59 protein-coding genes (1 of these 59 running past the window's edge) are annotated in these 56756 nt (G+C 47.1%); 38 read left to right on the top strand and 21 right to left on the bottom strand.

The window, feature by feature from the left end; translation table 11 throughout:
- The 8 genes from BM099_RS03220 to BM099_RS03185 form a co-directional block, all read left to right on the top strand.
- A protein-coding gene (locus tag BM099_RS03220) for an ExeA family protein (RefSeq protein WP_177201071.1) crosses the window boundary here: on the top strand, positions 1-1406 show its 3' portion. Its footprint begins 13 nt before the window's first position; 1406 of the gene's 1419 nt are visible here — the last part of the coding sequence; its start codon lies beyond the left edge, outside the window; it ends in the stop codon at positions 1404-1406.
- A gap of 85 nt (positions 1407-1491) precedes the next feature.
- The gene (locus BM099_RS03215) at positions 1492-2382 is read left to right on the top strand and encodes a D-alanyl-D-alanine carboxypeptidase family protein (RefSeq protein WP_143083717.1); all 891 of its coding nucleotides are present in this window, start codon (positions 1492-1494) and stop codon (positions 2380-2382) included.
- 215 nt (positions 2383-2597) lie between these two features.
- Positions 2598-3152, top strand: coding sequence for a DUF411 domain-containing protein (locus BM099_RS03210; RefSeq protein WP_090724378.1), 555 nt, complete (start codon positions 2598-2600; stop codon positions 3150-3152).
- Positions 3153-3411: 259 nt separating this feature from the next.
- On the top strand, positions 3412-3990 hold the full coding sequence (locus tag BM099_RS03205; protein ID WP_090724373.1) for an anthranilate synthase component II: 579 nt from the start codon (positions 3412-3414) through the stop codon (positions 3988-3990).
- Positions 3991-4041: 51 nt separating this feature from the next.
- Positions 4042-5064, top strand: a complete 1023-nt coding sequence (gene trpD, locus BM099_RS03200; protein ID WP_090724370.1) for an anthranilate phosphoribosyltransferase — start codon at positions 4042-4044, stop codon at positions 5062-5064.
- 5 nt (positions 5065-5069) lie between these two features.
- Positions 5070-5882, top strand: coding sequence for an indole-3-glycerol phosphate synthase TrpC (trpC, locus tag BM099_RS03195; RefSeq protein ID WP_090724368.1), 813 nt, complete (start codon positions 5070-5072; stop codon positions 5880-5882).
- 17 nt (positions 5883-5899) lie between these two features.
- Positions 5900-6313 carry an OsmC family protein gene (locus BM099_RS03190; protein ID WP_090724365.1) on the top strand — a complete coding sequence of 138 codons (414 nt, stop codon included), beginning with the start codon at positions 5900-5902 and terminating at the stop codon, positions 6311-6313.
- Complete coding sequence (locus BM099_RS03185; protein ID WP_090724362.1) at positions 6313-6933, top strand: glutathione S-transferase family protein; 621 nt, start codon at positions 6313-6315, stop codon at positions 6931-6933. Before BM099_RS03190 ends, BM099_RS03185 begins: the two co-directional genes overlap by 1 nt.
- 31 nt (positions 6934-6964) lie before the next feature.
- Here BM099_RS03185 and BM099_RS20375 read toward each other — a convergent pair whose 3' ends face one another.
- Positions 6965-7246, bottom strand: coding sequence for a DUF4124 domain-containing protein (locus tag BM099_RS20375; RefSeq protein WP_177201070.1), 282 nt, complete (start codon positions 7244-7246; stop codon positions 6965-6967).
- Positions 7247-7466: 220 nt separating this feature from the next.
- Between BM099_RS20375 and rpsF the strand changes: the two genes are divergently transcribed.
- The 4 genes from rpsF to dnaB all read left to right on the top strand — a co-directional run bounded on the left by rpsF (position 7467) and on the right by dnaB (position 10242).
- A complete protein-coding gene (gene rpsF, locus BM099_RS03175; RefSeq protein WP_090724356.1) occupies positions 7467-7919 on the top strand; it encodes a 30S ribosomal protein S6 in 453 nt (150 codons plus the stop codon).
- Positions 7920-7942: 23 nt separating this feature from the next.
- The gene (gene rpsR, locus BM099_RS03170; RefSeq protein WP_090724353.1) at positions 7943-8170 is read left to right on the top strand and encodes a 30S ribosomal protein S18; all 228 of its coding nucleotides are present in this window, start codon (positions 7943-7945) and stop codon (positions 8168-8170) included.
- A 153-nt stretch (positions 8171-8323) separates the two neighbouring features.
- Positions 8324-8773, top strand: coding sequence for a 50S ribosomal protein L9 (gene rplI / locus BM099_RS03165; protein ID WP_090724348.1), 450 nt, complete (start codon positions 8324-8326; stop codon positions 8771-8773).
- An 83-nt stretch (positions 8774-8856) separates the two neighbouring features.
- A complete protein-coding gene (dnaB, locus tag BM099_RS03160) occupies positions 8857-10242 on the top strand; it encodes a replicative DNA helicase (protein WP_090724346.1) in 1386 nt (461 codons plus the stop codon).
- 165 nt (positions 10243-10407) lie between these two features.
- Here dnaB and BM099_RS03155 read toward each other — a convergent pair whose 3' ends face one another.
- Complete coding sequence (locus BM099_RS03155) at positions 10408-10845, bottom strand: acyl-CoA thioesterase (protein ID WP_090724343.1); 438 nt, start codon at positions 10843-10845, stop codon at positions 10408-10410.
- Between the two features lie 56 nt (positions 10846-10901).
- Between BM099_RS03155 and BM099_RS03150 the strand changes: the two genes are divergently transcribed.
- Positions 10902-11531, top strand: a complete 630-nt coding sequence (locus BM099_RS03150; RefSeq protein ID WP_090724341.1) for a class I SAM-dependent methyltransferase — start codon at positions 10902-10904, stop codon at positions 11529-11531.
- Between the two features lie 29 nt (positions 11532-11560).
- Here BM099_RS03150 and bioA read toward each other — a convergent pair whose 3' ends face one another.
- From bioA to BM099_RS03120, 6 genes are all read right to left on the bottom strand, one after another.
- Complete coding sequence (gene bioA, locus BM099_RS03145; RefSeq protein WP_090724338.1) at positions 11561-12856, bottom strand: adenosylmethionine--8-amino-7-oxononanoate transaminase; 1296 nt, start codon at positions 12854-12856, stop codon at positions 11561-11563.
- A gap of 81 nt (positions 12857-12937) precedes the next feature.
- On the bottom strand, positions 12938-13921 hold the full coding sequence (locus BM099_RS03140; protein WP_090724336.1) for an SLAC1 anion channel family protein: 984 nt from the start codon (positions 13919-13921) through the stop codon (positions 12938-12940).
- Positions 13922-14032: 111 nt separating this feature from the next.
- Positions 14033-14725: a tRNA (N6-threonylcarbamoyladenosine(37)-N6)-methyltransferase TrmO gene (gene tsaA / locus BM099_RS03135; protein WP_090724334.1), complete on the bottom strand. Its 693-nt coding sequence runs from the start codon at positions 14723-14725 to the stop codon at positions 14033-14035.
- Positions 14726-14791: 66 nt separating this feature from the next.
- On the bottom strand, positions 14792-15535 hold the full coding sequence (locus BM099_RS03130) for a sulfite exporter TauE/SafE family protein (protein ID WP_090724331.1): 744 nt from the start codon (positions 15533-15535) through the stop codon (positions 14792-14794).
- A 67-nt stretch (positions 15536-15602) separates the two neighbouring features.
- Positions 15603-17249, bottom strand: coding sequence for a Na/Pi cotransporter family protein (locus BM099_RS03125; RefSeq protein WP_177201069.1), 1647 nt, complete (start codon positions 17247-17249; stop codon positions 15603-15605).
- A gap of 96 nt (positions 17250-17345) precedes the next feature.
- Positions 17346-18050 (bottom strand): ComFC family protein, encoded by a 705-nt coding sequence (locus BM099_RS03120; protein ID WP_143083716.1) that lies wholly within the window; start codon positions 18048-18050, stop codon positions 17346-17348.
- 88 nt (positions 18051-18138) lie between these two features.
- Between BM099_RS03120 and bioB the strand changes: the two genes are divergently transcribed.
- From bioB to BM099_RS03085, 7 genes are all read left to right on the top strand, one after another.
- A complete protein-coding gene (gene bioB / locus BM099_RS03115; protein WP_090724325.1) occupies positions 18139-19182 on the top strand; it encodes a biotin synthase BioB in 1044 nt (347 codons plus the stop codon).
- 119 nt (positions 19183-19301) lie between these two features.
- A complete protein-coding gene (bioF, locus tag BM099_RS03110; protein WP_090724322.1) occupies positions 19302-20456 on the top strand; it encodes an 8-amino-7-oxononanoate synthase in 1155 nt (384 codons plus the stop codon).
- Between the two features lie 39 nt (positions 20457-20495).
- On the top strand, positions 20496-21284 hold the full coding sequence (gene bioH, locus BM099_RS03105; protein WP_090724320.1) for a pimeloyl-ACP methyl ester esterase BioH: 789 nt from the start codon (positions 20496-20498) through the stop codon (positions 21282-21284).
- On the top strand, positions 21277-22089 hold the full coding sequence (gene bioC / locus BM099_RS03100) for a malonyl-ACP O-methyltransferase BioC (RefSeq protein ID WP_090724317.1): 813 nt from the start codon (positions 21277-21279) through the stop codon (positions 22087-22089). The genes bioH and bioC overlap by 8 nt, the downstream gene beginning before the upstream one ends.
- Complete coding sequence (gene bioD / locus BM099_RS03095; RefSeq protein ID WP_090724314.1) at positions 22089-22775, top strand: dethiobiotin synthase; 687 nt, start codon at positions 22089-22091, stop codon at positions 22773-22775. Before bioC ends, bioD begins: the two co-directional genes overlap by 1 nt.
- Before the next feature lie 151 nt (positions 22776-22926).
- Complete coding sequence (locus tag BM099_RS03090) at positions 22927-23172, top strand: hypothetical protein (RefSeq protein WP_090724312.1); 246 nt, start codon at positions 22927-22929, stop codon at positions 23170-23172.
- A 52-nt stretch (positions 23173-23224) separates the two neighbouring features.
- Positions 23225-24175 carry a putative metalloprotease CJM1_0395 family protein gene (locus tag BM099_RS03085; protein ID WP_090724310.1) on the top strand — a complete coding sequence of 317 codons (951 nt, stop codon included), beginning with the start codon at positions 23225-23227 and terminating at the stop codon, positions 24173-24175.
- Positions 24176-24224: 49 nt separating this feature from the next.
- On the opposite strand, the gene BM099_RS03080 is transcribed toward BM099_RS03085, so the two are convergent.
- The gene (locus BM099_RS03080) at positions 24225-24986 is read right to left on the bottom strand and encodes an alpha/beta fold hydrolase (RefSeq protein WP_090724307.1); all 762 of its coding nucleotides are present in this window, start codon (positions 24984-24986) and stop codon (positions 24225-24227) included.
- Here BM099_RS03080 and BM099_RS20370 point away from each other — a divergent pair.
- Positions 24975-25133 (top strand): hypothetical protein, encoded by a 159-nt coding sequence (locus BM099_RS20370; protein WP_177201068.1) that lies wholly within the window; start codon positions 24975-24977, stop codon positions 25131-25133. The genes BM099_RS03080 and BM099_RS20370 overlap by 12 nt on opposite strands.
- Positions 25134-25137: 4 nt before the next feature.
- Here the strand turns inward: BM099_RS20370 and bamJ are convergent, their stop codons facing one another.
- The 3 genes from bamJ to xseA are packed head-to-tail and all read right to left on the bottom strand — an operon-like array spanning position 25138 to position 28070.
- The gene (gene bamJ / locus BM099_RS03075; protein ID WP_090724304.1) at positions 25138-25764 is read right to left on the bottom strand and encodes a BamJ family beta-barrel-assembly machinery protein; all 627 of its coding nucleotides are present in this window, start codon (positions 25762-25764) and stop codon (positions 25138-25140) included.
- Positions 25765-25808: 44 nt separating this feature from the next.
- Positions 25809-26651, bottom strand: coding sequence for a M23 family metallopeptidase (locus tag BM099_RS03070; RefSeq protein ID WP_090724302.1), 843 nt, complete (start codon positions 26649-26651; stop codon positions 25809-25811).
- A 21-nt stretch (positions 26652-26672) separates the two neighbouring features.
- A complete protein-coding gene (xseA, locus tag BM099_RS03065; RefSeq protein ID WP_090724300.1) occupies positions 26673-28070 on the bottom strand; it encodes an exodeoxyribonuclease VII large subunit in 1398 nt (465 codons plus the stop codon).
- Positions 28071-28214: 144 nt separating this feature from the next.
- On the opposite strand from xseA, the gene guaB reads away from it, so the two are divergent.
- The 3 genes from guaB to tadA all read left to right on the top strand — a co-directional run bounded on the left by guaB (position 28215) and on the right by tadA (position 31920).
- Positions 28215-29684: an IMP dehydrogenase gene (gene guaB / locus BM099_RS03060; protein WP_090724297.1), complete on the top strand. Its 1470-nt coding sequence runs from the start codon at positions 28215-28217 to the stop codon at positions 29682-29684.
- A 93-nt stretch (positions 29685-29777) separates the two neighbouring features.
- Positions 29778-31358 (top strand): glutamine-hydrolyzing GMP synthase, encoded by a 1581-nt coding sequence (gene guaA / locus BM099_RS03055; protein ID WP_090724294.1) that lies wholly within the window; start codon positions 29778-29780, stop codon positions 31356-31358.
- 76 nt (positions 31359-31434) lie between these two features.
- Complete coding sequence (gene tadA, locus BM099_RS03050; RefSeq protein ID WP_280522126.1) at positions 31435-31920, top strand: tRNA adenosine(34) deaminase TadA; 486 nt, start codon at positions 31435-31437, stop codon at positions 31918-31920.
- On the opposite strand, the gene mltF is transcribed toward tadA, so the two are convergent.
- Complete coding sequence (mltF, locus tag BM099_RS03045) at positions 31915-33402, bottom strand: membrane-bound lytic murein transglycosylase MltF (protein ID WP_090724291.1); 1488 nt, start codon at positions 33400-33402, stop codon at positions 31915-31917. The genes tadA and mltF overlap by 6 nt on opposite strands.
- A 95-nt stretch (positions 33403-33497) precedes the next feature.
- Here mltF and purL point away from each other — a divergent pair, with 95 nt between their 5' ends.
- A complete protein-coding gene (purL, locus tag BM099_RS03040) occupies positions 33498-37400 on the top strand; it encodes a phosphoribosylformylglycinamidine synthase (protein WP_090724287.1) in 3903 nt (1300 codons plus the stop codon).
- A 44-nt stretch (positions 37401-37444) separates the two neighbouring features.
- Here purL and BM099_RS03035 read toward each other — a convergent pair whose 3' ends face one another.
- The 5 genes from BM099_RS03035 to BM099_RS03015 form a co-directional block, all read right to left on the bottom strand.
- Complete coding sequence (locus tag BM099_RS03035) at positions 37445-37789, bottom strand: rhodanese-like domain-containing protein (protein WP_090724285.1); 345 nt, start codon at positions 37787-37789, stop codon at positions 37445-37447.
- On the bottom strand, positions 37786-38220 hold the full coding sequence (locus tag BM099_RS03030; RefSeq protein WP_090724282.1) for a DsrE family protein: 435 nt from the start codon (positions 38218-38220) through the stop codon (positions 37786-37788). The genes BM099_RS03035 and BM099_RS03030 overlap by 4 nt, the downstream gene beginning before the upstream one ends.
- 86 nt (positions 38221-38306) lie before the next feature.
- Complete coding sequence (locus tag BM099_RS03025; protein WP_090724280.1) at positions 38307-38903, bottom strand: OmpA family protein; 597 nt, start codon at positions 38901-38903, stop codon at positions 38307-38309.
- A 189-nt stretch (positions 38904-39092) separates the two neighbouring features.
- On the bottom strand, positions 39093-39392 hold the full coding sequence (locus tag BM099_RS03020) for a YciI family protein (protein ID WP_090724276.1): 300 nt from the start codon (positions 39390-39392) through the stop codon (positions 39093-39095).
- 11 nt (positions 39393-39403) lie between these two features.
- Positions 39404-39940: a septation protein A gene (locus tag BM099_RS03015; RefSeq protein ID WP_090724274.1), complete on the bottom strand. Its 537-nt coding sequence runs from the start codon at positions 39938-39940 to the stop codon at positions 39404-39406.
- 69 nt (positions 39941-40009) lie between these two features.
- Here BM099_RS03015 and BM099_RS03010 point away from each other — a divergent pair, with 69 nt between their 5' ends.
- The 4 genes from BM099_RS03010 to rluB all read left to right on the top strand — a co-directional run bounded on the left by BM099_RS03010 (position 40010) and on the right by rluB (position 42925).
- The gene (locus BM099_RS03010) at positions 40010-40849 is read left to right on the top strand and encodes a PHP domain-containing protein (RefSeq protein ID WP_090724271.1); all 840 of its coding nucleotides are present in this window, start codon (positions 40010-40012) and stop codon (positions 40847-40849) included.
- A 22-nt stretch (positions 40850-40871) separates the two neighbouring features.
- Entirely contained in the window at positions 40872-41492 is a 621-nt protein-coding gene (locus BM099_RS03005; RefSeq protein WP_090724269.1) for an L-threonylcarbamoyladenylate synthase, read from the top strand.
- A gap of 108 nt (positions 41493-41600) precedes the next feature.
- Positions 41601-41993 (top strand): H-NS histone family protein, encoded by a 393-nt coding sequence (locus BM099_RS03000; RefSeq protein WP_090724267.1) that lies wholly within the window; start codon positions 41601-41603, stop codon positions 41991-41993.
- 86 nt (positions 41994-42079) lie between these two features.
- Positions 42080-42925 carry a 23S rRNA pseudouridine(2605) synthase RluB gene (gene rluB / locus BM099_RS02995; RefSeq protein ID WP_090724264.1) on the top strand — a complete coding sequence of 282 codons (846 nt, stop codon included), beginning with the start codon at positions 42080-42082 and terminating at the stop codon, positions 42923-42925.
- A 136-nt stretch (positions 42926-43061) separates the two neighbouring features.
- Here rluB and BM099_RS02990 read toward each other — a convergent pair whose 3' ends face one another.
- From BM099_RS02990 to ubiG, 3 genes are read right to left on the bottom strand one after another with little or no spacing between them, the layout of a single operon-like run.
- On the bottom strand, positions 43062-43802 hold the full coding sequence (locus tag BM099_RS02990) for a YciK family oxidoreductase (RefSeq protein ID WP_090724262.1): 741 nt from the start codon (positions 43800-43802) through the stop codon (positions 43062-43064).
- A 30-nt stretch (positions 43803-43832) separates the two neighbouring features.
- On the bottom strand, positions 43833-44525 hold the full coding sequence (locus tag BM099_RS02985) for an HAD family hydrolase (protein WP_232348851.1): 693 nt from the start codon (positions 44523-44525) through the stop codon (positions 43833-43835).
- Position 44526: 1 nt separating this feature from the next.
- A complete protein-coding gene (gene ubiG, locus BM099_RS02980) occupies positions 44527-45249 on the bottom strand; it encodes a bifunctional 2-polyprenyl-6-hydroxyphenol methylase/3-demethylubiquinol 3-O-methyltransferase UbiG (protein ID WP_090724260.1) in 723 nt (240 codons plus the stop codon).
- 210 nt (positions 45250-45459) lie between these two features.
- Here ubiG and gyrA point away from each other — a divergent pair, with 210 nt between their 5' ends.
- The 9 genes from gyrA to BM099_RS02935 all read left to right on the top strand — a co-directional run.
- Positions 45460-48168, top strand: coding sequence for a DNA gyrase subunit A (gene gyrA / locus BM099_RS02975; RefSeq protein ID WP_090724258.1), 2709 nt, complete (start codon positions 45460-45462; stop codon positions 48166-48168).
- 59 nt (positions 48169-48227) lie between these two features.
- Complete coding sequence (gene serC, locus BM099_RS02970; RefSeq protein WP_090724255.1) at positions 48228-49319, top strand: 3-phosphoserine/phosphohydroxythreonine transaminase; 1092 nt, start codon at positions 48228-48230, stop codon at positions 49317-49319.
- A gap of 28 nt (positions 49320-49347) precedes the next feature.
- Positions 49348-50445, top strand: a complete 1098-nt coding sequence (gene pheA / locus BM099_RS02965; protein WP_090724252.1) for a prephenate dehydratase — start codon at positions 49348-49350, stop codon at positions 50443-50445.
- A 72-nt stretch (positions 50446-50517) separates the two neighbouring features.
- Positions 50518-52722, top strand: coding sequence for a bifunctional prephenate dehydrogenase/3-phosphoshikimate 1-carboxyvinyltransferase (locus BM099_RS02960; protein WP_090725224.1), 2205 nt, complete (start codon positions 50518-50520; stop codon positions 52720-52722).
- On the top strand, positions 52722-53411 hold the full coding sequence (gene cmk / locus BM099_RS02955; protein WP_090724249.1) for a (d)CMP kinase: 690 nt from the start codon (positions 52722-52724) through the stop codon (positions 53409-53411). Before BM099_RS02960 ends, cmk begins: the two co-directional genes overlap by 1 nt.
- A gap of 116 nt (positions 53412-53527) precedes the next feature.
- Positions 53528-55012: a 30S ribosomal protein S1 gene (rpsA, locus tag BM099_RS02950; protein WP_090725221.1), complete on the top strand. Its 1485-nt coding sequence runs from the start codon at positions 53528-53530 to the stop codon at positions 55010-55012.
- Positions 55013-55093: 81 nt separating this feature from the next.
- Positions 55094-55390 (top strand): integration host factor subunit beta, encoded by a 297-nt coding sequence (locus BM099_RS02945; protein WP_090724247.1) that lies wholly within the window; start codon positions 55094-55096, stop codon positions 55388-55390.
- 81 nt (positions 55391-55471) lie between these two features.
- Complete coding sequence (locus tag BM099_RS02940; RefSeq protein ID WP_232348850.1) at positions 55472-55714, top strand: LapA family protein; 243 nt, start codon at positions 55472-55474, stop codon at positions 55712-55714.
- A 1-nt stretch (position 55715) separates the two neighbouring features.
- On the top strand, positions 55716-56756 hold a 1041-nt coding region (locus BM099_RS02935), incomplete at its 3' end, for a tetratricopeptide repeat protein (protein WP_090724241.1).

Genomic DNA, 56756 nt, shown 5'->3' with positions numbered 1-56756 from the left:
ACTACCACCTTTCAGAAGAGCCGTTTCGTTTAAGTTCAGATTTTCGATTTAGTTACGGACACAAGAGCTTCAGTCGCGCACGCGCGTATATGCAGTATGCCTTTGAGCGGGCCGAAGGCTTTGTGATGATTACCGGTCAGCCTGGCACAGGTAAGACGACGCTGGTTAATGATCTGGTACACAATCTGGAAGCAACAAGCAGCGTTAAAATAGCCATGTTGATAACCACACAGATGGATGCCAGTGATCTATTAAGGATGGTTGCCTACTCCTTCGGTATTAAAGAAGAAATATCAAATAAAGCCGTGTTGTTGCAGCGTATGTCTGAAATGCTCATTGCAAACCATCGTAACGGCGGCCGTGCCTTGTTGATCATTGATGAGGCACAGGGGTTAAGCTTGTCCGCATTAGAAGAGTTGCGCTTGTTGACTAATGTGCAGTTGAATAGTGTTCCGTTGATTCAGATTTTTTTACTCGGACAAGAGGGCTTGAAAGACTTAATTCATAGTCCTGAAATGGAGCAGGTTCATCAGCGTTTGGTTGCCACTTGTTTTCTTAAGCCTTTGTTGGAAAGCGAAACTAAAGCGTATATAAAGCATCGACTGGAGATAGCTGGATGGAAAAATAATCCGGCTATTAGCGAAGCCGTATATCCGATCATTTTCAAATATAGTCAGGGAATTCCCAGAAGAATTAATCTGATTTGTAGTCGCTTGTTTTTATATGGAAGCCTTGAAGAGCTGGATAAAATTGGTGTTAATGCTGCAGAGTTAGTGATTGCTGAGTTAAGAAGTGAACAGTTGTTACCTGTCGGGATTTCGCCGGGAAATGAGTTTGAAGCGCTGGATGTGTATGAGGCGCAGGATAAGGTTGCTGAATCAGCACCGCAGCCGCAGCCAGAACCAGAACCAGAACCAGAACCAGAACCAGAACCAGAACCAGAACCAGAAGTCGCACCAGAACCAGAACCAGAACCAGAAGTCGCACCAGAACCAGAAGTCGCACCAGAACCAAAATCAGAATCAGACCCTCGTCTTTCAGGGGGTTTGGGTTTTCAGCCAGTAGTTGAGTCTTCTTTCGATCCCCCTGTCTATGAGTCTCCGTCTTCTGAGAGCCCGGTGACGTCTGACGCTGAATACCCGCCCAGAAACGGATCCTTCGTTGGTGTTGCTGACTATGATGAAATAGGAAACGCCAGTGCCGTGCATGACTCTCGAGGGCGCCTCGGAATATATGTTCTTTCTGTTGGGGCTGCGGTACTTGCGATTGTTATTGCTTTGTATTTAGTTAACCCGGCGGCTTTTACCCAGCAAGTTATCAAAGCGAAAAGTTGGATCGGGCAATCATTAGGGCAAGAAAGTGCTGTCATGCGAGATGACGTTGCAGATCTTGTTTTAAGAGTGTGATTTTTCAAAAATCAGCCCGCTATAGAAAGTGCTTTTTAAAGTATGAATATTGCAGACTTGGATTAATTCGAGAGGATGAGTCGAATTGAAATTGATTAGGTGTACCGTCTTGATGGCCGTGATGTGTGTTTTTTTTAGCGCCAGGCTTCAGGCGGCGATGCCGTATATTGTAGTAGAAGCCCAATCAGGGGCTGTTATCGATCAGGTTGATGCGGATGTGCCTTGGTATCCGGCATCCTTAACCAAATTAATGACGTTATACCTGACATTCCAAAGCTTGAAAAAACAACAGATATCGTTAAATACGGTACTTGTGGTGTCTGCAAAAGCATCAAGACAACCACCTATGAAGCTAGGTGCCCGAAGGGGTGATAAAATAACTGTTCGCAAAGCCATTCAAGCCCTGGCAACCGTTTCTTCAAATGATATTGCCGTGGTTTTAGCTGAAGCGATTAGTGGTTCGGAGAAAAAATTCGCAGAGAGCATGAGTAAGCAAGCACGTGTGCTTGGTATGAAGGACTCTGTTTTTAAAAATGCCACAGGTTTACCGAATGCTGATCAGATTAGCAGTGCGCGAGATTTAGCCATTCTTGCTCGCAGGTTGCTGCTTGATTTTCCTGAATATTACCATTTTTTTTCGAATCGAACAGTGGAGTACAAAGAAACTACATTTGTATCACATAATGGATTTCTGAATTCTTATCCAGGCGCGGACGGTTTTAAGACGGGTTATACCTGTGGTTCCGGATATAATCTGGTTGCTTCGGCTTCCAATAAAGGTAATCGATTGATCGTTGTAGTATTGGGAGCGAAGAGTTCCAAGCAGCGAGGAAGGAGAGTTAAAGAGCTCATGAACAAAGGGTTTAAGGCTGATACAGATGCTCCGGGATTGAAGTTGTTAGGGCTTCGGGGCAGCGTCTCGGTTCGGTTAGAAGCCCCGGCGGTTATACATGGTTCACATTGTCAGTCGTTGTGACTCTCAGCGAATAACCCACCGCTGCTGACTCAGCGTGATATGTCACGTTTCTACCTCCGATATCCCATTGATCTGATATCCCTTTGTCCTGATGTGTCGTTCTGCTATCGGCGGCTGTTATTTCATTGGGGGGAATCACTCCAGAATATTTAATGGTTTGGTGGTCGCTAGCTTGTGACAAGGTTGCTATGCCACCATCTTATAGAGGAAATGTTATGTCATTATTTTTCAAGCCTGCTCATGCTCTGCTTATTCTTGCTGCCATTTCGCTTGCAGCTTGCTCTGATTCAACTAATACAACTGATACACGTGAAACTAAACAGAATCAGTTATCCGGCATAGTAGCGCCAGAAGATAAAGCGTCTAGCGCTAGTGTCGAGCTGGATGTTTATAAAAGTCCAACGTGTGGCTGTTGCGCGAGCTGGATTGAGCATATCGAAAAACATGCGTTTACTGCGAAAACTATCCATCCTGCTGACCTGTCGTTAGAGAAAAGCCAGCGAGGTATTGCGCCAATGTACCGTTCTTGTCATACCGCTGTGTCTGCAGATGGATATGTTTTTGAGGGGCATGTGCCAGCGAAATATATCACGCAGTTTTTGTCAGAAAAGCCGAAGAATGCCATTGGCCTGAGTGTGCCGGATATGCCCGCAGGAAGCCCCGGCATGGAAATGGGCGATAGGTTTACGCCTTACTCTGTCTTGTTGTTGAAGAAGGATGGCAGCAGTGAGATCTATGCACAGGTCAACTCATCAGAGGAGCAGCATTGATGCCGGCGATGTCATGCATCAGCGCTGTTTTAAGCTGCCATCAATTCAGATATTGTTCGATAATTAGAAATCGAATAGTAGAGCCAGCAATCGCATAGCCAAACTTTTGTAGCACCGCCAGAAGAGAAAGGAGCAATCGTGCAAGGGTCTCATGTTATGATTCATCTTCTGGAATGTAATATTATATAGTGCGGGTTTTTCGTGGCCCTGCAGGCATAAATACTAAGTCGATTTTCTCTATGATTAAGAAACTATTTATATGTTAGTGATGATCGATAATTTCGATTCGTTTACCTTTAATATTGTGCAATATTTGAGTGAGCTGGGTGCTGATGTTCAGGTTTTTCGTAACAACGAGATCACTTTGGAGCAGATTGAAGCGCTTAACCCCAGTCACTTGGTGATCTCTCCCGGACCTTGCTCTCCAAATGAAGCCGGGATTTCGCTGGCAGCGATCGAATTTTTTGCCGGAAAATTGCCTATTCTTGGTATCTGTCTTGGGCATCAGAGTATAGGGCAGGTATTTGGTGGTATGATTGTGCGCGCAAAAGAGGTAATGCATGGAAAAAATTCACTTATCTTTCATAAAGATGCAGGTGTGTTTGCAGGGCTGAACAATCCATTGGATGTGACGCGTTATCATTCCCTTATTGTTGAGCAAAGTTCGCTGCCAGACTGTATTGAGATAACCGCATGGACGAAAACACTTTCTGGTGAAATTGATGAGATTATGGGTCTGCGGCACAAAAAATATGATATAGAAGGTGTGCAATTTCACCCTGAAGCTATTTTGACAGAACAGGGGCATGCGTTACTGGCGAATTTTTTACGCCGTTAACACTCAGCTCGTTAATAAAAAGGCTCGCAAAGAAAAGAGAAGGAGCAGTGGATGGATATTAAGCAGGCATTGACGGCTGTCGTTGATCGCAAAGACCTTTCGATGGATGAGATGCAGACAGTTATGCAGCAAATTATGTCTGGGCAGGCGACAGATGCTCAGATTGGTGGTTTGCTGATTGCTTTGCGAATGAAAGGCGAAACCGTTGATGAGATAACCGCTGCTGCCAGTGTGATGCGCTCCTTAGCCGTCCCTGTCAATATACAGGCTGAGAATGCCGTGGATATCGTTGGGACAGGGGGAGATAGTGCCAATTTATTTAATGTTTCCTCCGCCTGCTCATTTGTTGTCGCGGCTGCTGGCGGCCATGTTGCTAAGCATGGTAATCGCTCTGTGTCATCCAGTTCGGGTTCTGCTGACTTGTTAGAAGCTGCCGGGGTGAATTTACAGCTTACTCCGGATCAGATAGCGCGTTGCATTGATCATGTAGGCGTCGGGTTTATGTTTGCGCCTCAGCATCACAGTGCTATGAAGTATGCGATAGGTCCGCGCAAAGAGATGGCATTGAGAACAATTTTTAATGTATTAGGCCCGCTAACCAATCCCGCTGGTGTAAAGCACTACTTGTTAGGTGTGTTCGATAAAGCATTATGTCGGCCATTGGTTGAGTCTTTACAGGCTTTAGGTGCTAAGCATGCGCTGGTGGTGCATGCTGCTGAAGGCTTGGATGAGATCAGTTTGGCCGGAGAAACCCATGTGGCCGAGCTTAAAGACGGTGAAGTAGTGGAATATACTATTGTGCCGGAAGATGTTGGCTTGCAACGGCAGCCTTTAGCGGGGTTACAGGTCGCTAGTTCAGCAGAAAGTCTGGCGTTAATTAACGCTGCATTTTCAGGTGAAAATACTCAAGCTATTGATATGATTGCCCTGAATGCCGGCGCTGCCCTGTATGCGGCTGACCAGGTGGCCAGCATGACAGAAGGTGTGGCCTTGGCTAAAGCAGTAATGCTGAACGGCTCTGCTGCACATAAAATGGCTGAGTTAGTAACCTTCAGCCAAGGATTGAAAGAGTAAGAAATATGTCTGATACACCCACGATATTAAAGAAAATTCTACAACGTAAGTATGAAGAAGTAGAAGAGCGTTCTGGCAATGTAACCTTGGCTGACCTGGAAAAGCAGATTAAAGTTCAGGCGCGCGATGAAGATATGAAGCCGAGAGGCTTTACCAATGTAATGGCTCACTCCATCGCGGGTGGTTTATCAGCCGTTATAGCGGAAATTAAAAAAGCGAGTCCCTCAAAAGGGTTACTGCGTGATCCGTTTATTCCTGCGGATATCGCTAAATCCTATCAGCGTGGAGGGGCCAGCTGCCTTTCGGTATTGACCGATGCTGATTTTTTTCAGGGCCATGAAGACTATCTTAAGGAAGCGCGCGCCGCGTGTTCTTTGCCGGTTATTCGTAAAGACTTTATTGTTGATCCCTATCAGGTATTTGAAGCGCGCTCTATTGGCGCTGATTGTATCCTGTTGATTGTATCGGCATTGGAAGATGCGCAGATGCAGGAGCTGAACCGTCTGGCTCATAAATTAGGCATGGATGTGCTGGTTGAAGTACATGGTGGCGATGAGCTGGAGCGTGCTTTACGCCTGGATAATCGCTTGTTGGGCATTAATAACCGAAATTTACACACCTTTGAAGTGAGTTTGGATAATACATTTGAATTGCTTCGGGAAATACCTGATAACCGTATAGTGGTTACCGAAAGTGGTATTCATACACGCGCCGATGTAAAAGCGATGCGCGATCATAAAGTATTTAGCTTTTTAGTAGGCGAAACCTTTATGCGTGCCGAAGATCCGGGCGAGAAATTAAAAGAGCTTTTTAGTTAAGGGGCAGTTCTGTGACAATGAATGCAACAGTAAAGTGGGATGGTGAAGTTCGGTTTAAAGGTACAACCGGCTCCGGTTTTGATATCACATTGGATGGCGAGCTGGTGGCTGGGCCGCGTCCGATGGAGTTGATGTTGCTAGGGTTGGGTGGTTGCACCAGTTATGATGTTGTAGGCATCTTAAAAAAAACCCGGCAAGACGTGGTTGATTGTGTCGCCGAAATTTCTGCACAGAGAGCTGACGAGGTACCGGCTGTCTTTACCAAAATTCATGTAAAGTTTATCGTCAGTGGGCGTGGTCTTAAAGAGAAGCAGGTAGAGCGCGCGGTCAAATTATCAGCAGAGCAGTATTGCTCAGCGTCATTGATGCTGGAGCGAGGCGGTGTTGAGATTAGCCATAGCTATGAAATTGTTGAAGTCGGCGAAGCGTAATGATTACTTTGCATCACTTAAATAAATCTCGCTCAAAGCGCATTGTTTGGCTACTTGAAGAGTTGGCTGTTGACTATGAACTAGTGACCTATCAACGTGATGCGACTACTTTTTTAGCGCCAGAATCGCTTAAAAAAGTGCACCCGTTAGGTAAGTCACCGGTTTTAGAAACCGCGGACTTTACCATTGCCGAGTCTGGTGCCATTACCGATTACTTGATCCAAACGTATGCAGCGGATCGATTAATGCCAGCAAAAGGCAGCGCTGATTATATTGACTATCAGCAATGGATGCATTTTGCTGAAAGTTCAGCTGCGCTGCCATTATTGCTGAAGATCTTCGTGAAAATGGAAGGCGCACCTACCAATTTTATAGCTGGATATGCCGATGCTGAAGCGGCTAAAGTGATAGGTTATGTTAATGACCGTCTTGATGGTAAGTCATATTTAGTCGGCAACACTCTTAGTGGTGCGGATATTATGATGTCATTTATTGCAGAGATCGTCGGCCAAAATGGTGAGTTTGATAAATATCCTAATATTGCTAAGTATTATCAACAGTTAATGACTCATAAATCATTTCAAAAAGCGTTGCAAATCGAAGCTGAGCACGATCGTTAACCATTAAACGGTGGCATTTACAAAGGCGTACTCAGTCTTTCTGGCGGGTTTCAGTCTCACTAGAAGGATTCATTTTTTTGTCGGCCAGCGTTTTGTTGAGTAGCGCTCCCTGGCGGGGGGGAAGGTTTTCTTTTACCTTTCTGGCGGGTGCGAGGTTTCTGTATTCCTCTTTGACGGCATTCGGACCACAAGGGAAACCGCTAAAAACTTTTCTGCCTTCAGCGCTCTGGCACTTATACACATAGTCTGCACCGGCCGCAGAGGAGAGTGTTAGTAGTGTCGCTGTTATCAGCAGGGATCGTAAGCGGATCATAGCGCGCTCCATAAAACAGGGTTTAATTATCCGTACTGCATTTAATATAGCACAAGCCTGTTTTACTGTTGAAAAGGATTTGTCTGTATTGCATATGTGGCCAGTAATACGTATAATTTCGCGCTCTTTGAGTAAATACTTTAACCTCCTTGCTTTCGGCAGCATTTGAAATTCTTTAAATGGCGATATGTCCGAGGGCTTCAAACCGTAAGGAGCTACAATGCGTCATTACGAAATCGTATTCATGGTTCATCCGAACCAGAGCGAACAGGTTCCAGCAATGGTTGAGCGTTACACCGGCGTTATCGAAGGTGCTGACGGTAAAATCCATCGCATGGAAGATTGGGGTCGTCGTCAACTGGCTTACCCAATCAACAATGCTCACAAAGCACACTACATTTTGATGAACATCGAGTGCAACCAGGAAACTCTGGATGAACTGGAAAACATGTTTCGTTACAACGATGCAGTGTTGCGTAACATGATGATCCGTCGTAAAGAAGCGGTCACAGAGATATCTCCAATCAAAGCATCTGAAGCACGTGAAGAGCGTAAGCCTCGTCGTACTGAAGAGCCGCGTCAGGAAGAAAAACCTGCTGCTGCCCCTGTTGCTGAAGCACCTGCTGCCCCTGTTGCTGATACAGCTGCTGCAGAAGCACCTGCTGCTGAATAATTTAAGAATTAGGAGATATTAAGATGGCTCGTTTTTTTCGTCGTCGCAAATTTTGCCGTTTTACCGCTGAAGGTGTTAAAGAGATCGATTATAAAGATCTTGAAATCCTGAAAGGCTATGTTAGTGAAACTGGCAAAATCGTACCAAGCCGTATCACTGGTACTAAAGCTCGTTACCAGCGTCAGCTGGCTACTGCTATCAAGCGTGCTCGTTTTCTTGCACTACTGCCTTACTCTGATAGCCATCAGTAAGTCATAGTTATCATTTCTCTGTCTTATTGTATGAGAAAGATAGCGCTTAAGTGATTACGGGGCTGGCTGAATACTTAATCAATAGATAAGTGATCAGTCAGCTTGGATTTAGTACTGCAGTCAGAAAGCTGCAGAACAAATGAGGTTTACGAGATGGAAGTTATCCTGCTCGAAAAAATGGGTAAGCTGGGTGAACTAGGCGATAAAGTGTCTGTTAAATCTGGTTTTGGCCGTAACTACCTGTTTCCACAAGGTAAAGCGGTACCTGCAACAGCTGATAATGTTGCAAAATTTGAAGAACGTCGTGCTGGTCTTGAAAAAATAGCGGCTGAAAAACTAGGTGCTGCTAACGTACGCGCTGAAGCTTTGTCTGGCTTTGCTGTGACTATTGCTTCAAAAGCAGGCGACGAAGGTAAGTTGTTTGGTTCTATCGGTACTCGCGATATTGCTGATGCACTAACAGCTGCTGGTCAGGCAGTTGATAAGAGCGAAGTTCGTTTGCCAGAAGGCGCGTTGCGTCATGTTGGTGAATTTGAAGTCGTTCTGCACTTGCATCCGGAAGTTAACGCTACCGCTACTGTGAGTGTTGTTGCTGCGAATTAATTCGTAGAAAAACATTCAAGTCATGAAAAGCACTGCGTAGAATACTACGCGGTGTTTTTTTATTTTCAGGGGTAAGAATATCGATGGAATTTGCTGACTTACATGATGAAGAGGTAGCGAATGTTAAAGTAGCTCCTCACTCCATAGAAGCTGAGCAATCCGTACTCGGTGGTCTTATGCTGGACAATAACGCCTGGGATACGGCATCCGAGGTCGTTACTGAAGAACACTTTTATCGCCATGATCACCGCCTGATATATCGGGTCATGCAGAAGCTGGTCAACAACCAGCAACCTGTCGACGTGGTGACCCTGTCTGAAGAGTTGGATCGTACCGGTGATCTCGATAAAGCCGGTGGGCTTGATTATCTGGTAAAGCTCGCACGTAATACGCCCAGTGCATCAAATATTAAAGCCTATGCCGAGATTGTGCGGGATAGGGCGCTGCTGCGGCAGATGATTAGCGTTGCACATGAAATTGCTGAAAACGCATTTAGTCCGGAAGGGCGTGGTTCAGAAGAGATTCTTAACGACGCAGAACAGAGAATTTTTCAGATTGCTGAAAATCGCCCGAATCAGGGCGGACCAGAGCCGGTTAACCCTCTCTTAAAACGTGCTGTTGATCGTATCGATTTTTTGTTCAACAACAGCGACCAGCTCACCGGGGTTACCACAGGTTTTGATGATCTGGATGATAGAACGGCGGGTATGCAGCCGTCTGATTTAATCATTGTCGCCGCGCGCCCCTCCATGGGTAAAACCACTTTCGCGATGAATCTGGTAGAAAATGCCTTGATGGCTGAAGAAAAGCCGGTATTGGTTTTCAGTTTGGAGATGCCCGCAGATCAGTTGATTTCACGTATGCTTTCATCCATTGGCCGCATTGATCAAACCAAGGTGCGTTCCGGGCAGTTGGATGAGGAAGATTGGCCGAAGTTAACAACAGCCGTGAATATGTTGCGCGATAAACCGCTTTTTATTGATGATACTTCGGGTATTAGTCCTAATGAGATGCGCACCCGGGCGCGGCGTATTGTGCGTGAGCATGGCGAGCTGGGTATGATCATGGTCGATTACCTGCAGCTAATGCAGATAAAAACCGGTAAAGCCTCGAGTCGTACCGAAGAAATTTCAGAAATATCACGCTCTTTAAAAGCCTTGGCAAAAGAGATGAAGTGCCCGGTAATTGCGCTCTCTCAGTTGAACCGTAGTTTGGAAAATCGACCGAATAAACGCCCGGTTAACTCTGACTTACGTGAATCTGGAGCGATTGAGCAGGATGCCGACGTTATCATGTTTATCTATCGTGATGAGGTTTACAACGAAGACTCTGCTGATAAAGGTATTGCTGAGATTATTATCGGTAAGCAGCGAAACGGGCCTATTGGTTCAATGAAGCTGGCCTTTATTGGCAAGTACACGCGCTTTGAAAATCTGGCACGAGGAAGCTACGCCGATTTTGATGAATAAGCTATATCGATTTTGATGAGTAAGTTATGCCGATTTTGATGAGTAGGTTACGTCACTCAGGCAGGTTTAAACCATCAGCTATATCTGTTAAATCAGGACACTCTATTAATTACAGTAATTCAGCAGTCGAACTGTAATTAGTAGTGTGTCCTGATTTTGTATTTATTATTGCTTAGTGTCTTTTTCCATGCAGGCTTTAAAGCCCTCAGGGACAGCGACCACTTTACGGGATTTATAATCAAAAAATACAATGCCCGTCTTGGCGTGAGCAATATCCTCTGCTGTCTTTTTGTTGGATAGCATGTAATAGATGTCGCAACCGTATTTGTTGAAATCGCCTACGGCGACATCGATCTGGATCTGATCTCCATGAAACCCCTCGGCACGGTAGACAATAGCAGAATCTGTCATAATGATACCGGCTCCTTCGACATCCAGTTCCGTATAGTGGTAATAATTTAAAAAACGGATTCTGGCTTCATGAATCATGGAAAGGACGGCATCGTTGCCCAAATGTCCGCCATAATTGATGTCACTAATTCTGACGGGAAGCTCAGTTGTGAAGGTATAATTATCCGGCATATCAATTTTAATGCGTGCCATACAAGTCCCTATTTAGATAATAGAATGCATAACATTTTATCAGAGGGGGAGACAGGATGAACCTCTATCGTCAGCATATTTTTCCTTATTTACTAAATAAGGTCTCAAGTAAGCTTGATGCGGACCGCCAACGCATACTTCCCTATCTTTGTGGTGATGTGCTTGAGTTGGGTGCAGGTACGGGTGCTAATTTCTCGTTCTATTCAGAGCAGATACGTATGCTGGTGGCGTTGGAGCCTGAAGCTGCATTGCTTCGTATGGCTGCCCGGCAACGTTCTGCATTAGAGGCTAAGCAGGCGGGCCGATTGTATTTGGTTCAGGGCGATGGCCACGACTTGCCGCTGGCTTCATCCAGCCTGGATGCAGTGCTCTGTTGTCTGGTGTTATGTTCTGTTCCTGATCCGCAGCGTGCCTTGTCAGAAATTTATCGGGTTTTAAAGCCCGGCGGTAATCTGGTGGTATTTGAGCATGTCAAAAGTCAAAATGCCGTCACGTATGCTTTTCAGCAGATGCTGAACCCGCTGTGGAAACCGGTGGCGTGTGGTTGTCACCTTCAGCGTGATTCATTGCAGTTAATTCAGCAGGCAGGGTTTAATGTTGAAGGCCTGCAAACCTACCGGCATGCAGACCTTCCGGCACTGGTCGGAACTGTGCTGGAAGGCGTTGCGACCAAACCTTTAGAGTAACAGTCGTGCGGTTAAGCCTGCTTAAGGTCTCAGGATTTTAAGTAGCGATGCAGTACCTCAATGATACCGGACGTCAGGCGATCCAGCGTTTCGTTATCCATGATATAGGGAGGCATGATATAGACAAGCTTACCAAACGGACGCACCCAGATACCCGCTTTAACAAACATTTTCTGAATACGCGCTGAGTCCACGGCTTGCTCCAATTCGATAACACCGATCCCCCCGAGGCAGCGTACTTCTGCGACCCCGTTAAATGCAGCTGCAGGCTCTAAACCAGACTTTAACGCCGTTTCTATGCGCTGCATATTGGGCTTCCACTGCGAATCGTTGAGTAGCTGCAAGCTGGTATTAGCGATAGCACAGGCCAGAGGGTTGCCCATAAAGGTCGGGCCGTGCATGAAGCAGCCGGCACCCCCGGCAGAAATGCTTTCAGCAATCTTTGTGCTGGTTAATGTGGCGGCTAAAGACATATAGCCGCCGGTTATCGCTTTGCCAAGACAGATAATGTCAGGGGTGATACCGGCATGCTGACAGGCGAACATCTCGCCTGTTCTGGCAAAGCCGGTGGCTATTTCGTCAGCTATCAGTAGCAGATCGTATTCATCGCATAACGCGCGTGCGGCTTTTAAGTAATGCGGTGAGTAAAAGCGCATACCACCGGCACCCTGAACGATCGGTTCAAGTATCAGTGCGGCCAGTTCTTGGTGGTGTTGTTCGATAATGCTTTTCAGTGATGCGATATCCGAGCTTTCCCATGCCTGGTGAAAACCGATTTCAGGTCTGTCCGCAAAATGATGCTTGGGTAAAACAGCCGTAAATATTTCATGCATGCCATTGATAGGATCACATACCGACATGGCACCAAAGGTATCGCCGTGGTAACCGTTTCTGATGGTTACCAGCTTGTGTTTTTCTGGCTTATCCAAGGCGTGCCAGTATTGAATGGCCATTTTAATGGCCACTTCAACGGCGACCGAGCCTGAATCTGCAATAAACACTTTATCCAGTGTTGCCGGGGTCAGGTCGACCAGTTTTCGTGCCAGCTCAATCGCGGGTTCGTGGGTTATCCCGCCGAACATCACATGTGACATCTTGTCTATCTGTGCATGGGCGGTCGCGTTTAATGCCGGATGATTGTAACCATGGATAGTCGACCACCAGGATGCCATGCCATCAATGAGTTCCTGCCCGCCGGACATTTTCAAATAAACGCCCTGTGCTGATACGATAGGGTATACCGGTGGTGGATTGATCATTGAAGAGTAAGGGTGCCAGATATGATCGCGATCGTAGCGGATCTGTTCGGCGCTGATGGTTGTCATTCTGAGGCTCTCTGCTGTAGAAAATCGGGCTCTATTAGAGCCCGATACACAGAGGAGTGCAAGCCATCAGGAAGCTCGCTTCTAGTCTGGTATAAACAGATTACCGTTGAAAATTGCCTTAGCCGTTTGATAGAGCAGCAGGGCTACCACCAGTGAGACAATTCCAAGCATCAGGTAACTGATCGTTGCAAAGCCGGGAGCGCCTGTTCGTTCAAGCATAATCTGCGTGGCAATAGTGAAGGCAGCAAGCGGGAATGAGTAGGCCCACCATGATATGAAAAATCGGATACGAAAAAAGCGGCTGAACTGTGTCATCAGCAAGATCACGAGAAAAGCTGCTGTGTAGTAAAGAATACGCCCGAAACTGTCTAAAACATCATGGTTGAGTTTCATATAAGCGATAAAACCTACGGCAGGTGGCGCAATCAAAATAAATAAGGTGGGCAGTAGTTTTTCTGGCAGTGGCTCATGAAAAATAATACGGTTAAAAATCAATGTCTTTAGGATGACCCAGTAGATAATGCCAATGCTGAAGAAAAACCAGGAAACTTCATAAAAGCCATGCTCAACACCGGAAACAGGCACCAGGATATTTCCGACAACCGGAATAAACCATGCCGGGGTGATGTGGGCGATCTGGAATCCCTGATGGTGAATCCAGCGGGTGAGTACATTCAGAGTGAATACTAATTGCAGTGTGCTTCCAAGAACCCAGAGAAAGCGGGATAGCTCAGTGGACACTTCCAGCGTGGCGATACTCATCAGAATAATGCCGATGGAGAAAGCCGGAAAGAAACTCATCTTAATCGGATGGTTGAATTCAGCCATCACGGCAGGCGCATGGCGAACGGTTTTTAGCAAGTAGACGATGACGATGATGGCAAATATTATAGCCGATGCGATCAGCAGTACATGAGAAACGATAGACGGTAGCGCCAACATATGGGCTGATTTTTGCCAGGCGAGTGTTAGGCCCAGTGTGCCCATCACCATGGCAAAAAAAGCCACAGAAAAGTGTTGTAGGCGAGAGTCGGCTGTCTTGTTTGGTGTGGATATATCAGACATATGCTTTCCGGATGTTAATTTAGAGGATTCTAATATAATAATATTTTTTATGTTGTTTCGCTACGTTAATTTGAGTTATTAGCGCAGATAGATGTAAGCTTGAGAGCGTTTTTATTCCACTCTATGAACGTAGATGGCTTCATTGTCAGTGATAGACCAGCGAATATTATACGCATGTAGTTTGATGCCATATTCACGTTCTGCCGATCGTTGGTAGGCAGGTCGGGGGTCGCAGCGGAGTATTTCAGTAATCTGTTCGATAATCGGGAGCGCGCTTGTATGCTCAATCTGCTTGCACTGTAGACTTGCCTGTTCGCTAAAAATGACCGGAATTTCTAGCTCTTTATAGCTTTCTGCCAATGAAAACTGTGCCTCTGCTATACGGTCTGAATAGGGTAAATAAGGCTTAATATCAAGTATCGGTGTTTGGTCCAGCAGGTCGGCTCCACTGACGATCAGTTGTACCGCTCCATTTGTGCAGCGTACCTCATCCAGTTTTACCGCCGAAAGCCCGATAGGGTTGGGTCTGAAAGGCGAGCGGGTAGCCAGCACGCCGACTCGCTGATTGCCTCCGAGCCTGGGTGGCCTGACGGTCGGTTTCCAGCCTTGATCAACACAAGCACTAAAGACAAAGATTAGCCAGATATGCGAGCAGCCTTGCAACCCTCTTACGATCTCTGCTGAGGAATACTCGGGCAATAATTCAATCCTTGCCTGCATCGATTTAGCCAGCCCTGGCTGTCTGGGAATACCGAACTTTTCTTTAAAGCCTGAATGAATATGTCCGATAGGTTCGAAATTCATAGGGATTTTTTACCGTTTCCTGATAGTGATTAACATAGCTTTTTTGAGAGCGATTAACCTGGTTTTTTAATAAAAAGCATCAAATAAGAGTTTAACTCCCATGACAAACAGGAATGAATAACATAATTGATAAAACCATTTGTCGCTTATTTTATGATGAAGACGCACGCCGATTAAAACGCCAATGGGCGCGAGGATTGCCAGCGTTGCTGCCGTTGTTAGCGTTTCAAAAGTGAACTGTCCCAATAAAGTGTAAGGGACGAGTTTTATGAAATTGATGGTGCTGAAGAAAATTATACTGGTGCCTACGTACTCAGATTTGACCAGTTTCAGCGGTAAAAGGTAAGCGTTAAGGGGAGCCCCCCCAGCGTGCACGCCAAAGCTGGTAAACCCGGCAATAGTACCCCAGAAACTGCCACGTAGGCGACTCGGTTTTTTCGGCACCCGGTCGCTGGGTTGGAGCCAAAAGTTGAGTGAAAAAATAACCGCAATCAAGCCGACAATGATACGAATGTGATCCGCGCTGAAAAACTTGAATGTCAGTGCGCCAATGATGATGCCAATACAAGCGGCGGGAAGGAGCGACTGCAGGCTGTGCAGATGGCTTTTGCCGCGAAACTTCCATAAACCGACAAGATCCATCAGACATAGGATCGGTAGCAGGATCGCTGCTGCCTGCTGAGGCGCTATGACCAGCGCCATAATAGGAACGCCGAGCAGTCCCAGACCTCCGCCAAACCCTCCTTTGGATATAGCGGTAATAAGCACTGCGGGTACAGCGACAACGTAAAACCACGGGTCAGTGATCATCTATTTTCCATAAGGCAACTAGCCTTAAATAAGGGGTAGTATGAAATAAAGGGCAGCAGGCAATAAATTATACCTGTGTTTTTGTTTTGATTGCAGCAGAAGCTCCACGAGCACGAATAGGAAGCATGCTGCTCCAGTATGAAGAGGATTTTTCGGCCTGTTCTGCCAGGCGGCGTAAATGGCTGATAGCATCCAGTAAGGTGACGCTCTCGGCGGCGTCGAGCCGGCCCGAAGTGGCTGCATTGAGTATATCGGACTTCAATGACTGATAATTATGTTCGAGTTTGCGTAATATCTTTCTCGCCGGTTCGCTGTCTGAGTCACTCTCTTTTTCAATACGGCATTCATGTAGTAGTTCACTGATATCTTTTTTAAAGTGAAAGACATTTTGCTTAATACCGGTATCTGAAATATTTTCTAGTGACTCGTGATAATCAACCAGTCGTGTTGATAAGCGTGCGACCTCATTCAGATAGCGGGCTACGCGTAATGAAGAGGGTAATATATCGGTGATATCAGGATTAAGGTTTTGCTGTGCTATTTGTTGGTTGAACTGTCCAACAGCAGCTACCAGAGCCATAACGCTGATCAGATCTTTTTCGAGTTGCGGTGGGTTGGGGCCCTCCTCGCTGACAGCGGCTAGTGCCATTGAGTTACACAGTCGGCTGACTCTTCCCAGCTCCATGCTCAAGGCTTCTACAGCAAGGTAGGGTGTGGCGAGAATGTTTTTATCCAGATATTGTGGCTTGCCGATATTCTCTTCCTGAGAAAGAAAGCGCTTCATTAGCTGGTTAACCATAAAATCGGTTAATGGCCACATAATGCAGACGCCTAATAAGTTGAATAACGTATGGAATAAAGCGAGTAGCGTCACAGTCGTAAGGGGACCTTCACTCAGGTGATTGACCTCTGAAGTGAATACTATTAAGAGAATAAACCCGACTGCACCGGTAATGAGATTGAAAATAACATGCGCTGCCGCAATCCTTTTGGCATTTGGTGTGGCCCCGATAACGGCGAGCATTGCAGTGCTGGTTGTACCCAGGTTTGCGCCTATGACAAGCGCGGCCGCATCAGTTATGTTGATTGATCCGGTCGCGGCTAATGACAAGGTGATGGCCATTGAGGCCGCAGAAGCCTGCATCAAAAATGTCAGTACGAAGCCCGCGACTAAAAACAATAATAAACTAAACGGCAGCGCGCTAATGATGGTCAGGTCAACGTTCTTCTCCAGATCTTCAAAGCTTTCTTTAAGGAAGTCCAGACCAATAAAAAAGACACCAAACCCTGCCAGTGCAAAGCCTATTTGACGTACGGTCTCTTTTGGGGCCGCAAGGTTCATCAGCATTCCAAGAGCGATCAGGGGTAATGCAAAAGCGCTGATTTTAATTTTAAAACCTACCAGAGCGACCAGCCAACTGGTCATGGTGGTGCCGATGTTACAACCATAAATAACGGCGACGGACTGGGGGATGGTTAATAAACCTGCATTGACAAAGCCAATAGTGGCAACGGTCACAGCGCTGGAAGATTGAACAACAGCGGTGATCAGTGTGCCTGAAAGCAATCCTCTGAGGCGGCTTTCGGTGGCAGCATGGAGCGCACGTTTTAAAGACTTTCCGGCTGCTTGACGTAAACCTTGTGTCATTAAATGCATGCCTAATAAAAACAGCCCGATACCACCGGCAAGACTGCCTGCAATCGCAATATCCAATGACGGACTCCTTAGTCATGTGAATCAAGCTTATGACAGTGTAGCTCAAACAAGTGCAGCTAATTGATTAATCATAATAGCAAAAATAAAGTCGCGCTAGTCCGGTGAGGGCGTGCGTGCGATCACCCATATATCGATCCGTACAATACCTGCATTACGTAACGTGGAGCAGATTTCTTTAACCGTTGTGCCTGTGGTTACCACATCATCAACCAGTGCGATATGTCGGATGAGGGGGCCATGGTAGCTAAAGGCGTGTTGTAAATTGGTGCGTCTCTGTTTAGCGGTTAAGCTTGATTGGGATTTTGTGTGTTTGTTTTTTGTCAGTTGATTAAGCAATAACGGTATTTGCAAATGCTGGCTCAGATACCGGGCGATAAGTGTTGATTGGTTAAATCCTCTGCCGATTAAGCGTAAAGGGTGTATGGGCACCGGAATAATGGCATCAGGCCATGCCTGAGGTCTGTGTAATAAACGTTTCAATAAACAGTCTGCGAGCCAGGCAGTGTGATGTAATCCTGCCTGATGTTTGATTTTTGGAATGATGGCACTGACAGGGAAGCGGTATAAAAAAACCGCCTGTGTACTGTCAAAGGGGGGCGGTGATTTAAGGCATTGGCCGCAGATATGCATCGTATCCGTTACGCTAAGAGGAAGCGCACATATATGACACGCTGATCTTAACCAGGGGAGGTCTTCCAGGCACTCAGGACAGAGAAATGCTTTCGATGAGGTACTTTTGCTGCATAATGCACATTTATGGTTAATATTTGTACATATGTTTTTAAATAAGCTGGTCATAGGTTGACAGATCCTTCTGTCGATTTATTATTGCTAGTCTTTAAGCATATCTATGTTGAATGTCAGATTCAAAAGAGGAAAGTAAAAAATGACGACTAAAGCACCTGTTCGTAACGATTGGACTGTAGAAGAGGTGCGAGCCCTTTTTGAGCTTCCATTTAACGATCTTATGTTTCAAGCGCAAACCGTTCACCGCCAATACTTTAATCCCAATGAAGTACAGGTCAGCACCTTACTGTCTATTAAAACCGGCGCATGCCCTGAGGACTGTAAATATTGTCCACAAAGTGGTCACTATAATACGGGGCTTGAAAAAGAGCGCTTAATGAAAGTAGAAAAAGTGCTTGAGAAAGCGCGTCAGGCAAAAGCGTCTGGATCAACCCGTTTCTGTATGGGGGCTGCCTGGAAGCACCCGGCTGATAAAGATATGCCTTATGTGGTTGATATGGTGAAACAGGTCAAAGCGTTAGGTTTAGAGACCTGCATGACCTTGGGTATGTTGGATGAGGGAAAAGCAGACCAACTAGCGGATGCGGGCTTGGATTACTATAACCATAATCTGGATACCTCACCTGAATTTTACGACAAGATTATTACGACACGTTCTTATCAGGATCGATTGGATACATTGCAGAATGTGCGCGACTCAGGAATGAAAATTTGCAGTGGTGGTATTTTAGGTATGGGAGAAACAGCGACTGATCGTATCGGTTTGTTACGTCAGCTAGCCAATATGTCGGTGCAACCAGAAAGTGTGCCGATTAATATGCTGGTGAAAGTCAAAGGGACGCCGCTGGAAAATGTCGATGATCTTGATCATTTAGTATTTATTCGGACCATTGCTGTCGCTCGTATTATGATGCCAGCGTCACATGTACGCTTATCGGCGGGCCGCGAGAGCATGAGTGATGAGATGCAAGCGATGACTTTCTTTGCCGGAGCTAACTCGATCTTTTATGGGGACTGCTTGCTGACCACACCTAATCCTGAAACTAACCGCGACCTACAGCTCTTTAAGCGTTTGGGTATTAACCCTGAGCAACGCATCTCTGTTGATGATGATGTACAGGAAGCGGCGATCATTAAAGATCTGCAAAAACAACATGACAGTGAACACTTCTACGAAGCGTGATGCTTGTTTGTGGTGCTAGCTCCTAATGCTAGCCCCTGTTATGAGTAAAGGCAGCAAGCACTTAGTTTGCTGCGTTTGCCAGGCGGCTACCCAATTCCGTTTTTCTCAGGTGAAAACCGATGTCATTTGATCAATTAGCGGCTGAGCTTGATGCGCGCAAAGCGGCATCCCTCTACCGCGAACGTAAGGTCTTACAAAGTCCGCAGCAACCGGAAGTAGTCGTTGATGGTAAAGCGTATCTGGCGTTTTGTTCAAATGACTATCTGGGCCTGGCGAATCATCCCGCTATTATCAGCGCTTTTAAGCAAGCCGCAGACGAGTATGGCGTGGGTGGCGGAGCCTCGCATTTAGTCAACGGTCATAGTGTTCATCATCATGCCTTAGAAGAGGAGTTAGCAGAATTTACCGGGCGTCCCCGCGCGATACTCTTTTCTAATGGATATATGGCGAATCTGGGGACGGTTAATGCCTTGCTGGATAAGCAGGATGCGGTATTTGAAGATCGCCTTAATCATGCCTCGTTATTGGATGCGGGTTTACTCAGTGGCGCGCGTTTTCAGCGTTACCTGCATAACGATACGGCCAGCCTGGCTCAGCGGCTGGGTAAAACACAGGCGCGCCGCGCTCTGGTGGTTACCGATGGCGTGTTCAGTATGGACGGTGATATAGCCGACCTCCCTGCTATCTGTGAGGTGGCTCATCAGCATAATGCCTGGGTGATGGTAGATGATGCTCATGGTATCGGCTGTTTAGGTAAAACGGGAGCGGGCTGTGCAGAACATTTTAATCTTTCAGAGCAGCAAGTGCCGGTCCTGATGGGCACCTTAGGTAAAGCCTTTGGCACCTCGGGAGCTTTTGTCGCGGGTAGTGAGGTCTTGATTGAAACCCTGATTCAGCATGCCCGAACCTATATTTATACGACGAGCATGCCGCCGGCTGTGGCTGCAGCAACGCGGGCGAGTCTTAAGTTGGTCCAAGCTGAGCAGTGGCGACGCGAGCAGTTACAGTCTTTGATCGAGCGTTTTCGCCGTGGCTGTGAGCAGTTGGGGCTTGATTTGATGGATTCTCCCACGCCAATACAACCCATCATGATCGGCGATTCAGATAAGGCTATGTCGATGAGTGCTGCATTGCGTGAAAAGGGCATGTTTATTACGGCTATTCGCCCGCCAACCGTACCCAGCGGCAGTGCCCGCTTACGGGTAACGCTGAGCGCAAGTCATACTGAAGCGCAGGTGGATCGATTGCTGGATGCATTGGGCCAGGTGAAATGAGCAGTTTATCAGGGCTTATGACAAGTATATGAGAGCTTTATGAAAGGCATATATCATGAATCTTTTGGTTCGCCAGAGAAACCCGCATTAGTCCTGCTACATGGCTGGGGGATGAGCTCTGCTATCTGGAGCTCGCTGTTGCCAGCGTTGACACAATCCTTCTATGTGACGGTGATTGATCTGCCCGGGCTTGGTCGTTCACAGGGCAGTGATGATATAACACTGGAATCGATGGCGCTTCAGGTAGCGGCTGTGGTTGAGCAACCCGCCTGCTGGCTGGGTTGGTCGTTGGGCGGCATGTTGGCAATACAGGTTGCAGCATTGTTTCCGGAAAAAGTCACCGGGTTAATTAGCGTAGCGTCCAATCCCTGCTTTGTACAAAAGGAAGGCTGGAGCAGCGCGATGGATGCAGCTGTTTATCGCCAATTTAAAGCCGCACTTGCCGCCTCTCCGGATAAAACGCTGGCACGCTTTGCCATGTTGCAGATTCAGGGGGGGGAGGCAGCAAAGGCCATTTTAAAGCAGGTTAAAACAGTATTGGATTCAAGTAAGCCGTCACACTTAATGTCCACGTTGGCGTTGTTGGACAATGACCTCAGAGCCGCGCTTTCTCAGTTGAGCTGTCCTGTATTGCATATCTATGGTGAGGTTGATGGGTTAGTGCCTGTCAGTACTTTATCTGCTGTGAGCGCGATGAATCCTCAGCATCAGGTTGTCTGCTTTAAAGGCGCAGGGCATTTGCCGTTTTTGTCATCTCCAGAGGCTTTTTTGCAGACACTACAAGCCTTCACTCAAACCTTCATGCAGACACAGAACAAAAATGGGTGAGTTAATTAATAAACAGCGGGTTGCCGAATCGTTTAGTAAAGCCGCTGCTACCTATGACAGCGTGGCTGGATTACAGCGCGATATCGGTCATCAGTTGTTAGAAAAGCTTACCCCTCACCTGCAAGAGGCTGAGCTAGGCTCTATTCTGGATTTGGGGTGTGGTACCGGATATTTTACAACGGCATTAAACACTCATTACCCTGATGCGTTATTAACCGGTCTGGACATCGCTTCCGGTATGCTGGCTTATGCCCGCAGCCATCGTCTATTGGATCGTCCACTGGATCGGCAGGTGTCATGGGTGTGCGGAGATGCTGAAAACTTACCACTAAAAAGTGCAAGCTACTCATTGGTTTTTTCCAGTCTGGCGATTCAGTGGTGTGAAAATAGTCCTGCTCTTTTTTCAGAAATATCGCGTGTACTCCACGCGGGTGGAACCGCCTGTTTAGCGACGCTGGGGCCTCAGACCTTATGTGAGTTGAGAGGGGCGTGGTCGCATGTGGACAGCTATAGGCATGTGAATCAGTTTCAGTCGATGCGGGAGTTGATAAGTGCGCTGCCTGATGATCTGCAAATTATTGATACAGAGTGTGAAATGCAAGTATTGCACTACCCGCAGCTTAAGGAGCTGACGCACGAGTTGAAAGGTATTGGCGCGCATAATATGAATGCGGGCCAGGCTAAAGGACTGACAGGTCCTGCGCGGGTAAAAGCGTTCAGAAAAGCTTATGAGTCTTTTCGCAATACGCAGGGGCTGCTGCCGGCAAGCTATGAGGTTTATTATCTGATTTTAAGGAAGCGTTAATGGCAAAACGACATTTTTTTGTAGCGGGCACCGATACCGATGTAGGTAAGACAGTGATTAGCGCTGCACTGCTGGAAAAAGCTAATCAACAAGGGCTGCGTAGCATTGGTTTAAAGCCGGTTGCTGCCGGCTGCGAGCCTTCTGAGGGGGGACTGCAGAATAGTGATGCGTTGTTATTGCAGAAAACAGCCAGTGTTAAGTTGAGTTACAGCGAAGTAAACCCTATCACTTTTGAAGCGGCTATTGCGCCGCATATTGCCGCTGAGCAAACGGGTAAGCGTTTATCGGCCGACAGAATAGCCGCATTATGTCGTGGTTCGATGATGAACCCGCATGACTTTTTGCTGATAGAAGGGGCGGGGGGCTGGCGAGTACCCTTCAGTCGTAAAGAGACGTTTGCTGATGTCGCTAAATTACTTGGTACGCCGGTTATTCTTGTGGTAGGAATGAAACTGGGGTGTATCAATCATGCTTTGTTAACCGTCGAAGCTATTGTTAGAGACGGGTTGCGCGTTGCGGGTTGGGTGGCCAATCGTATAGATCCGGATATGCAGTGTTATGCAGAGAATGTCGCCACGCTTGAGACGATGTTGCGTGCCCCTTTGTTAGGCGAGGTGCCTTATCTTGCTGAAATTACCCCGGCGGCGGTGGCTGAATACTTAGATATCAGTGAGCTGCTGACCTGATTTGTATAAAAAACAGCCAGATTGTGAGTGGTGTTCTATACTTAAAATATTGAAAGTGTACTAAAAGTATATTGAGACCTAAAACGAAAAGTGCACTTGGTTATCATGTGTCTTTAACTTAGACTTTAAATGGATAAGGCAGGTCAGCATTATGAACATTACAGGGACTTTGCAGACAGGTGTTATTGGTGTAAACCGCACCTTGGATAACACCCTTAAATCCTCAGGTGATCAACTGGGTAGTGGTAAGCCCGAGTCTCCTGAGCTTGCATCGGGTAAGTCTTTCAGTACGGCAGTAACAGAGACAACACTGGATACGACAACGCAGGCGCCAACGACAAAAGTTGTCACCGATGCGGGCGAGGTGTTAGGCACAAATATCGACACGCGCGCCTGATGTTCAGCGGCTATTCTGGCGCTATTTGTAGTCAATAGAAAAGGATATCAGAGTGATTAACAGCAATTACTCTAGCATTATGCTTAGAACGTCTTTAGCAGACACTGCATCAGCGGCGAAGGCTATTGCGCCAGATAACAATCAGTCCCATCCTGCTTCAACGCTGTCTTCATCCAATACTTCATCTCACTCTTCATCGCTCTCTTCATCCGGAGCTGAAACCCAGCAAATCATCACTGACCCCACAAGCGTATCTGCTACAGAAGCGACCACTCATCAGTCTTCTGATAAGCAACGTCTGGAAAATGATGCGCAAATCTCTAAAGAGCTCGCTCAGCGGGATCGTGAAGTTAAAACTCATGAGCGAATTCATGCCTCTATCGGTGGTGCTTTTGCTTCGGCACCGCAATTTAGTTATCAAAAAGGACCGGATGGGCAGCTGTATGCGGTAGAGGGTGAAGTGCGTATTGATACTTCTGCTGTATCCGGTGATCCCAGAGCGACGCTGGAAAAAGCTCAGGTAATTATTCGTGCCGCGCTTTCTGTTCCTGAACCTTCAGTTCAGGATAAGCGGGTCGCCGCTCAGGCACGTGCGATGGCCGTTGATGCCAGTGCAGAAATTGCGAAACTTGAAAATCCACTTGAGGGTGATCTGGAGGGTGAAAAGAAAATCGATGAAGCAGCCCCTGCTAATATTGTTGATCAAGCCCGCAAAAGCGAAAAAGAATCAGAAGTAAGCGTTGAAAAACCATCGAAACAAGATCAGACAGACGAGGAATCCAAAGATGAAAAATCGGTCGCCAGCAATAATGCCGAAAGCACTGCCGAAACTAGTGCAGAAATAGCAGCGTCGTCGCAGGCTACTGCAGCATCACTGCAAGACTTTAATAACCGTCTTAATGATATTAACAAAACGCTGCACGATATTAATCTTCGTTTGGTAGAGACAGGGGTATTTGAAAAACTTTTTCCAGAAGGCTCCATCATCGACAAAAATGCGTGAAGAATCCGTTCGCTTCACTTATTTCCACTAAGCTGAAAAAAATCCTGAATTAGTCCGCTAAAAATTTAATAACCAGCTGAGTGAAAATGGCCGGTTTTTCAGCATGTGGCCAATGGCCCGCATCCTGAATGACTTTATAAGTGGCTTGAGGAAAGAGTGCCAGAATAGCATTACGATGCTCTGCCTGAATGTAATCCGAATTAGCTCCTTTGATAAATAGCGTTTTACCGCTAAAGGGTGAGCCGCTGGGTGCAGCGCTAATGTGTTTGTATTCCTGGCTAAGGGTCGCAAGGTTCATGCGCCACTGAAATTGCTTATTGTCATCTTTGTAGAGGTTTTTCAACAAAAAAGCTCTGACGCCAGGCTCTTCAATGTAGGTGCTGAGTTGTTGGTCGGCCTGCGTGCGCGATTTAATCTGTTCAAGATCGATAGAAAATAATCCCGTTAAAACATCCTGATGATGATGCGGATAGATCACCGGAGAGATATCAACGACGATCAGCTTCTTCAGTCGCTCTGGATGATTGAGTGCCAGTTGCATGGCGACCTTGCCGCCCATAGAGTGGCCCATCAGATTAACGCAATCTAATCCTAAATCGTCAAGAAGAGAGATGACATCTTCTGCCATTACCTCATAGTCGGTTCGCTCTGCATGTGGGCTGCGGCCATGGTTTCTTAAATCAACGGCAACGACCTGAAAGTGCTCAGAGAGTGCCTTTATCTGGCTGCCCCAGTTTTCCAGCGTACCAAACAGGCCATGTAGAATAACCAGTGGTGTACCGCTACCGTGGAGTTGGTAATGAAGTTTCATCAGAAAGCCTCGCTGAAAAAAAGAGTTGAAAAAAAGAGCTGTAAAAAAGAGCCGAGAGAAAAGGTGAGACAAGGAGGTCAAAAGCACAAAGCTAAAAAAACAGGTAAAAACAGTAAACCGGGCAGTAATACTGTCCGGTTTGCATGACTGCTTAGAGAATATCCAGCAGCTCTACATCAAACACCAATGTTGCGAACGGTGGGATACCGCCTGGAGAGCCCTGTTCGCCATAAGCAAGGTGGTAAGGGACGGTTAAACGCCACTTTGCACCGGTATTCATTAGCTGCAGTGCTTCAGTCCAACCGGCAATAACGCCACCGACCGGAAACTCTGCTGGCTGACCGCGATCATACGAGCTATCAAAAACCTTACCATCAGGAAAGGTGCCGTGATAGTGCACACGAACCGTCGATTCTGCTGTTGGTTTAGCACTGTCAGCGTCACCTGCTTCAGTGATTTCGTATTGAAGGCCTGACTCAAGCACGAAAACGCCTTCACGTTTGGCATTTTCAGCTAACAGAGCTTCACCAGCAGCGCCGGCTTCTTTCGCAGCTATTTCTCGAGCGGCTTGAATGCGTTTGTTGATTTCGTTAAAAGCTGTTTGGATCGCTTCAACAGGAACCGCTAGTTCCTTGCCGGTATAAGAGTCTTTCAGACCCGCCGCAACCACATCCAGATCGATTCCTTCAAAGCCATTCTGGGCCAGTTGGTCGCCCATTTGGCGGCCGACGCCGTAGCTTGCATGTTGTTCTAATGTATCAAATTTCAGTTCAGACATTCGTTTTTCTACCCATAAAAATGAAGGTGAAGATTAACATATTATTATTGGCTTTTCTCGGCCACAAACAAAAGAGGATCAACACGGGTATTGTTCAGGCTGACGCTCCAATGAAGGTGCGGGCCTGTAACGCGTCCTGTTTTGCCAATCTTGCCGATCAGATCGCCGGGATTAAGCGTGTCACCCAGTTTTACGTCGATCTTGCTCATATGGCAGTACATGCTGGTCAGGCCATTTCCGTGGTCGAGAATAACGGTGTTGCCATTGAAAAAATATTCACCCATAGCAGCAACCGTGCCCGGGGCAGGGGCCCAGATCGGATCGCCCATCGGAGCCGCGATATCCAGCCCGCTATGCGGATTGCGTGGCTGCTTGTTAAAGAACCTTTTTAACCCAAAAGGACTGCTAAAAGGCCCTTTTGCCGGAAGAGTAAATTCTGTGACGGTTGTTGCCGGGGTTGTCCATTGTTTGAAGGCGGCCGTCATTTCTGCTTTTTCCCGTCTCCAGCGTGCCACTTGCTCCGGGTCTGGATTAACGTGTTTTTTATTTTTGATGGTCAGGTATTGGGCTTCGTATTCTTTGTCCTTGATGTAGAACGGAAAAGAGATGCCATTGGCGACCAGAAGCTGCTTATCGGTGTGCTTGGCAGACAGAGGAATACCGATCACGGCCAGCCATTTCGCCTGATTGGCATAAGGAGTATCAGTACTGGGAACCACCATGACGCGATTACTTCTGTACCAGGCATTAGGTAAGCGTTCGGCATCAATGCCTTCTAGCGGCATTATTACGATACCGCCCGGTGTGGCGGAAGGTTTGGGTAATGTCAGCGAGTAGGCATTCACAGAGGCCAGTATGCTGATGAGGAGCAGAAAAGATCTAATCATGTTTATTCCTGAATGATGCTGTTAAGTGTCGGAATCCGTCTTTAAATCCGTACTTGAGTGTGTGTTTAGTAATGTATCCGGATAAATTTTATCGACGCGGCTGGTGAATGAGCCTTGGTGCAGTCGGTTAATCAACATATCCCCTGTTTTAATCTGTTGCGTGTTCGTCACTACCTTAGCGTCACTATCCTGAATAATCGCGTAACCGCGCTCCAGTGTTGCTAACGGGCTGATAGCGTTCAGGCGCGTAATAAGCTGGCGCAGCGTAAAGTGCTTTTGATCGCGCTGCTTGTGTAGTTGTTGTATCAGACGCTCTTCATTCCTGACAAGCTGCAATCGCATTTGTTCAATCTTGCGACCAGGCTGCTGTTGGGAGAGTTGCTGCGTCCATAAAGAATGATGATGCCTGGCATCGGTCAATTTTTTGTTGATGGCGGCTTGTAGGCGCTGCTGTGCATTATTCAGTCGTGATTTTTGCTCTCTGATCCGCTCTCCCGGGTGGCGGAGACGCTGGCGCAGGTGCTGAACACTGTTGCGCTTTTGCGTGAGAATATAGGCTAACTGCCGGCTGAGTCGGTTGGCTTGTCGGTCCAGTAGTATACGCAGTGCGTCCTGGTCCGGGCTGATCAATTCAGCCGCTGCAGAAGGCGTGGGGGCTCTTAGATCCGCGACTAAATCGGCAATTGAGAAGTCTACCTCATGGCCGACCGCACTGATAACCGGAATGGGATAAGAGAACAAAGTTCGCGCCAGGTCCTCATCATTAAAAGGCCATAGGTCTTCCAGTGAGCCGCCGCCGCGACCAATAATGATCAGATCTGCTTGTTGGTGTTGTTGGGCGAGCTTAAGCGCCGCGATTAATTGCGCGGGGGCCTCTGCGCCTTGAACAGCAGAAGGGTAGAGCGTTACCGGTAAGCTGGGAAAGCGGCGTTTCAGCACAGAAAGAATATCGTGAATGGCGGCGCCGCTAGGTGATGTAATAACACCCAGATGTTTAGGATGAGCAGGGATCGGTTTTTTGTGTGCTGCTGCAAACAAACCTTCTTTGGCAAGTGCGGCTTTGAGTGCTTCAAATGCTTGTTGTAACTGGCCCTCGCCGTCGGCTTCCAGCATCTCGCCGATAAGCTGGAACTCCCCTCGTCCTTCATAGAGGCTTACTTTTGCGGTGAGAATAACCTGATCACCATCTTTGGGTGCAAAGCGCACACGAAGGTTTTTATTGCGAAAAAGTGCACATCTGACCTGCGCTTTACCGTCCTTGAGGGTGAAATACCAGTGCCCGGATGACGGGCGTGCAAAATTTGAGATCTCTCCCTGTACCCTGACTTGCATAAAAGAGGATTCCAGCAGCGATTTAACCTGACGGTTAAGCTCCGAAACGGTAAATGCGTGATGATGGCGATCTGAAAATGAGTGCATAGCGTTATATTAATCGATGCTTTGTGGATTAGTCATTATGCAAACGCATTTCATGCGTTGAAATGTAAATATGATTGTCCGGGTAGCGGTAAATCTGTATAATTTCTCGTTTACATTTTCTCTAAAAAACAGGTTGTTTAGACAATGTTGCGAATCGTTGAAGAAGCACTGACTTTTGATGATGTTTTACTGCTGCCAGGTTATTCAGAAGTTCTGCCGAAGGACGTTTCTCTGGCTACTCAGATCACCAAAGGGATCTCTCTGAATATACCCTTGGTGTCTGCGGCGATGGATACAGTCACCGAGTCTCGTCTTGCCATTGCTATGGCGCAAGAAGGCGGTATCGGCATCATCCATAAGAACCTCACCATTGCAGAACAGGCCTCCGAAGTTCGTAAAGTTAAAAAATACGAAGCGGGTGTTGTCAGTGACCCTATTATTTGTTCATCCGATATGACAGTGGGTGAAATACGTCGTATGGCTGCGCAGCTAGGCTTCTCTGGTTTCCCCGTGGTTGATGATGGTGAGTTGGTAGGCATAGTCACCAGCCGCGATATGCGCTTTGAAAACTATCTGGACGCAACCGTCGCTTCTATCATGACGACAAAAGATCGTCTGGTGACAGTAAAAGAAGGTGCTGATAAAGATACCGTACGTAACTTATTGCGTAAGCACCGTATCGAGAAAATTCTGGTGGTTGATGATGCCTTCAAACTGAAAGGTATGATGACAGTTAAAGATATGTATAAAGCCGAAGCTTTTCCGCTTGCCGCGAAAGACAGTAAACAGCGTTTACTTGTCGGTGCTGCAGTGGGAACCGGCGCAGAAACACCGGATCGTGTCACGGCATTGGCAGAAGCCGGTGTCGATGTCATCGTCGTCGATACTGCACATGGTCACTCTAAAGGAGTGATTGATCGGGTAGCCTGGGTAAAGCAGAACTTCCCTCAGGTGCAGGTAATCGGCGGTAATATAGCCACAGCCGCTGCTGCCATCGCGCTGGCAGATGCCGGTGCTGATGCTGTTAAGGTGGGTATTGGCCCCGGGTCTATCTGTACGACGCGCATCGTTTCTGGCATAGGTGTTCCGCAAATTACCGCGGTGGCTAATGTGGCTGAAGCATTAAAAGACCGTGGTATTCCATTGATTGCTGATGGTGGTATCCGTTTCTCGGGTGATATAGCTAAAGCGATTGCGGCAGGTGCATCGGCGGTGATGGTGGGTTCTATGCTGGCGGGCACCGATGAAGCACCCGGAGAGGTAGAGCTGTTCCAGGGGCGTGCTTATAAGTCATACCGTGGTATGGGTTCTATTGGTGCAATGGCACAAAGCACGGGTTCATCAGATCGTTATTTTCAGGATGCCTCAGAAGGTGCTGAAAAGCTGGTGCCGGAAGGTATTGAAGGACGTGTTGCCTGTAAAGGGCCGATGGTAGGTGTGGTTCATCAGTTGATGGGTGGTGTTCGTGCTTCTATGGGTTATACCGGTAGTAAGGATATTGAAGAGATGCGTACCAAACCACAGTTTGTGCGTATCACTAACGCAGGTATGAATGAAAGCCACGTGCATGATGTGAGTATCACTAAAGAAGCTCCTAATTATCGCGTTGGTTAAAATTCTATTTTTTTATAAAGTGGGGCGCTGCTATGGTTGCCCCATTTTTTGTTTTAAGGGCTGCTAATCAGCCATTCGGTGGAGCCACTGAGCATGACGACAGATATTCACGCGCAACGCATACTGATTCTTGATTTCGGATCTCAATACACCCAGCTAATCGCACGTCGCGTACGTGAAATAGGGGTTTATTGTGAAATCCGTGCCTGGGATATGGAAGAAGCAGAGATTCGCGAATTTAACCCAAATGGCATTATCTTGGCGGGTGGTCCTGAGTCGGTGACCGAAGAGGATTCTCCACGTGCTCCCGCGTTGGTTTTTGAACTGGGCGTGCCTGTGCTGGGTATCTGCTACGGTATGCAGACGATGGCTGAGCAGATGGGAGGGAAAGTTGAATCCTCTGATCAGCGTGAGTTCGGTTATGCAAAAGTGCGCCTGTCGGACAGTGCAAGTCGCCTGCTGGAAGGGATAGAAGATCATATCGCGAACAATGGTTCCTTGCTGTTGGATGTGTGGATGAGCCACGGCGATAAAGTGACTGAGTTACCGGAAGGTTTCAGTGTTATCGCGTCTACAGATTCAGCGCCGATTGCGGCTATGTGTCATCCGGCTAAGCATTTTTATGGTCTGCAGTTTCATCCTGAGGTGACGCATACTAAGCAGGGCGGGCGCATTCTGGAGCGCTTCGTACACGTGATCTGTGAGACAGAATCCCTATGGACGGCGGAAAACATTATCGCCGACCAGATTGAAAAGGTACGCGCTCAGGTAGGTGATCAGAAGGTGTTGTTGGGGCTTTCTGGCGGTGTTGATTCCTCGGTGGTTGCTGCACTGCTGCATAAGGCGATTGGCGATCAGTTAACCTGCGTGTTTGTGGATAATGGTCTGTTGCGCAAGCATGAAGGCGATCAGGTGATGGACATGTTCGCCAAGAACATGGGTGTCAGAGTGATTCGTGCGGATAGCGCGGACCTGTTCCTTGGTCGTTTGAAGGGTGAGAATGACCCTGAGAAGAAGCGCAAAATTATAGGTAATGCCTTTATTGAAGTGTTTGATGAAGAGGCGACCAAACTTAAGGATGTTAACTTCCTGGCGCAAGGGACTATTTATCCTGATGTAATTGAATCAGCGGGTGCTAAAACCGGTAAGGCGCATGTGATTAAATCCCACCATAATGTCGGCGGTTTGCCGGATGATATGAAAATGGATTTGGTCGAGCCTTTGCGTGAGTTGTTTAAGGATGAGGTTCGCAAAATCGGTCTTGAGTTAGGTCTGCCATACGATATGGTTTACCGTCATCCTTTCCCAGGCCCGGGTTTAGGGGTACGTATTCTTGGTGAAGTGAAAAAAGAATACGCAGATATCCTGCGTGAAGCGGATGCTATCTTTATCGAAGAGCTGCATAAGGCCGACTGGTATCACAAAACCAGCCAGGCATTTGCGGTCTTTTTGCCGGTGAAATCTGTCGGTGTCGTCGGCGATGGGCGTCGTTATGAATACGTGATTGCGATTCGTGCGGTTGAAACCATCGACTTTATGACAGCACGCTGGGCACACCTTCCGTATGAGTTGCTGGAAACGGTCTCGGGTCGTATTATCAATGAAATCGCTCATGTATCGCGTGTGACTTACGATGTGTCGAGTAAGCCGCCGGCGACAATCGAGTGGGAGTAATTTACTGCCTTGGTAATTAATTGGTAACGTTAAAAAGCTCACATCGGTGGGCTTTTTTGTTGATGTGGACAGATAAGTGGAAAAAACAGATCAGGACTGGATGTCAGAGGCGCTGCTGTTGGCAGATCGTGCCGCGGAGCTGGGTGAAGTGCCGGTGGGCGCTGTGGTGGTGTTGGAAGGGGAAATTATCGGGCGTGGCTGGAACCAGCCGATCAGTAAAAATGATCCGACAGCGCATGCTGAGATTATGGCGCTACGTGATGCCGCCGCGAATGTGGGCAACTACCGGGTGGTGAATGCTGATCTGTATGTGACCCTCGAACCCTGTTCGATGTGCGCAGGGGCGATGGTGCATGCGCGGGTCAGGCGAGTGATTTTTGGTGCGTATGAGCCAAAAGCTGGCGTGATTGTTAGTCGTCAGTCTTTCTTGCAGCAGCCGTGGCTGAATCATCAGGTAGAGTATACAGCGGGTATTTTGTCGGATACTTGTAGCGCAAAACTAAGTCAGTTCTTTAAGCAGCGGCGTGAGCAAAAACGCCGTGATAAAAACGAAGAATTATAGCGTTGCAGGTATGTTTTTTATTTCAGTGATAGTAGAAGGTGTGGCTTTTTCTTTCTCTTCTTCTATAGCGCGAATAGAGGCGTCCCGTGCCTTCCTTATCTGTTGAATCTGCTTTTCCCATTCTAATAATTCAATGTATTTTTTGATATTATCGACATACTGGACGGGTTCCTGTCCGCGGGCATAGCCATATTTGACGGTTGAAAAGTATTTCTTTTTGGAGAGCAGTGGTAAGAACTCCCTGACATCATCCCATTTATCGGGATCTTTGTCGGCGCGTTGGGTCAGGATTCTGGCATCTTCCAGATGGCCGAAACCAACATTGTAACCAGCCAGCGCAAACCAGGTATGATCAGGTTCTGGTATTCGATCAGGTATTTTGCCCTTAACGTTAAGTAAGTATTGTGCGCCACCTAAAACGCTTTGTATGGGGTCGGTACGATCCATAACGTTAACTTCTTTAGCGGCGGCGTTTGTCAGCATCATGATCCCTTTCACACCTGTGGGTGATACGGCATCCGCTTTCCAATGAGACTCCTGGTAGGCAACGGCCGCCAGTAGCATCCAGTCGATATCAGTTTCTTGTTCGGCCATATAAAAATACTGCTCTAACGACGGAAGATAGGTTTCCATATCTTGTTTGAAGGTAACAGTATCAAAATAATTTAATGGATTTTGTTTGCCGAAGTATTTTTCTTTTAAAGAGCGGATGAGTGCTTTTGTTTTAGCTTTGCCAAGGAACTTGTTAACAGCGCGCTTAATAGAGCCGTCTCGGTTTGGGGTGATGATCCAGGCGATAGGCTGGTGGTTACCGATCGTAAAAGCGCTATTGAGTCCCGGGTAGAAGGAACTTTGCGATTCATAGACGGTGGAGTCAACGATGGCGTAATCGACTTCTTTGTTAAAAACTTTGTCGAGGATATCGGTGTTAGTAAGCTCGCTGGTCTCTTCCCAGCTCAAATCAGCATGCTGGTTTTTAAGCTCTTTGAGTTGATCTGCCTGAATCGAGTTGGCTAAAACGACTGTCTTTTTGTCGATCAGATCGGCGACATTAGTCGGAGCAGGTACGCCTTGTGTTTGGCGGTAAATAACAGTGGAGATGCTTTCGGCATAAGGCCTGGAGAATTCAAAATTGTTTTGACGGGTTTCTGAAACATTAATGCCTGCAGCAACGATGTGTGCGTCGCGTTTATTAATGGTCTGGAACAGGCCTTCTATCGTGTCGGGTACGATCAGATCTATCTCGACGTCCAGATCATCGGCAAAGGCTTTGACTAGCTCGTACTCAAAGCCGGCCGGGCCGCTTTTGTCAATATAATAGGCGCTTGGTGTGTTACGTGTAGCGACTCTGAGGCTGCCATTCATCTTAATGACTTCAAGCTGAGAAATGGAATTGTAACTGACCAACGCAGGCAAACTGATGATCACAAGGATCGTCAGTAAGTGTAAAACATCTCTTTTTCTGCGTAAGTTAAATAACATAAGGACCTTTTCTGGTACTTGAGCGCTAGATTCAGGTAAAATGCCCGCTTACTTTTCCTGTCTGTTTTGGCTCATTTAAGAGGCTCGAGATCAACATGCTAGTAATGCGTGGAGCACCTGCTCTTTCTGCCTTCCGTCACGATAAACTTTTAGCTGCTTTGCAGAGTGAAGTCTCTGCTATCACAGCTGTTTATGGTGAATTCTATCACTTTGCCGATACCTCTGAAGGATTGACTGACGATGAACAGCAAGTGCTGTCTCGTATCCTTCATTATGGCCCTAAAGCCGAGGTTAAAGAACCAGCAGGATTGTTACAGCTGGTTGTTCCTCGTGCCGGTACTATTTCACCTTGGTCAAGCAAGGCAACTGATATTGCCAGAAATTGTGGTTTAAGCAAAACGAAACGTTTAGAAAGAGGGATTGCATATTTTGTAAGTTCCTCTGTTGAGTTGACTGCTGAACAACAGTCAGCGGTTTCTGCGCTGCTGCATGACCGTATGGTTGAGCGTGTTTTACTGAACTTAGAGGCTGCAGATTCGTTGTTTGTACATACCGAGCCTAAGCCGCTTAACACTATTAGTCTGCAAAAAGAGGGGCGTGCCGCTTTAGTAAGAGCAAATCAGGACCTGGGGCTGGCGTTAGCTGAAGATGAAATTGATTATCTGCTGGAGAGCTTTACCGGGTTGCAGCGTGACCCGTCAGACGTCGAGTTGATGATGTTTGCGCAGGCAAACTCTGAACACTGCCGCCATAAAATATTTAATGCATCCTGGGATATCGATGGTGAAGCGCAGGATAAATCGCTATTTTCAATGATACGCAATACCAATGAGCTGGGTGGCGAAAATGTGCTGTCGGCTTATTCGGATAATGCGGCGGTTATCGCCGGCAGTAAGGCAGGGCGTTTCTTCCCTGATCCGGTGACTGCCGAATACTCTGCTAATCAGGAAGATATTCATATCCTGATTAAAGTTGAAACACACAATCACCCAACGGCTATTGCGCCACATCCAGGCGCGGCAACCGGCTCAGGCGGTGAGATTCGTGATGAAGGGGCTACCGGTAAAGGTGGCAAGCCGAAAGCCGGACTGTCTGGTTTTACCGTATCCGATCTGAATATTCCGGGGTTCGGCCAGCCGTGGGAGTCTCAATATGGCAAGCCTGGCCGTATTGTTTCCGCGTTGGATATTATGCTTGAAGGGCCTATCGGTGGCGCGGCCTTTAATAATGAGTTTGGTCGACCGAACCTCGCCGGCTACTTCCGCACCTTTGAGCAAAAAGTGAATGGTGCCGCGGGTGAAGAGGTGCGCGGTTATCATAAACCCATCATGATCGCCGGTGGTATGGGTAATATTCGTGCCGGGCATGTTGATAAAGGTCAGATCAGCGTGGGCGCTAAGCTCATCTGTCTGGGTGGCCCTGCGATGTTGATTGGTTTGGGGGGCGGTGCGGCTTCATCTATGTCATCCGGTACCTCTTCTGAAAATTTAGATTTTGCGTCAGTTCAGCGCGACAATCCCGAATTAGAACGTCGTTGTCAGGAAGTTATCGATCGCTGCTGGCAGCAGGGCGATAATAATCCGATCGCCTTTATCCACGATGTAGGTGCCGGTGGTTTATCTAACGCCTTCCCCGAGCTGGTAAAAGATGGTGGCTGCGGCGGTCATTTTGAACTGCGCAGTGTGAATAATGATGAGCCGGGAATGTCTCCACTGGAGATCTGGTGTAATGAAGCGCAAGAGCGTTATGTGCTGGCAGTTAAACCGGAAGATATGCCGCGTTTTGAGGCCTTGTGTGCACGTGAGCGTTGTCCATATGCCGTGGTGGGTGATGCGACAGAAGAGCATCATCTAACCTTAGGTGATACTCACTTTCAGAATAAGCCGGTTGATCTGCCGATGAGTGTATTGTTTGGCAAGCCGCCAAAAATGCACCGTTCGGTTGAGCGTATCGAGTATGCATTACCCGAATTTGATACGGCTGAGATTAAGCTGGAAGAAGCGATTGAGCGGGTGTTGAAATTCCCGGCCGTCGCTTCAAAATCATTCCTGATTACGATCGGTGACCGCTCCATTACCGGGCAAGTCGCGCGTGATCAGATGGTCGGTCCCTGGCAGGTGCCTGTTGCAGATTGTGCTGTCACTACCTCGGCTTACGATACCTATGCGGGTGAAGCAATGGCGATGGGTGAGCGTACCCCGTTAGCGCTGATCGATGCCGCTGCTTCAGGAAGAATGGCCATTGGTGAGGTGCTGACCAATATTGCAGCAGCCCCGATTGCTGATATTTCTGATGTGAAATTGTCAGCTAACTGGATGTGTGCAGCAGGTCATCCGGGTGAGGATGAAAAGCTTTACGATACCGTTAAAGCGGTCGGTATGGAGTTGTGTCCGGAGTTGGGTATCACGATTCCGGTGGGTAAGGACTCTATGTCGATGCGGACTGTCTGGAAAGACGGCGCTGAAGATAAAAGTGTGACGGCGCCATTGTCATTGATTATCTCCGGTTTCGCGCCGGTAACGGATGCGCGTAAGTCGTTGACGCCTCAGCTGCGTGCAGATCAGGGTGAAACAGATCTTATTTTGCTGGACTTAGGGAATGGTAAAAACCGCTTGGGTTTATCCGCATTAGCTCAGGTGTATAACAAAGTGGGTACCAGCGTACCTGATGTTGATGATGCACAGCAGTTAGCGACCTACTTTGCGGCTATTCAGGAATTAAATAATTTAGGTTTGCTGTTAGCTTATCATGACCGTTCGGATGGTGGCTTGCTGGCGACCATTACTGAAATGTCATTTGCCGGACATGTCGGGATCGATGTTAATCTGGATATGATTGCACAGGATCAGTCAGAATGGCTGGCAGCGCTGTTTAATGAAGAGCTGGGTGCGGTGATCCAGGTTAAGCGTGAAAATACCGAGCAGGTATTGGTGGAGTTGAATGCGGCAGGCTTAGGTGATGTTGTCATGGTGATTGGCTCAACCAATCAGGACGATGAGGTACGCCTGCACTTTGATGAAGACGAAATCTATTGTGCATCGCGCGTGCAATTGCAGCGCTGGTGGTCTGAAACTTCTTACCGTATCCAGGCGATGCGTGATAACTCAGCCTGTGCAGAGCAGGAATTTGAGCGTGTGCTGGATAAGGAAGATCCGGGTATTCAGGTATCGCTGACATATGATGTCAACGACGATGTTGCCGCTGTATTAATTGCATCCGGTGAGCGTCCGCGCGTTGCTATTCTGCGCGAGCAGGGAGTGAATGGTCAGATTGAAATGGCCGCTGCGTTTGATCGTGCCGGATTCGCTGCAGTCGATGTGCATATGAGTGACATACTGGAAGGACGTATTGCTTTGGATGCGTTCAAGGGCTTGGTTGCTTGTGGAGGTTTCTCCTACGGTGACGTGTTAGGTGCTGGTGAAGGCTGGGCTAAGTCTATCCTGTTTAATCAGCGTGCACGTGAGCAGTTCAGTGCATTCTTCGAACGTAAAGATACCTTTACGCTTGGAGTGTGTAACGGTTGTCAGATGTTATCAAACTTGCATGAACTTATTCCGGGTGCTGATTTATGGCCGCATTTTGTACGTAATATGTCTGAGCAGTTTGAAGCACGTGTTGCTACGGTGGAAGTGCAGAAAAGCAGCTCCATCTTCTTGCAGGGTATGGAAGGCTCACGGATGCCGATTGCTATCGCTCATGGTGAAGGTCATGCGGAGTTCGCTTCGGCTGAACAGCTGGCAGCGTTGCAGGCTTCTGAAAGCGTTGCTCTGAAATATGTCGATAACTACGGTAAAGTCACGCAGACTTATCCACTGAATCCTAACGGTTCGCCGGATGGTATAACCGGCCTGACCACAGCGGATGGACGCGTCACGATTATGATGCCGCATCCGGAACGTGTTTTCAGAGCGGTACAAAACTCATGGGCGCCTGATGAATGGTCTGAAGATGGTGCCTGGATGCGTATGTTCCGTAATGCACGTGTTTGGGTGGGCTAGCGCAGATTGATGTGCAAAAAAGGCAGCTATGATAGCTGCCTTTTTTATGCGTGATTATTCGTCGGGTAGTGATGCTTCCACCAATGGCGCATGCCGCCTGTCAGTTCGTATGCATCATAGCCATGGCGTAATAGCTGCCTGACGATAGGGGTGCTTCGGTGAGCGGTTAAGCAGATGCAGATAATGCGGCTGTCTTTTGGTATCTGTGAGATATCAATATTGAAAACAGGTATGCAGTGGCTTGCAGGAATATGGCTGAGTTTCCATTCGGTATGGCTGCGTACATCCAGCAAAAAAAGGTTATGTCCTTCTTCGCTCAGCTGGGTGTTTAATGTTTCAGCAGATATTTGTGGCACTGCTGTAAAGGATAACCAGTCTGTGATTTTCATGGGCGTACGTAAATATAGCCTTTCTGTTGCAAATCGATGATGGTCGGTAAGCCGGCCTGAACAACATCTTCCTCTTCGACATCATAAAGATCTTCGCGAGTAACCTTATAGCCGTCCAGTGTATTGCCGCAAATAATAAATTGAACATCACTAAGACGCAGTGAGTCGATACTAATCTGTTTGGCCTGGTCCTTAACGGCATCCATAAAGTACTCAATAGCCTGTCCGTGAACGACAACTTTTATCTCAATATGCTCTTCACCTACGGCTTGAATGTGGTTTGCGATATTGGTCATTGTTTCTGAAATACGGCTCTCGTCATGATAATTCATGTGATAAACAACTTTTTGATCGTTGTACTGTTGTTCTGAGTAGCCGGTTGAGCTCAATAATAGACTGGTTATCAGTAAGAGAGTGCTAAATACTCGCATAAAATGACCTGCTAAAAATGAGTGTTAAAAGAGAGTTAAAAAAAAGGCCGACACATGGTCAGCCTTTTCTTGCAAGCAAAGAAGAATTACTTCTTGCCAGAGATCTGAACATCTACACGACGGTCAGCACGTAGGCAGCTGATCAAAGCAGCACCACGGCCAGAACACTGTGCGATAGGAGCAGTTTCACCCAAAGCATCTACAGTCATAGCATTGCTATCAACACCTGCTGAGCGAAGAGCAGCAGCAACGTTTTCAGCACGACGACGAGAAAGTGCATCGTTGTAAGCGCTTGTACCGATGTAGTCAGCGTTACCAATTAAACGGATGCTGCTTACGGCAGCTAAGCCGTTAACGTAGTTAGCGATGTCAGAAACGCTATCAACAACAGCGCTGTCGAAATCGAAGAATACAGCGAATTTTTTGTCAGCAGGCATTGCTGCTGGTGCTGGAGCAGGAGCTGGAGCTGGTGCAGCAGCTGCCATTTTCTGGTATCCATCACAACCTTCAACAGTCGCTTTGTCTTGTGTCCAGTTACCAGCGTGCCAGCACTCACCAAAACCGGTGCGCCATACTGTATCACCTGAGTCGGTAACATAACCGCTGTTTACTGGGTGAGCCAGGGCAGCAGCTGACATGCTCATCGCAAGCGCGAAACCTGCGGTCATAGCGAGCTTTTTCATATTTATATCCTTGTGAATAATGGGTTATAGCATTCGTAATATTTCATGAATCTAGCCCACTGTCCATTAATCTACTGTTAACAGATCAAAAATGGGAAAGTATTCACACACTTAAGCTATCTGGTATTTTACGTTGACTGTCGCAAGTTTGGAACCATAAAACAGTACAATTATTAAAATATTACACTTTTAGGGTAATACTTTTTTATAAGGCTTAACGGTAACCTTGGCATAAACGCCTGCAACGATATAAGGATCCTGATTTGCCCAGGCCTGGGCGTCTTGCAATGAGTTAAATTCAGCAATAACCAAGCTGCCGGTGAACCCTGCTTCGCCAGGGTCTTCAGAGTCTGTAGCGGGGTGTGGCCCGGCTACAAATAATTTACCTTGTTCTTTAAGTGTCACTAGTCTGGCAAGGTGCTCGGCTCGTGCATTGATACGAGCCTGCTGTGTACCCGGTTTATCTTCAGCAATAATGGCATAAAACATAACACAAGCTCCTATTCTGTATTGTTTATATACTTAGACATGTAAAGGCCTTGAATCACAATAAAGACAACAGTGAGTCCTAGCATGCCAAATAACTTAAAGTTGACCCAGGTTTCTTCCGAAAAGTTGTAAGCAACAATAAGGTTGATAACACCCATTAAAAGAAAAAAGAACACCCAGGCAAAATTAAGAGTTTTCCAGACATGCTGTGGCAAGTCGATATTGGCAGACATGATTCTTTCAATGATGGTTTTTCCGCCAATGAAGTGGCTTCCAAGGAAAGCAACACCAAACAACCAGTTGACGACAGTGGGTTTCCATTGAATAAATGTTTTGTCCTGAAATATGACAGTCGCACCACCCATGATAATAACGAGCACGAGGGTGACTAGCTGCATTTTTTCGATTCTATGTTCTTTGATCCAGGTGTAAAGTATTTGTAATAAAGTGGCAGGTATTAAAATGGCAGTCGCCATGATGATGTCGCCGGTATACTTGTACACACCGAAAAAAATAATTATCGGGAAAAAGTCGAGAAGTAGTTTCATAGTCGTATAATTAGCTAAAGGGCTCTAAAGTATATAGAGCTGTTGTCCGCTTATAAACCCGGAATTGATATGCTTGCACATTCTTATGATTTTCACACCCATTCGACGGCGTCGGATGGGACATTGGCACCCGAGGTGCTAATAGAAAAAGCATGCGCGGCGGGTGTTAAATTACTGGCGTTAACTGATCATGACACAATGAAAGGTTATCAGGCGCTGATGAAGTCGGGGTATTCGGCTGATTTAAGGCTTATTTCAGGGGTGGAGCTAACCTGCAAGCTGGAAAAGCAGGTGGTTCATGTGGTTGGTCTTAATATTGATGTGGATAATGAGCGCCTGACCTCGCATCTTCAGATGTTAGATCAGCTGCGCATGGACAGAGCGAAAGCGATCGCCCTGCGATTGGAGAAGGCGGGTCTTCCTGATCTGCTGGAAGCAGCAATTGATTGTGCCGCAGGTGGTCAGATAGGGCGTCCTCATTTTGCCCAGGCGCTACTGGATCTGAAGTTGGTGAGTGATCAGCAGCAGGCCTTTAAAAAGTATTTGGGTGCCGGTAAAAAGGGTGACGTTAAAGTTGAGTGGCCTGAGTTGGCGTCAATTATTGATATTATCAAAGATGCAGGCGGATTGAGTATATTGGCGCATCCAACGAAATATAATTTAACCATGAATAAGATTCGTTATTTGGTGGCGCATTATAGCGAGTTGGGAGGTGACGCGTTGGAGGTTGGATATCCGGCAGTCACGCCGGACCATCAAAGGGCGCTCTCGGTATTAGTTGAAAAGCATCAGTTGCTCGCATCGGGAGGCAGTGATTTTCATAATCCTGCTTATCATTGGACAAGCTTAGGATGTTTTCCCGGCGTGCCTGCTCAATTGCCGCATGTATTAGATGTAGTGAATTCGTGATTATTATTTTCGAGGTTATATTGTGAGCCAGTTGTTTCAGATACATCCGGAAAATCCGCAAAAAAGGCTGATTCAGCAAGCGGTCGATATTATTAGAAAAGGTGGGGTTATTGTCTATCCGACAGATTGCGCTTATGCATTAGGATGTCATTTAGGTGATAAATCGGCATTAGATAAAATAAAACGTATCCGTAAATTAGATGATAAACATAATTTCACTCTGGTTTGTCGTGATTTGAGTGAAATAGGCACCTATGCAAAAGTTGATAATCAGATGTACAGATTATTAAAGGCGCATACGCCGGGCGCCTATACTTTTATTTTAAAAGCAACTACCGAGGTGCCTCGCAGACTGCTGCATCCGAAAAGGCGGGCTATTGGTTTGCGTATTCCGGATAATAAAATTGTTCAGGCTTTATTAGAAGAATTAGATGAACCCATTATGAGTACTTCTTTAATAATGCCTGGAGAAAGTGAACCACTGACTGACCCTTATGAAATTCGGGATTTACTGCAGCATGAGTTAGATCTGGTTATCGATGGCGGATATTGTGGTATGTCCGCAACGACAGTGGTTAGTTTAATGGAAGATCATCCGGAAGTTATAAGAATAGGCGCAGGTGATACCACTAATTTTGAATAATTCAGGTCTTTTTAAATATTATTAACTAATAAAATGTTAATTTCTTGAAATATTGAATTTTTTGGCGATAATACGTCTGAAGTTAATTAATATTTATCGAGTTGAATAATGACTGATATCGTAAAAATCTTAACAAGGAAGAATTCTCTCCGTAAGCAGTGTCAGGACTTATCAATAACGGACATTGAAAAAATCATTATCGATCTAACTGATATCTTGAAAGAAAAAGAAGTCAGTGAGTTAGAGCGTATTGAAGCAGATCGTGAAAAAAATGCGAAAATTGATATGATTCGCAAAACTATGCAGGAAGCAGGTATTGGTTTTGAAGATATCAAAGATCTGGTAGTTACTACTACAAAGAAAAAAGTCGAAGCTAAATATCGTATTATTGATGCAGATGGCGAAACTCATGAATGGTCTGGTCGTGGTAGAACACCATTGGCTTTCCAGGAGTACTTTGATAAGCATGGCGTGACCAAGGACGCTTGTTTAATTAAGTAATTCTATTGAGTGAGTAAAGTTTGGTAATATAAGCTCTTCAGCTTTTTGTTGAAGAGCTTTTTTGTTTTATGCTTTAGGAGCGTCACATGTCTGATGAAAAGTTACAAAAAGTGTTGGCGCGCTCTGGATATGGCTCACGTCGTGAGATGGAGCGCTGGATAGAAGAAAGGCGAGTGTCCGTAAATGGACGCACAGCAACTCAGGGAGACCGGGTTAGTCACCGTGATCAGATTCTGGTTGATGGGCATGCAGCTAATATTGTTTCAGAAGCTGAAAGCCCGCGTCGGGTATTGATTTATAATAAGCCTGTAGGTGAAGTGTCGACCCGGCATGATCCGGAAGGGCGTCCTACGGTTTATGATCACCTTCCGCCGCTCCGGACGGGACGTTGGATTGCGATTGGTCGTTTGGATTTGAATACCAGTGGTTTGCTGGTATTTACAACCGATGGTGAGTTGGCGCATATGATGATGCACCCTTCTGCCAATATAGATCGCGAATATGCGGTGCGGGTGTTGGGTAATGTGCCTGAAGAGATGCTGGAGCGTCTCAAAGCGGGTGTGCTGCTCGAAGACGGTATGGCTAAATTTACCGATGTCCGCTTCTTTGATGGTGACGGTGCGAATAAATGGTACCACTGTGTCGTTATGGAAGGGCGTAACCGCGAAGTACGTCGCTTGTGGGAGTCTCAGGGGCTTCAGGTAAGTCGTTTGAAGCGTGTACGTTACGGTTCGCTCTTTTTGCCAAGTGATGTAAAGGCCGGAACCTGGAAAGAGTTGACGCAAAAAGATATTAAAGTCTTGTCGACGCGGCTTGGTTTGGATCAAAAGAAACCTGTGCGGATGAAACCGGCAGATAAAGAAAAGCTGGAGCGACGTTATAAGCATCAGCAGGTGCGTCATTCTGTTGGGCCAAAGCATCGTAAAGACTAGTTAAGCAGCTGCTTGATAAAATAGTCGATAAATAAGCACGCAGCCAATCGGCTGCGTTTTTTATATATGTTCTTTTTATATGCCCCTTATATATGCCCTTTATGTGTCGCTTTTATAGTGAGCCTTGAGCTTATATTTATTGGGCATCCAGTGATTGGCCGTTAATATCCTGGCTATCTTTTCCCATTAAATATAAATAAAGAGGCATGATTTCGCCAGGTTCCGGATTGGTTTCTGGTTGTTCCCCAGGGTAAGCGTAGGCGCGCATTTTGGTGCGGGTTGCTCCGGGGTTGATACAGTTGGCGCGAATATTAGCAGTGTTCTCGACTTCGTCGGCTAATACCTGCATTAATCCCTCGGTTGCAAATTTAGAAACGCTATAAGCACCCCAGTAGGCACGGCCTTTTCTGCCAACACTCGATGACGTGAAAATGATGGATGCGTTTTCTGAGCGATGCAGCAAGGGCATCAGTGTTTGTGTTAGCAAAAACGGTGTGTTGATATTGACCTGCATGACTTGCTGCCAGGTAACCGGGTCGTATGATTCGATAGGTGTCCGGATGCCCAGCACGGAAGCGTTGTGAAGTAGCCCGTCGATATGACCAAACTCTTTATCCAGCGTGTTGGTGATATCAATTAAGTCATGCTCGGTGGCTGTTTCCAGATTGAGGGGCAGGATGGCAGGCTTGGGGCCGCCTGCCGCTTCAATTTCATCATAGACTTTATCGAGTTTTTCAATAGTTTTGCCTACCAGAATGACGGTAGCGCCGTGTGCTGCGTAGCTAAGCGCGGCAGCTCGTCCTATGCCGTCACCGGCGCCGGTCACCAGAATGATTTTGTTTTCCAGCAGATTGTCGGGAGCGTGGTATTCAAACATAGAAAGCGTCCTTATTTGTTACGACGGCTCTCAAAAATGCGCGTCTATTACAGATAGAATCTGATCGGCTTGTTCAACGTATTCGTTGGCTTGCCAGTCCCTCGGATTCTCTAATTCGTTAATATACCCATAGAGTGCGCCAATTGTGAACATCTGGGCGCGATTTCCTGCATCAATATCGCGAATATGGTCACCAATGTAAATACAGTTTTGAGGTGTTGCTTTGAGCTGCTGGCAGGCGAGTAGCAGGGATTCGGGATCGGGCTTTGTTTTGCTGACGTGTTCGGGGCAGATGGTGCATGCGCTGCGAAGATCGAGCTGCAGTGCGGCAAGAATCGGTGTGGTGAATCGCACTGGCTTATTGGTAACAATGCCCCACGGGATCTGCTTGTCTTCCAATGTGCTCAGCAGCGACTGCATGCCTGGAAATAACAGGCTGTCTACCGCCAGGTGTTGTGCGTACAGCTCGAGCATTTGTTGGTTGAGATAGGGTAGTTCGGTATGATCGTCGGGTAGCTTAAAGGCCGTCTTTAGCATGGCGTTGGCGCCATTTGACACCTGTTTGCGTAGTTCTGTGTAGGGCTGCTCCGGAAGGTTGTGTGCTTTGAGGAGTTGATTAATAACCCAATGAAAATCAGGAGCAGTGTCAAGTAAGGTACCGTCAAGATCGAACAGCACCGCTTCTGGTTTTCGGTTGTTTTTTATGTGGCGTGTGGCGCTCAATTTATAACCCGGAGCGTGTCGTCGCGATCATAAAATTAACATCGACATCATTGGGGTCGAGTCGGTACTGCTTGGTGAAAGGGTTATACGTCAGGCCGGTAATGTCGTTGGTCTGTAGTTTGGCCTGTCGAACCCAACTGGCCAGTTCTGAAGGGCGGATGAACTTTTTAAAGTCGTGCGTGCCTTGCGGAACGAGCTTGAGCAGGTGCTCGGCGCCGAGGATAGCGAACAGGTAGCTTTTCGGGTTGCGGTTCAATGTAGAAAAAAACACATGACCACCGGGTTTAACCATCTTGGCACAGGCTTTTATGATGGATGATGGATCCGGCACATGCTCGAGCATCTCCATACAAGTGACGACATCAAATGTATCAGGGTGAGCCTCGGCCATCTCTTCTGCCGTGATTTGTTGGTAATTGACCGAAACGCCGCTTTCCAGGCCATGTAGTTTGGCGATTTTCAGTGGCGCGGCGCCCATATCTATGCCAGACACCTCAGCGCCGCGTAATGCCATCGATTCAGACAGAATCCCACCGCCGCAGCCAACATCCAGTACTTTTTTTCCGGCGAGCGATGCGATGCGGTCGATATAACCCACGCGTAACGGGTTAATATCATGCAAAGGTTTGAATTCGCTGTTTTTATCCCACCAGTGGCTCGCCATCTCTTCAAACTTGGCGATTTCGGAAGGGTCAACGTTTGCTGAAAATGTATGATCTGTCATAAGAAACGGTATCTGAATTGTAATTCGATTAAAACTATTCTAACACTGGCTATCGCGGTTAAACAGTCAGTGCAACATATTCATTTTGCGGCAATCTTTTTAAAATCTTGTGGTATACTCGTCCGGTTAAAAACGGGGCCCGTTTTTGAGGGCTTGTTCGATTAAGAACGAATCAAGATTAGCAGACCGAATCAAGGAAAGCTGAAACACATGGGTGATTTAACCAAAGAAATATTGCCGGTAAATATCGAAGATGAGATGAAACAGTCTTATCTCGATTATGCCATGAGTGTTATTGTCGGCCGGGCACTGCCTGACGTCCGTGATGGCTTAAAACCGGTGCATCGTCGCGTCCTATTTGCGATGAGCGAACTGAGCAATGACTGGAACAAACCCTATAAAAAATCAGCCCGTGTGGTGGGTGACGTTATAGGTAAGTACCACCCTCATGGTGACAGTGCTGTATACGACACGATCGTTCGTATGGCTCAGGACTTTTCCATGCGCTATACGCTGGTGGATGGTCAGGGGAACTTCGGTTCGGTTGATGGCGATTCTGCAGCTGCAATGCGATATACCGAAATTCGCATGGACAAGATTGCTCATGAGCTATTGGCTGATTTAGATAAAGAAACCGTCGATTTCGTACCTAACTATGACGGCACCGAATTTATTCCGGAAGTCATGCCTTCGCGTGTACCCAATCTATTAGTTAACGGTTCATCCGGTATTGCCGTGGGTATGGCGACTAATATCCCGCCGCATAACCTGCGTGAAGTTGTCAGTGGTTGTCTTGCATTAATAGAAAACCCTGAGCTCGATGTCGATGGGCTGATGAACTATATTCCTGGCCCGGACTTTCCTACGGGTGCCATCATTAATGGCCGTGCGGGTATTCTCGAAGCGTATCGTACCGGACGCGGTCGTATTTATATCCGCTCCAAATATCATGTCGAAGAAAACAGTAAAGGCCGTACCGCCATTATTGTTACCGAGATACCTTATCAGCTGAACAAAGCGCGTTTGATAGAAAAAATTGCCGAGCTGGTAAAAGAGAAAAAACTGGAAGGCATCAGTGAGTTACGTGACGAATCCGACAAGGATGGTATGCGTATTTATATCGAACTGAAGCGTGGCGAAATGCCTGAAGTCATTGCCAATAACCTGTTTGCTCAAACACAAATGGAAGGTGTGTTTGGTATTAACGTGGTGGCACTGGTGGATGGTCAGCCAAGAATACTGAATCTCAAAGAACTGCTTGAGAACTTTATTCGTCATCGCCGTGAAGTCGTTACCCGTCGAACAGTTTACCTGCTGCGCAAGGCACGCGAACGTGGCCATGTGCTGGAAGGTCTGGCGATTGCACTGGCTAACATCGATGAAGTGATCCAATTAATCAAGCAGTCACCTACGCCTGCAGAAGCCAAAGAGCGTTTATCTGCAACAGCATGGGAGCCGGGTTCGGTTGTCGACATGTTGGAGCGTGCGGGTGAAAACGCATGTCGGCCGGATGATCTTGATCCTCAGTATGGAATGCGTGACGGTAAATACTACCTGTCACCTGTCCAGGCTCAGGCAATTCTTGATCTGCGTTTGCATCGTTTGACCGGTCTTGAGCATGAAAAACTGATCAACGAATATCAGGAACTGTTGGTTAGGATCGCTGAATTACTCGAAATTCTTGCTTCTCATACTCGCTTGATGGAAGTCATCCGTGAAGAGCTTGAAGCGATTGTGGCTGAGTATGGTGATGAACGCCGTACCGAGATTATCGCTTCCCGACGTGACTTAACGGTTGCAGATTTGATCACTGAAGAAGATATGGTGGTCACTATTTCTCATGGCGGTTATGCGAAAACACAACCGTTAACGGACTATCAGTCGCAGCGTCGTGGCGGTAAAGGTAAGTCAGTTACGGCTGTTAAAGATGAAGATTTTGTTGAGCATCTGCTGATTGCCAGTACGCACGCGACGATTTTGTGCTTTACCAATAAAGGCAAAGTCTACTGGTTAAAAGTATATGAAATACCGCAAGCCAGCCGTGCAGCACGCGGTCGTCCGATCGTCAATATTCTGCCGCTGGATGAAGGTGAACGTATTTCTACCATCTTACCCGTCAATGAATACAGTGAAGATCGCTTTGTCTTTATGGCGACGGCCAGTGGAACCGTTAAGAAAACGTCTTTAGTTAACTTTTCTCGCCCACGCTCTTCAGGTCTGATTGCGGTTGATCTGCTGGATGATGATGCCTTGATTGGTGCCGCTATTACCGAAGGTGATAATGACATTCTGTTGGTGACCGATGCCGGTAAAGTAGCGCGTTTCCACGAAGCTGACGTGCGTGCTATGGGTCGAACCGCCCGTGGTGTTCGCGGTGTGAAAATGAAGGGCGCAACACGGGTTATCTCTCTGATTATTCCACAGGAGGGCGGTAAGGTGCTGACGGCTTCAATACGCGGTTTTGGTAAACAAACCGCCGTAGAAGACTTCCCTTGTAAAGGCCGTGGTAACCAGGGCGTTATCGGTATGCAGTGCACTGATCGTAATGGTGTGTTGGCCGGCGCAGTACAGGTCTTTGAAGGCGACGATGTGATGCTGATCAGTGATCAGGGCACTATGGTGCGTACGCGAACTTCAGAAATTTCAGTACTGGGTCGTAACACGCAGGGTGTCATGCTGATTCGTGTGGCCGGTGGTGAAAATCTGGTGAGCCTGGCACGTATCGAAGAACCTGAAGTCATTGATGCCGAGAGTGATGAAGCCGCTGATATCGCTGATGATATAAAAGGTGCAGAGGGTGTTGAGGATGTTGGATCTAATGTAGCTGCGGATGTGGATACAGATGCTGATATAGAAGAGCCAACAGATTCAGATGAAGATCAGGACGAGTTGCCTGATAATACGCCTGAAGCCGAGTAAGTTAAGTGCGGCGAAAGCCGCGCTTTTTATTGTGTCTGAGTGAACATTAAGAGAACGAGATGATTCGTAAGTTGAATTTCAGTGCTGGGCCGGCAGCCCTTCCCGAAGAGGTTTTGAAACAAGCACAGGAAGAGATGCTCGATTGGCATGGCCATGGGCTTTCCATAATGGAAATGAGCCATCGCAGTAAAGAGTATGTTTCTGTTGCAGAGCAGGCTGAACAGGATCTTCGCGATCTGATGCAGGTGCCGGATAACTACAAAATACTGTTTCTGCAAGGCGGTGCGACCAGCCAGTTTTCGATGATTCCAATGAATCTTTTGCGCGACAAAAAAACCGCAGATTATATCAATACCGGCGTCTGGTCTAAAAAGGCCATTGAAGAAGCGAGCCGCTATTGCAATGTAAATATTGCCGCAACGACGCAGCATAATAATTTTACATCGGCGCCGTCCCAGGATCAGCTTCAGCTTAATCCTGAGGCTGCTTATGTGCATTACACGCCGAATGAAACCATTGGTGGTGTTGAGTTTGACTATATTCCGCAAACAGGTGATGTGCCTTTAGTCGCGGATATGTCTTCTACTATCTTGTCTCGCCCGATCGACGTGTCTCGTTTTGCTTTAATCTATGCCGGCGCGCAGAAAAATATCGGGCCTGCGGGACTAACCGTAGTGATCGTCCGTGAAGACCTGTTAGGCCAGACGCTGCCAGGTACGCCGACTATGTTTGACTATGCGGTGCATGCCGCTGCTGATTCGATGAATAATACTCCGCCTACTTATGGCTGGTATCTTGCCGGATTGATCTTTCAATGGTTGAAACGTCAGGGTGGCGTTGAAGGTATGCAGGCGATCAACCAGCGTAAAGCAGAAAAGCTTTATCAGGCGATTGATCAGAGTACTTTTTATGCGAACCCGGTTGCGATCGCTAACCGCTCCTGGATGAATGTGCCTTTTACATTAGCCGATGCCGCTTTGGATAAGCTTTTTATTGAAGAGTCCGAACAGGCTGGGTTACTTAATCTAAAAGGGCATCGTTCTGTGGGTGGTATGCGTGCCAGTATATACAATGCTGTGCCTGAAACGGCCGTTGATTCATTAATTGAATTTATGCAGCATTTTGAACGTAAGCATGTTGAGAATAAGTAAGGCTAATCAGCGAAAATAGGATCTTTGCATGACTGAACAGGAACAGGCGCTCAAAGTACTGCGCGACCAGATTGATTCAATCGATAAGCAAATTCATCTTCTGCTGAACCAGCGTGCTAGCTGTGCACAACGGGTAGCGGAAGTTAAACAGCAGTTTCAAGGAGAAGAAATTGCTGTTTTCTACCGGCCTGAGCGTGAAGCGCAGGTGCTTAAGCGAGTCATGGAGCGCAACGAAGGCCCGCTGGCAGATAAAGAAGTGGCGCGCTTGTTTCGTGAAATCATGTCAGTGTGTCTGGCGCTTGAAAAACCGATGCGCGTGGCATTTCTCGGGCCTGAGGGAACCTTTACTCAGCAGGCTGCACTGAAACATTTTGGCCACTCTGCTGAAAGCGCCCCGATGAATTCACTCGATCAGGTGTTTCGCGAAGTTGAAGCCGGCGCGGCACATTATGGTGTGGTGCCGATTGAGAACTCCTCTGAAGGGATGGCAACGCATACACTGGATCTGTTCAAACGCTTTAATTTGCGTATCTGTGGTGAGTTGGAGTTGAAAATCCATCATCACTTGCTGGTCCAGGAGAAGACAGATTCTGCATCGATTCGCCGCATATATGCCCACCAGGAATCCTTTGCGCAGTGCCATAGCTGGTTAGATGCTCACTATCCGCATGCCGAGCATATAACCGTCAGCTCTAATGCCGAAGGTGCCCGACTGGCGTCGAAAGAGGTTGGCACGGCGGCGATCGCCGGTGATATGGCGATGTCGTTATATCAGCTAGAGGTGCTGGAACGTAACATCGAAGATCAGCCAGACAACACTACACGGTTTTTAATCATTGGCGATCAGGACGTTGGCGCCAGCGGCGATGATAAAACATCAATACTGATGAGTGCGCATGATAAACCGGGTGTGCTTTATTCCCTGTTAGAACCGTTTCATCGTCATGGTATCAGTCTGACACGTATAGAAACCCGTCCAGCCGGGCAGGGTGGCTGGAGCTATATGTTTTATATAGACTTTGAAGGGCACGTCGATGATCCTAAAGTGCAAAAAGTACTATCAGAACTTGAATCCGGTTCGGTAGAGCTAAAATTGTTGGGGTCTTACCCTAAAGCGGTATTATAAGAATTATAAAGTGCTTATGAAGTCAATTATGCGTGTAGAGAGTCTGCAGCGGAGTACGACGCTGTGAGTTTTATGGTCAATCGAGTATTAATTATTGGTCTGGGTCTGATCGGTGGATCCTTGGCTAAAGCACTGAAGAAGAAAAAATTTGCCAAGATTGTTGCCGGTTATGACCGTAACCCTGACGATCTTCAGCAAGGACTTGATCTGGGTATTATCGATGAAGGCTTTAGTGATTTAGCTGAAGTTGTCGCTACGGCAGATATTGTTGTGCTGGCGGTGCCTGTTAAAGCCACTGAAAACGTCCTTGCTGCGATAAAGCCTTACCTAAGCCCTGCGACAGTTATCACTGATGTGGGCAGTACCAAAGCGAACGTCATCCTGGCGGCGCAAACGGTGTTTGGCACTGTGCCTGACAAATTCATCCCCGGACACCCGATTGCCGGTTCTGAAAAAAGTGGTGTTGCCGCCGCGGATGAAAACCTCTTCGCCAAGCATAAAATCATACTCACGCCGCTGCCTGAATCCGATGAAAGTGCCACCCGTCTTATCGCGAGAATGTGGCAAAGTACCGGTGCAGAAGTGTTGCAGATGGGGGTTGAGCGACACGATGAAGTGTTGGCGGCCACCAGTCATCTGCCGCATATTCTTGCTTTTTCACTCGTCGATACCCTGGCTAAAGAGCAGGATAGTAGAGAAATATTCCGCTACGCGGCCGGTGGATTTCGCGATTTCACGCGTATTGCGGCATCAGACCCGACGATGTGGCACGACGTCTGTGTTGCCAATAAGCAAGAAATTCTTAATCAGATAGACAACTTTACGGATGGTCTGGCGACCTTGCGGCAAGCGATTGTTGCCAGTGACAGCCAATCGATGCTCGGTATTTTTACACGCGCTAAATCTGCCCGGGAGCATTTTAGTAAAATGCTCACAGGGACAGCGTATTCACAAAACTCTCATAAATCTCAGGTAACCTTTCATGTTCATTCGGCGGCTCCATTACTGGGACGCATTCGTGTGCCGGGTGATAAGTCGATATCACATCGTGCTGTCATGTTGGGGGCTTTAGCCGAGGGAATTACCCATATCAGCGGCTTTCTTGAAAGTGAAGATAGCCTGGCGACTGTGCAGGCGTTTCGTGATATGGGCGTCGTCATCGAAGGGCCTCATCAGGGCAGAGTTAAAATATATGGTGTTGGATTGCAGGGTTTGTATCCGCCACCAGGCCCGCTGTATCTGGGGAACTCAGGCACATCGTTACGTTTATTGAGTGGTTTATTGGCGGCGCAGGCCTTTGATTCGCAGCTATTGGGCGATAATTCACTGTCAAAGCGTCCAATGGAAAGAGTCGCGGAACCTTTACGCAAAATGGGTGCCTCTATTCAGACTTCTGAGGGAGGCGGTGCGCCGGTGGTTATTCAGGGTGGGCAGCAGTTATCCGCTATTGAATACCAAATGCCGGTGGCGAGTGCTCAGGTTAAATCGTGTTTGTTACTGGCAGGGCTTTATGCAACGGGGCAAACGCGTATTCAGCAGCCAGCAATCACGCGGGATCATACTGAGCGAATGTTACAAAATTTTGGCGTGCAGCTAACCATTGAGGACGATGCCGTTACGATTGCATCAGGACAGGTGTTAAAAGCAACCAGCATTGAGATTCCTGCTGATATATCCTCGGCGGCATTTTTTATAGTGGCAGCCGCCATAAATCCAGGGTCAGATCTGGTGATTGAGCAGGTTGGCGTTAACCCAAGCCGCTCAGGTGTATTAAAGATATTAGGCTTGATGGGAGCTGATCTGACCCTTGAAAATCCGGGCATGTTAAGTGGTGAGCCGGTGGCCGATATTCATGTGCGTTACGCACCCTTAAGAGGTATTACGATTCCTGATGAGTTGGTGTCGGTTGCTATTGATGAATTCCCCGTCATCTTTGTTGCCGCTGCGGCTGCTCAGGGCGTGACCTGTTTGAGTGGAGTGAGCGAGTTAAGGTATAAGGAGAGTGATCGTATTGAAGCGATGCAAGAAGGGCTGCTTAGAATGGGAATAGATGTCACCGTCAAAGGAGATAATATCCTGATTTGTGGTGGTGTATTACAAGGAGCTAAAGTCAGTAGTTATGATGATCATCGAATAGCAATGGCGTTTGCTGTTGCTGGAACCATTGCCAATAGTGAAGTAGTGATAGAAGCCTGCAGTCATGTAGCAACCTCTTTTCCAGAGTTTGTTGATGTTGCTCAAAAAGCAGGAATCCGTATTAATAAGGAGGAGACGTGATGTCTCAAGTTAACACCCGTGTACCTGTTATTACAGTGGACGGACCGAGTGGTTCTGGTAAGGGAACTGTATGCAGGTTATTGGCAGACAATCTGGGTTGGAGGCTGTTGGATAGTGGTGCGCTGTATCGCTTGACAGCGCTTGCCGCAAGTCACCATGGTGTTTCTATCAAAGATGAAGAGGCGTTGGTAGTACTGGCGGCTCATTTAGATGTGCAATTTACCTCGCGTGACGATGTTGTTCAGATAATCCTCGAAGGCGAAGAAGTTACACAGGCTATACGGAGTGAGTCGGTAGGTAATGATGCCTCTGTGATTGCCGCCATAGCGTCCGTCAGAATGGCCTTACTTGAGCGCCAACGTGCCTTTGCCGAGTTACCGGGTTTGATCGCCGATGGGCGTGATATGGGCACTGTTGTGTTTCCGCATGCCACATTAAAAGTTTATTTAGATGCAAGTGCTGAAGAAAGAGCAAGTAGACGATATAACCAGTTGATAAATAAGGGGCTCAGTGCTAGCCTTGAGGTAATATTGAAAGACTTGCAAGAGCGTGACGCGCGTGATAAGAACAGAAGTGTAGCGCCGTTAAAACCTGCGAGTGATGCGATGGTCCTGGATTCGACCAGTATGACTATCGAAGAGGTACTGGGCGCTATTCTTGAGGAAGTCCGTCATAAAGGATTGCGTTAAAGGATTGCGTTACAGGGCTGTGGTAAAGAGTTTAATAACGATTGGCTGATAACAGGCAGCGCCAGCTGTACTATAAAACAGCTGTACTATAAAAGAGCTGCGAGGGTAATGAGATGATGGGCGAGAGTTTTGCTGATCTCTTCGAAGAGAGTCTGCAGGGATTGAACATGGCACCGGGTTCTATTGTGACCGGTACCGTGATGGCGATTGAGAATGACTTTGTAGTTGTTAATGCAGGACTCAAATCGGAAGGCGTCATTCCACGGGCAGAATTTGAAGATGACAAGGGTGAGTTGACCGTTGCCATCGGAGATGAAGTCAGAGTGGCGTTGGAAAGTGTCGAAGATGGCTATGGCTCAACGAAACTCTCGCGTGAGAAGGCGAAGCAAGCTGAAGTATGGGAAGTACTTGAGCAAGCCTTTGAAAAAGATGAAACCATCACCGGTGCGATTACCGGTAAAGTGCGTGGTGGTTTTACCGTGACGGTTGGTAGTGTCGAAGCCTTCCTGCCAGGGTCATTGTTAGATATTCGCCCGCTGCGTGATAGTACCCACCTGGAAGGTAAGGAACTCGAATTCAAGCTGGTTAAGCTGGACTTCAAGCGTAACAACATTGTGGTATCCCGCCGCGCCGTACTCGAAGAGCTGAACAGCGCGGATCGTGAAAAACTGATTGAAACGTTAGCCGAAGGCATTGTGCTGAAAGGTATCGTGAAAAATCTGACAGATTACGGGGCGTTCATCGATTTGGGCGGTGTGGACGGCTTGCTGCACATCACTGATATTGGCTGGAAGCGTGTTAAGCATCCAAGCGAAGTGCTGACCGTCGGTGATGAGATCGATGTCAAAGTGCTTAAGTATGATCCGGAGCGCACGCGCGTTTCATTAGGCATGAAGCAGTTGCTGGCCGATCCGTGGGAAGAGATGGTCGCTAAACTGAAGGTTGGCGAAAAGACCAGCGCTCGTGTGACTAATTTAACCGAGTACGGCTGTTTTGCTCAGATAGCAGAGGGCATAGAAGGTCTTATCCATGTTTCTGAAATGGATTGGGCGAATAAGAATATTCATCCTTCAAAAGTTGTTCATGTCGGTCAGGAAATCGAAGTGATGATTCTGGCAATTGATAAAGAACGACGTCGTATCTCGTTGGGTATGAAGCAGTGTCAGCAGAATCCGTGGGATGCATTTGCAGAAAAGTATAAAAAAGATGACAAGGTGACAGGAAAAATTAAATCCATCACTGATTTTGGTATTTTTATAGGCCTGGATGGAAATATTGATGGCCTGATACATCTATCAGACTTGTCTTGGGATATACCGGGTGAAGAGGCCGTTAAGCAATACCATAAGGGCGATGAAATTGAAGCCGTCATATTATCGATTGATATCGAGCGTTCGCGTATTGCGTTGAGTATTAAACAGCTGCAGGCTGACCCTTCACCTAAGCAAAAAGAATCACACAAAGAGCCGCACAAAGGGGCGCAGAAAGAGCTACCCAAAGATGAATCAGCAAAACCAGTGCCACCTAAAGGTGCTGATGTTGCAGGGCCGACCACGATTGGTGATCTGATAAAACAACAGATGAATAAAAATAAATCCTGATCCCTGAGGCGCCATGCGGCGTCTTTTTCGTTCACAGGGAGAACGGGAAAAAATAGTGTCTGACCCAGTGGAGGGAGTATAATGACAAAATCAGAATTGATAGAGCACCTGATTGATCGGCATCCTGAACTTTCTGTAAAGGATGTTGAACTGGCAGTGAAAGCGATGCTTGATCATATGACTGAATCATTGGCAAATGGTGACCGTATCGAAATTCGAGGTTTTGGTAGTTTCTCCCTTCATTTTCGAGCTCCACGTATAGGCCGCAACCCGAAAACGGGTGATTCTGTTTCGTTAACGGCTAAATATGTTCCCCATTTCAAGCCGGGTAAAGAGTTACGCGAACAGGTAAATGAAAGTATTGAGCAGTATCAGTAAGGTATTGGAGGGTAAATTGTGCGTTTCTTAAAGTTGATAATAGTATTCTTACTGTCAGTAGTTATTCTGGTCGTGGGCATTATGTTTACGATACATAACACTGAAAAAGTATCGATTGATTTGGTTTTTATAACATTGCCTGAAGCGAGCTTGTCACTGTGGCTGATCGCCGCCTTTGTATTGGGTGGCTTGCTGGGCTTCATGCTCAGTACTGTCGCGGTGGTTGCATTAAAAGCGCGCTTGATGGGTAGTCAGCGTAAGATAAATGCAACATCAAAAGAACTTGATCAGTTGAGGACGGCATCGCTTAAAGACGCTGCTTAGAATGCTCGATATCTGGTATATAATTCCGTTAGTTGTCGCGATTTTTATCGGATGGTTACTTGGTCGAATCAGTTTAAGCCGGGATCAGGTAACCGCATCAAGTGGTGCGTTAGGTCAGGACTATTTTATTGGTCTTGACCACCTGCTGAATGAAAAAACAGATGAGGCTATTGATAGCTTCATCAGAGCATTAGAAGTTAATAGTGAAACTATTCCGGCACACTTAGCGTTAGCAAAGCTGTTCCGGCGTAAAGGTGATGTGCAACGCGCCATCAATATTCATCAAAATCTACTCGCCCGCCCTGATCTGTCAAGACAGGATTCTTTACGGATTCAGATGGCACTGGCATTGGATTATGATGCGGTGGGTTTGCTGGATCGCACCGAAAACCTCCTTAAAGATATCGTTCAACAAAATCCCCCCCGCGAAACCAGACGTAAAGCATTGACCGTGCTGACCAAGCTCTATGAAAAAGAGCAGGAGTGGGATGAGGCATTAGCAACGGCACAGCAACTCAACCCTGATGAGATAAAAACTATTCGGCATGAATGCGCACATTACTACTGTGAGCTCGCTGAAAACAGTGTGAATAAAAAACTCTATAAAGAAGCGACGGAATATATAAAGCAAGGGCTGCAACTCGATCCTCAGTCGGTGCGGGCGTCATTTCTTCAGGCGCGCATCGCCATGGGACAACAGCAATGGAAAACAGCCATCCAATCATTACGTAATGTAGAAAAACAAGATGTGAGCTTTGTGTCTGAAACGATTCCGATGCTCAAACGCTGTTACACTGTGTTGAATAATAGACCCGAATATGAGTTTTACTTACGGCATTGTTTGTCATACGCGCCTTCAGCCACGGTTATTCTGGCACTGGCAGACGTGGTCAAAGAGGATCGGGGTGTGTATGCCGCCGGAGCATTTATCACCGATGAGCTAAAGCATCGTCCTTCGATAAAAGGTTTTAACCGTTTAATTGCCATGCATATTGAGCATGGTAGTGAAAACGCCAGAGATAGTTTGAAAACGCTACGTAGC

The organism is Neptunomonas qingdaonensis (assembly GCF_900113275.1).
GTDB classification, from domain to species: Bacteria; Pseudomonadota; Gammaproteobacteria; order Pseudomonadales; family Balneatricaceae; genus Neptunomonas; species Neptunomonas qingdaonensis.
Note: the sequence above shows the minus strand (reverse complement) of the source record. Positions and strands in the feature narration are given on the sequence as shown.

What these genes read in the sequence shown, in the direction of transcription:
- BM099_RS03020 (WP_090724276.1), bottom strand. Translation starts at nt 39,392, where the DNA reads ATGTTTTATGCCATTATTGCTGAAGATAAACCGGGTACACAGCAGGCT.
- BM099_RS03205 (WP_090724373.1), top strand. Translation starts at nt 3,412, where the DNA reads ATGTTAGTGATGATCGATAATTTCGATTCGTTTACCTTTAATATTGTG.
- rpsA (WP_090725221.1), top strand. Translation starts at nt 53,528, where the DNA reads ATGGGCGAGAGTTTTGCTGATCTCTTCGAAGAGAGTCTGCAGGGATTG.
- BM099_RS03130 (WP_090724331.1), bottom strand. Translation starts at nt 15,535, where the DNA reads ATGATCACTGACCCGTGGTTTTACGTTGTCGCTGTACCCGCAGTGCTT.
- purL (WP_090724287.1), top strand. Translation starts at nt 33,498, where the DNA reads ATGCTAGTAATGCGTGGAGCACCTGCTCTTTCTGCCTTCCGTCACGAT.
- bioD (WP_090724314.1), top strand. Translation starts at nt 22,089, where the DNA reads ATGGCAAAACGACATTTTTTTGTAGCGGGCACCGATACCGATGTAGGT.
- BM099_RS03025 (WP_090724280.1), bottom strand. Translation starts at nt 38,903, where the DNA reads ATGAAAAAGCTCGCTATGACCGCAGGTTTCGCGCTTGCGATGAGCATG.
- BM099_RS20375 (WP_177201070.1), bottom strand. Translation starts at nt 7,246, where the DNA reads ATGATCCGCTTACGATCCCTGCTGATAACAGCGACACTACTAACACTC.
- BM099_RS03190 (WP_090724365.1), top strand. Translation starts at nt 5,900, where the DNA reads ATGAATGCAACAGTAAAGTGGGATGGTGAAGTTCGGTTTAAAGGTACA.
- dnaB (WP_090724346.1), top strand. Translation starts at nt 8,857, where the DNA reads ATGGAATTTGCTGACTTACATGATGAAGAGGTAGCGAATGTTAAAGTA.
- gyrA (WP_090724258.1), top strand. Translation starts at nt 45,460, where the DNA reads ATGGGTGATTTAACCAAAGAAATATTGCCGGTAAATATCGAAGATGAG.
- BM099_RS03070 (WP_090724302.1), bottom strand. Translation starts at nt 26,651, where the DNA reads ATGATTAGATCTTTTCTGCTCCTCATCAGCATACTGGCCTCTGTGAAT.
- rplI (WP_090724348.1), top strand. Translation starts at nt 8,324, where the DNA reads ATGGAAGTTATCCTGCTCGAAAAAATGGGTAAGCTGGGTGAACTAGGC.
- trpC (WP_090724368.1), top strand. Translation starts at nt 5,070, where the DNA reads ATGTCTGATACACCCACGATATTAAAGAAAATTCTACAACGTAAGTAT.
- bioH (WP_090724320.1), top strand. Translation starts at nt 20,496, where the DNA reads ATGAAAGGCATATATCATGAATCTTTTGGTTCGCCAGAGAAACCCGCA.
- serC (WP_090724255.1), top strand. Translation starts at nt 48,228, where the DNA reads ATGATTCGTAAGTTGAATTTCAGTGCTGGGCCGGCAGCCCTTCCCGAA.
- BM099_RS03185 (WP_090724362.1), top strand. Translation starts at nt 6,313, where the DNA reads ATGATTACTTTGCATCACTTAAATAAATCTCGCTCAAAGCGCATTGTT.
- BM099_RS03010 (WP_090724271.1), top strand. Translation starts at nt 40,010, where the DNA reads ATGCTTGCACATTCTTATGATTTTCACACCCATTCGACGGCGTCGGAT.
- BM099_RS03030 (WP_090724282.1), bottom strand. Translation starts at nt 38,220, where the DNA reads ATGCGAGTATTTAGCACTCTCTTACTGATAACCAGTCTATTATTGAGC.
- pheA (WP_090724252.1), top strand. Translation starts at nt 49,348, where the DNA reads ATGACTGAACAGGAACAGGCGCTCAAAGTACTGCGCGACCAGATTGAT.
- rpsR (WP_090724353.1), top strand. Translation starts at nt 7,943, where the DNA reads ATGGCTCGTTTTTTTCGTCGTCGCAAATTTTGCCGTTTTACCGCTGAA.
- BM099_RS03120 (WP_143083716.1), bottom strand. Translation starts at nt 18,050, where the DNA reads ATGACCAGCTTATTTAAAAACATATGTACAAATATTAACCATAAATGT.
- BM099_RS02960 (WP_090725224.1), top strand. Translation starts at nt 50,518, where the DNA reads ATGGTCAATCGAGTATTAATTATTGGTCTGGGTCTGATCGGTGGATCC.
- rluB (WP_090724264.1), top strand. Translation starts at nt 42,080, where the DNA reads ATGTCTGATGAAAAGTTACAAAAAGTGTTGGCGCGCTCTGGATATGGC.
- mltF (WP_090724291.1), bottom strand. Translation starts at nt 33,402, where the DNA reads ATGTTATTTAACTTACGCAGAAAAAGAGATGTTTTACACTTACTGACG.
- xseA (WP_090724300.1), bottom strand. Translation starts at nt 28,070, where the DNA reads ATGCACTCATTTTCAGATCGCCATCATCACGCATTTACCGTTTCGGAG.
- guaB (WP_090724297.1), top strand. Translation starts at nt 28,215, where the DNA reads ATGTTGCGAATCGTTGAAGAAGCACTGACTTTTGATGATGTTTTACTG.
- tsaA (WP_090724334.1), bottom strand. Translation starts at nt 14,725, where the DNA reads ATGAATTTCGAACCTATCGGACATATTCATTCAGGCTTTAAAGAAAAG.
- BM099_RS03155 (WP_090724343.1), bottom strand. Translation starts at nt 10,845, where the DNA reads ATGGCACGCATTAAAATTGATATGCCGGATAATTATACCTTCACAACT.
- BM099_RS02990 (WP_090724262.1), bottom strand. Translation starts at nt 43,802, where the DNA reads ATGTTTGAATACCACGCTCCCGACAATCTGCTGGAAAACAAAATCATT.
- bioA (WP_090724338.1), bottom strand. Translation starts at nt 12,856, where the DNA reads ATGACAACCATCAGCGCCGAACAGATCCGCTACGATCGCGATCATATC.
- BM099_RS03150 (WP_090724341.1), top strand. Translation starts at nt 10,902, where the DNA reads ATGAACCTCTATCGTCAGCATATTTTTCCTTATTTACTAAATAAGGTC.
- BM099_RS03140 (WP_090724336.1), bottom strand. Translation starts at nt 13,921, where the DNA reads ATGTCTGATATATCCACACCAAACAAGACAGCCGACTCTCGCCTACAA.
- ubiG (WP_090724260.1), bottom strand. Translation starts at nt 45,249, where the DNA reads ATGACAGATCATACATTTTCAGCAAACGTTGACCCTTCCGAAATCGCC.
- trpD (WP_090724370.1), top strand. Translation starts at nt 4,042, where the DNA reads ATGGATATTAAGCAGGCATTGACGGCTGTCGTTGATCGCAAAGACCTT.
- rpsF (WP_090724356.1), top strand. Translation starts at nt 7,467, where the DNA reads ATGCGTCATTACGAAATCGTATTCATGGTTCATCCGAACCAGAGCGAA.
- BM099_RS03000 (WP_090724267.1), top strand. Translation starts at nt 41,601, where the DNA reads ATGACTGATATCGTAAAAATCTTAACAAGGAAGAATTCTCTCCGTAAG.
- cmk (WP_090724249.1), top strand. Translation starts at nt 52,722, where the DNA reads ATGTCTCAAGTTAACACCCGTGTACCTGTTATTACAGTGGACGGACCG.
- BM099_RS02945 (WP_090724247.1), top strand. Translation starts at nt 55,094, where the DNA reads ATGACAAAATCAGAATTGATAGAGCACCTGATTGATCGGCATCCTGAA.
- BM099_RS03080 (WP_090724307.1), bottom strand. Translation starts at nt 24,986, where the DNA reads ATGAAACTTCATTACCAACTCCACGGTAGCGGTACACCACTGGTTATT.
- bioB (WP_090724325.1), top strand. Translation starts at nt 18,139, where the DNA reads ATGACGACTAAAGCACCTGTTCGTAACGATTGGACTGTAGAAGAGGTG.
- bioC (WP_090724317.1), top strand. Translation starts at nt 21,277, where the DNA reads ATGGGTGAGTTAATTAATAAACAGCGGGTTGCCGAATCGTTTAGTAAA.
- bioF (WP_090724322.1), top strand. Translation starts at nt 19,302, where the DNA reads ATGTCATTTGATCAATTAGCGGCTGAGCTTGATGCGCGCAAAGCGGCA.
- bamJ (WP_090724304.1), bottom strand. Translation starts at nt 25,764, where the DNA reads ATGTCTGAACTGAAATTTGATACATTAGAACAACATGCAAGCTACGGC.
- BM099_RS03015 (WP_090724274.1), bottom strand. Translation starts at nt 39,940, where the DNA reads ATGAAACTACTTCTCGACTTTTTCCCGATAATTATTTTTTTCGGTGTG.
- BM099_RS03210 (WP_090724378.1), top strand. Translation starts at nt 2,598, where the DNA reads ATGTCATTATTTTTCAAGCCTGCTCATGCTCTGCTTATTCTTGCTGCC.
- BM099_RS03090 (WP_090724312.1), top strand. Translation starts at nt 22,927, where the DNA reads ATGAACATTACAGGGACTTTGCAGACAGGTGTTATTGGTGTAAACCGC.
- BM099_RS03035 (WP_090724285.1), bottom strand. Translation starts at nt 37,789, where the DNA reads ATGAAAATCACAGACTGGTTATCCTTTACAGCAGTGCCACAAATATCT.
- BM099_RS02940 (WP_232348850.1), top strand. Translation starts at nt 55,472, where the DNA reads ATGTTTACGATACATAACACTGAAAAAGTATCGATTGATTTGGTTTTT.
- guaA (WP_090724294.1), top strand. Translation starts at nt 29,778, where the DNA reads ATGACGACAGATATTCACGCGCAACGCATACTGATTCTTGATTTCGGA.
- BM099_RS20370 (WP_177201068.1), top strand. Translation starts at nt 24,975, where the DNA reads ATGAAGTTTCATCAGAAAGCCTCGCTGAAAAAAAGAGTTGAAAAAAAG.